Origin of the sequence: Breznakibacter xylanolyticus (assembly GCF_003254275.1) — a bacterium.
GTDB classification, from domain to species: Bacteria; Bacteroidota; Bacteroidia; order Bacteroidales; family Marinilabiliaceae; genus Breznakibacter; species Breznakibacter xylanolyticus.
This window is the reverse complement of record NZ_QKZK01000001.1, coordinates 106,940-164,610: the sequence shown is the minus strand read 5'-3', so window position 1 is coordinate 164,610 and position 57,671 is coordinate 106,940. Positions and strand designations below refer to the sequence as shown.

General features: G+C 48.4%; 37 protein-coding genes and 4 tRNA genes (1 of these 41 cut by a window edge). 16 read left to right on the top strand and 25 right to left on the bottom strand.

The window, feature by feature from the left end; translation table 11 throughout:
• A protein-coding gene (locus tag LX69_RS00580; protein ID WP_185741692.1) for a hypothetical protein crosses the window boundary here: on the top strand, positions 1 to 205 show its 3' portion. 44 nt of this gene lie to the left of the window's left edge; only the last 205 of its 249 coding nucleotides appear in the window; its start codon lies beyond the left edge, outside the window; the stop codon is at positions 203 to 205.
• 150 nt (positions 206 to 355) lie between these two features.
• Here the strand turns inward: LX69_RS00580 and LX69_RS00575 are convergent, their stop codons facing one another.
• From LX69_RS00575 to LX69_RS00565, 3 genes are all read right to left on the bottom strand, one after another.
• Entirely contained in the window at positions 356 to 1,369 is a 1,014-nt protein-coding gene (locus LX69_RS00575; protein ID WP_111443855.1) for an FAD:protein FMN transferase, read from the bottom strand.
• Positions 1,370 to 1,384: 15 nt separating this feature from the next.
• Complete coding sequence (locus LX69_RS00570) at positions 1,385 to 2,026, bottom strand: redox-sensing transcriptional repressor Rex (protein ID WP_111443854.1); 642 nt, start codon at positions 2,024 to 2,026, stop codon at positions 1,385 to 1,387.
• Between the two features lie 172 nt (positions 2,027 to 2,198).
• The gene (locus tag LX69_RS00565) at positions 2,199 to 3,524 is read right to left on the bottom strand and encodes a PhoH family protein (protein WP_111443978.1); all 1,326 of its coding nucleotides are present in this window, start codon (positions 3,522 to 3,524) and stop codon (positions 2,199 to 2,201) included.
• A 64-nt stretch (positions 3,525 to 3,588) separates the two neighbouring features.
• On the opposite strand from LX69_RS00565, the gene LX69_RS00560 reads away from it, so the two are divergent.
• The 3 genes from LX69_RS00560 (at position 3,589) to LX69_RS00550 (ending at position 5,163) form a co-directional block, all read left to right on the top strand.
• A complete protein-coding gene (locus LX69_RS00560; protein ID WP_245934901.1) occupies positions 3,589 to 4,890 on the top strand; it encodes a bifunctional folylpolyglutamate synthase/dihydrofolate synthase in 1,302 nt (433 codons plus the stop codon).
• Positions 4,891 to 4,990: 100 nt separating this feature from the next.
• Positions 4,991 to 5,065: transfer RNA gene (locus LX69_RS00555), tRNA-Val, on the top strand.
• A 23-nt stretch (positions 5,066 to 5,088) separates the two neighbouring features.
• A tRNA-Val gene (locus LX69_RS00550) sits at positions 5,089 to 5,163 on the top strand.
• A gap of 57 nt (positions 5,164 to 5,220) precedes the next feature.
• Here the strand turns inward: LX69_RS00550 and LX69_RS00545 are convergent.
• Positions 5,221 to 6,021, bottom strand: a complete 801-nt coding sequence (locus LX69_RS00545; protein WP_111443853.1) for a Cof-type HAD-IIB family hydrolase — start codon at positions 6,019 to 6,021, stop codon at positions 5,221 to 5,223.
• A 193-nt stretch (positions 6,022 to 6,214) separates the two neighbouring features.
• Between LX69_RS00545 and mtaB the strand changes: the two genes are divergently transcribed.
• The 4 genes from mtaB to LX69_RS00525 are packed head-to-tail and all read left to right on the top strand — an operon-like array spanning position 6,215 to position 10,277.
• On the top strand, positions 6,215 to 7,531 hold the full coding sequence (mtaB, locus tag LX69_RS00540) for a tRNA (N(6)-L-threonylcarbamoyladenosine(37)-C(2))-methylthiotransferase MtaB (protein ID WP_111443852.1): 1,317 nt from the start codon (positions 6,215 to 6,217) through the stop codon (positions 7,529 to 7,531).
• A gap of 6 nt (positions 7,532 to 7,537) precedes the next feature.
• Positions 7,538 to 8,338, top strand: coding sequence for an inositol monophosphatase family protein (locus tag LX69_RS00535; protein WP_111443851.1), 801 nt, complete (start codon positions 7,538 to 7,540; stop codon positions 8,336 to 8,338).
• Positions 8,335 to 9,246, top strand: a complete 912-nt coding sequence (locus LX69_RS00530; protein ID WP_245934900.1) for a lysophospholipid acyltransferase family protein — start codon at positions 8,335 to 8,337, stop codon at positions 9,244 to 9,246. Before LX69_RS00535 ends, LX69_RS00530 begins: the two co-directional genes overlap by 4 nt.
• A complete protein-coding gene (locus LX69_RS00525) occupies positions 9,243 to 10,277 on the top strand; it encodes a glycosyltransferase family 2 protein (protein ID WP_111443850.1) in 1,035 nt (344 codons plus the stop codon). The genes LX69_RS00530 and LX69_RS00525 overlap by 4 nt, the downstream gene beginning before the upstream one ends.
• Here the strand turns inward: LX69_RS00525 and LX69_RS00520 are convergent.
• Positions 10,271 to 11,530: a UDP-N-acetylmuramoyl-tripeptide--D-alanyl-D-alanine ligase gene (locus LX69_RS00520; protein WP_245934899.1), complete on the bottom strand. Its 1,260-nt coding sequence runs from the start codon at positions 11,528 to 11,530 to the stop codon at positions 10,271 to 10,273. The two genes, LX69_RS00525 and LX69_RS00520, sit on opposite strands and share 7 nt — an antisense overlap.
• Before the next feature lie 127 nt (positions 11,531 to 11,657).
• Positions 11,658 to 13,151, bottom strand: coding sequence for a gliding motility lipoprotein GldJ (gene gldJ, locus LX69_RS00515; protein ID WP_111443848.1), 1,494 nt, complete (start codon positions 13,149 to 13,151; stop codon positions 11,658 to 11,660).
• A gap of 581 nt (positions 13,152 to 13,732) precedes the next feature.
• Here gldJ and porU point away from each other — a divergent pair.
• The 4 genes from porU (at position 13,733) to LX69_RS00495 (ending at position 19,772) form a co-directional block, all read left to right on the top strand.
• Entirely contained in the window at positions 13,733 to 17,509 is a 3,777-nt protein-coding gene (gene porU / locus LX69_RS00510; RefSeq protein ID WP_111443847.1) for a type IX secretion system sortase PorU, read from the top strand.
• A gap of 60 nt (positions 17,510 to 17,569) precedes the next feature.
• The gene (porV, locus tag LX69_RS00505) at positions 17,570 to 18,715 is read left to right on the top strand and encodes a type IX secretion system outer membrane channel protein PorV (protein WP_111443846.1); all 1,146 of its coding nucleotides are present in this window, start codon (positions 17,570 to 17,572) and stop codon (positions 18,713 to 18,715) included.
• A gap of 260 nt (positions 18,716 to 18,975) precedes the next feature.
• Complete coding sequence (gene ispF, locus LX69_RS00500) at positions 18,976 to 19,461, top strand: 2-C-methyl-D-erythritol 2,4-cyclodiphosphate synthase (protein WP_111443845.1); 486 nt, start codon at positions 18,976 to 18,978, stop codon at positions 19,459 to 19,461.
• A complete protein-coding gene (locus LX69_RS00495; RefSeq protein WP_111443844.1) occupies positions 19,458 to 19,772 on the top strand; it encodes a thioredoxin family protein in 315 nt (104 codons plus the stop codon). Before ispF ends, LX69_RS00495 begins: the two co-directional genes overlap by 4 nt.
• A gap of 52 nt (positions 19,773 to 19,824) precedes the next feature.
• Here LX69_RS00495 and LX69_RS00490 read toward each other — a convergent pair whose 3' ends face one another.
• The 3 genes from LX69_RS00490 to LX69_RS00480 all read right to left on the bottom strand — a co-directional run bounded on the left by LX69_RS00490 (position 19,825) and on the right by LX69_RS00480 (position 22,545).
• Complete coding sequence (locus LX69_RS00490) at positions 19,825 to 20,343, bottom strand: hypothetical protein (protein WP_111443843.1); 519 nt, start codon at positions 20,341 to 20,343, stop codon at positions 19,825 to 19,827.
• A gap of 34 nt (positions 20,344 to 20,377) precedes the next feature.
• The gene (locus tag LX69_RS00485) at positions 20,378 to 22,228 is read right to left on the bottom strand and encodes an AMP-dependent synthetase/ligase (protein ID WP_111443975.1); all 1,851 of its coding nucleotides are present in this window, start codon (positions 22,226 to 22,228) and stop codon (positions 20,378 to 20,380) included.
• Between the two features lie 110 nt (positions 22,229 to 22,338).
• Positions 22,339 to 22,545: a hypothetical protein gene (locus tag LX69_RS00480; RefSeq protein ID WP_111443842.1), complete on the bottom strand. Its 207-nt coding sequence runs from the start codon at positions 22,543 to 22,545 to the stop codon at positions 22,339 to 22,341.
• A gap of 281 nt (positions 22,546 to 22,826) precedes the next feature.
• On the opposite strand from LX69_RS00480, the gene LX69_RS00475 reads away from it, so the two are divergent.
• The gene (locus LX69_RS00475; RefSeq protein ID WP_111443841.1) at positions 22,827 to 23,930 is read left to right on the top strand and encodes a CapA family protein; all 1,104 of its coding nucleotides are present in this window, start codon (positions 22,827 to 22,829) and stop codon (positions 23,928 to 23,930) included.
• Here LX69_RS00475 and LX69_RS00470 read toward each other — a convergent pair.
• The 4 genes from LX69_RS00470 to mutS all read right to left on the bottom strand — a co-directional run bounded on the left by LX69_RS00470 (position 23,927) and on the right by mutS (position 28,729).
• Positions 23,927 to 25,381 (bottom strand): sodium:solute symporter, encoded by a 1,455-nt coding sequence (locus tag LX69_RS00470; protein WP_111443840.1) that lies wholly within the window; start codon positions 25,379 to 25,381, stop codon positions 23,927 to 23,929. The genes LX69_RS00475 and LX69_RS00470 overlap by 4 nt on opposite strands.
• A gap of 488 nt (positions 25,382 to 25,869) precedes the next feature.
• A tRNA-Leu gene (locus LX69_RS00465) sits at positions 25,870 to 25,954 on the bottom strand.
• A 17-nt stretch (positions 25,955 to 25,971) separates the two neighbouring features.
• Positions 25,972 to 26,044: transfer RNA gene (locus LX69_RS00460), tRNA-Gly, on the bottom strand.
• Between the two features lie 102 nt (positions 26,045 to 26,146).
• Entirely contained in the window at positions 26,147 to 28,729 is a 2,583-nt protein-coding gene (gene mutS / locus LX69_RS00455) for a DNA mismatch repair protein MutS (protein WP_111443974.1), read from the bottom strand.
• Positions 28,730 to 29,063: 334 nt separating this feature from the next.
• Here mutS and LX69_RS00450 point away from each other — a divergent pair, with 334 nt between their 5' ends.
• The 3 genes from LX69_RS00450 to LX69_RS17665 all read left to right on the top strand — a co-directional run bounded on the left by LX69_RS00450 (position 29,064) and on the right by LX69_RS17665 (position 31,524).
• Positions 29,064 to 29,633: a serine protease gene (locus LX69_RS00450; RefSeq protein ID WP_111443839.1), complete on the top strand. Its 570-nt coding sequence runs from the start codon at positions 29,064 to 29,066 to the stop codon at positions 29,631 to 29,633.
• Between the two features lie 77 nt (positions 29,634 to 29,710).
• The gene (locus tag LX69_RS00445; protein WP_111443838.1) at positions 29,711 to 31,243 is read left to right on the top strand and encodes a flotillin family protein; all 1,533 of its coding nucleotides are present in this window, start codon (positions 29,711 to 29,713) and stop codon (positions 31,241 to 31,243) included.
• 104 nt (positions 31,244 to 31,347) lie between these two features.
• On the top strand, positions 31,348 to 31,524 hold the full coding sequence (locus tag LX69_RS17665; RefSeq protein ID WP_170124173.1) for a hypothetical protein: 177 nt from the start codon (positions 31,348 to 31,350) through the stop codon (positions 31,522 to 31,524).
• Between the two features lie 67 nt (positions 31,525 to 31,591).
• On the opposite strand, the gene LX69_RS00440 is transcribed toward LX69_RS17665, so the two are convergent.
• From LX69_RS00440 to LX69_RS00385, 12 genes are all read right to left on the bottom strand, one after another.
• Positions 31,592 to 32,299: a 2-phosphosulfolactate phosphatase gene (locus LX69_RS00440; protein WP_111443837.1), complete on the bottom strand. Its 708-nt coding sequence runs from the start codon at positions 32,297 to 32,299 to the stop codon at positions 31,592 to 31,594.
• Positions 32,300 to 32,449: 150 nt separating this feature from the next.
• Entirely contained in the window at positions 32,450 to 33,166 is a 717-nt protein-coding gene (locus tag LX69_RS00435) for a tRNA1(Val) (adenine(37)-N6)-methyltransferase (protein ID WP_111443836.1), read from the bottom strand.
• Positions 33,166 to 33,924, bottom strand: coding sequence for a TIGR02757 family protein (locus LX69_RS00430; RefSeq protein WP_111443835.1), 759 nt, complete (start codon positions 33,922 to 33,924; stop codon positions 33,166 to 33,168). The genes LX69_RS00435 and LX69_RS00430 overlap by 1 nt, the downstream gene beginning before the upstream one ends.
• Entirely contained in the window at positions 33,921 to 34,619 is a 699-nt protein-coding gene (locus tag LX69_RS00425) for an ABC transporter ATP-binding protein (RefSeq protein ID WP_245934898.1), read from the bottom strand. Before LX69_RS00425 ends, LX69_RS00430 begins: the two co-directional genes overlap by 4 nt.
• 20 nt (positions 34,620 to 34,639) lie before the next feature.
• Positions 34,640 to 34,927, bottom strand: coding sequence for a twin-arginine translocase TatA/TatE family subunit (locus LX69_RS00420; RefSeq protein ID WP_111443834.1), 288 nt, complete (start codon positions 34,925 to 34,927; stop codon positions 34,640 to 34,642).
• 119 nt (positions 34,928 to 35,046) lie between these two features.
• Positions 35,047 to 38,004 (bottom strand): protein translocase subunit SecDF, encoded by a 2,958-nt coding sequence (secDF, locus tag LX69_RS00415; protein ID WP_111443833.1) that lies wholly within the window; start codon positions 38,002 to 38,004, stop codon positions 35,047 to 35,049.
• A 163-nt stretch (positions 38,005 to 38,167) separates the two neighbouring features.
• On the bottom strand, positions 38,168 to 38,605 hold the full coding sequence (locus LX69_RS00410; protein WP_111443832.1) for a BT0820 family HAD-type phosphatase: 438 nt from the start codon (positions 38,603 to 38,605) through the stop codon (positions 38,168 to 38,170).
• A 179-nt stretch (positions 38,606 to 38,784) separates the two neighbouring features.
• Positions 38,785 to 39,246, bottom strand: a complete 462-nt coding sequence (locus tag LX69_RS00405) for a hypothetical protein (protein WP_146260587.1) — start codon at positions 39,244 to 39,246, stop codon at positions 38,785 to 38,787.
• Positions 39,247 to 39,312: 66 nt separating this feature from the next.
• On the bottom strand, positions 39,313 to 39,933 hold the full coding sequence (gene recR / locus LX69_RS00400) for a recombination mediator RecR (RefSeq protein WP_111443830.1): 621 nt from the start codon (positions 39,931 to 39,933) through the stop codon (positions 39,313 to 39,315).
• Positions 39,934 to 40,007: 74 nt separating this feature from the next.
• Positions 40,008 to 40,598, bottom strand: coding sequence for an OmpH family outer membrane protein (locus LX69_RS00395; protein WP_111443829.1), 591 nt, complete (start codon positions 40,596 to 40,598; stop codon positions 40,008 to 40,010).
• A 237-nt stretch (positions 40,599 to 40,835) separates the two neighbouring features.
• Positions 40,836 to 41,903: a PorP/SprF family type IX secretion system membrane protein gene (locus tag LX69_RS00390; protein WP_111443828.1), complete on the bottom strand. Its 1,068-nt coding sequence runs from the start codon at positions 41,901 to 41,903 to the stop codon at positions 40,836 to 40,838.
• A gap of 10 nt (positions 41,904 to 41,913) precedes the next feature.
• On the bottom strand, positions 41,914 to 57,372 hold the full coding sequence (locus LX69_RS00385; RefSeq protein ID WP_146260586.1) for a PKD domain-containing protein: 15,459 nt from the start codon (positions 57,370 to 57,372) through the stop codon (positions 41,914 to 41,916).
• Positions 57,373 to 57,671 lie beyond the last annotated feature (299 nt).

The window sequence follows — 57,671 nt, the reverse complement described above, 5'->3', positions numbered from 1 at the left end:
GGTATTTGTTTTTTTGGCCATCAGAATCCTGATCCGAAAAAATGGCAAATTCCCCAACTTACACATTGGCAGCAACAAAGAGATGTCAAAACGAGGCATTTATTGCGCTACCACCCAGGATAAAATGGCTCAAAAAGAAGTGACCCGTTTTCGCCCTCTATTAGACAAAAAAAGCGATTCGTCTCAAAATCAGGGTGGCTGCTAAAACTTTTTCTACAAAGCGATAATTTGCTACTCTAAAAAATAATGCACTCGTAATCAGCAAGAAAATACCGAAAAAATATCACGCTTAGTTTTTGAAGCGCACAGTTAATAACAGGTCGTCAACAACTTCCTTTTATCATTTATCCCATCATCAACGAACGCGATCGTCAACAATTTCGACAATTATTTTTTCAAAACCTGGCGAGTAGATTTCTCTCATCTCTCCCTGACTGTCAGTACAGATAAAAAAAGCTTCGAGGGAAGGATTCGCATTTACGATGGCCATTGCCCTATCGGAACCTAACACCATGAAAGCTGTCGCGTAAGCATCGGCAGTCATGCAGTCGGGGGCAATCACCGAAGCGCTCAATATATCGGACTGAACGGGATAACCGGTTTGGGGATGTATAGTATGCGCAAACTTACGCCCACCATCGACATAAAAATTACGATAATTGCCCGATGTGGCCAAAGACACACCATCAAGCGCCACAATGGCCTGTAGTTGACGATCCTGAACCGTGGGATCATCAATGGGTTTATCGATTCCCACACGCCACGATTGACCCTGTGTATTGACACCTTTGGTTCGCACTTCTCCACCTATCTCCACCAAATAATTGGCAACGCCATGCTTTTCGAGGCATAAAGCAGCCACATCCACACCGTAACCTTTAGCAATAGCACTGGCATCGAGCATGATGCGACCATCTTGTTTCATAACACGATGGTCGACACGCTGTACTTTTTCCATCCCGACAAACAACCGAAGACTATCAATGAGTTCAGTCGTAATGCTATCTTTTTTCTTAAATCCAAAACCCCATGCGTTCACCAAAGGCGCCACTGTGATATCAAATGCACCATGGGTCGCCTTTGAAATCTCAACAGATTTGTCAAATACATTGATAAAATGATCATTCACAACCACATCAGAATCGTTCCGATTCACCCGTGTGATAATCGATTGCTTTTCAAAAGGCGACCAACTTTGATTGACCTCCTCAATAGCAGCAGTGATGTCGGCATGATAATCGACTTCAGATTGATAGACAATCCGATAAGTGGTTCCAAACACCATTCCTTCATTCACAACATAAGGTGCAGGTTGCCGACAACCGGCCAACAACACCAATACAACCAACACCCCAAAAACAGACTTCATCAAATTGTTGTTTAATTATTTTTTGCCGTGTAAACGATTAAACATCACAGCCAAATGTGCATACAACGACGTGTTTTGCACCACAATATCATCATCGAGACGGATGCGAACAGGTGTAAAATTCCATATTGCACGAATGCCCCCCTTCACCATCAACTCAGCTGTTTCCTGGGCGTGTTCCACCGGCACAGTAAGAATACCCACCAAAACCTGATCGGTTTTGATACGGGGAAAATCATCGATATGATAAATCTTCACACCGCCCACTTCCTGCCCGACCATCTTTGGATCAACATCAAAAGCAGCCACAATTTTCAACCCAAATTGACGCAACCCATGGTCGTGCAACAAAGCTGTCCCCAAACTTCCGGCACCAAACAGAAAGGCTTCGTCCATCACCGTAAAACCCAGAAAATCTTCTAACACATCAATAAGTGGCGCCACTTCGTAGCCCACCCGTGTGCGTCCCACGATGCTGGTATACGACAAATCTTTGGTGACTTGCGTGGGATCAACTCCCATGTCACGAGCAATATGTGTCGAAGATATATGCTTTACTCCCTGATTTTTAGCCAACTTGAGATAAGCCAAATAACAAGGCATCCGACGCAATGCCGGTTCAGGAACGAGTTTATCTTTCTTCTTATCGTTTGTCATAAACGAAGATTTGTCTGTTCATTTTTAATGAAGACAAAATTAACCATCCTTTTCAAAATGTGAAATGTATTATTGACGCCTGTCGTGCAACATTTAAAACACATCCACAGCGACATCCCATGCTAAGTATCCCGCTGTGGATGGAATGAATCATATTGAGCCGTCAAAACCATTACAACAAATCAGAAGCCAACTCAGCCAAATAGCTTCGTTCTCCTTTCACCAGGTTCACATGCGCAAAAATATCCTGCCCCTTCATACGGTCGGTCAAATATGCCAAGCCATTGGATTGCATATCCAAATAAGGGGTGTCAATTTGATGAACATCGCCCGTGAAAACCATCTTGGTTCCTTCCCCTGCACGGGTGATAATGGTTTTGACCTCGTGGGGAGTCAGGTTTTGAGCTTCGTCAACAATAAAGAAAACATCGGAGAGACTTCGCCCACGAATATAGGCCAACGGACTGATTACCAAACGCTCGGTGCGTTGCATCTCATCGATAATCAAATTCTCCTTAGATTGGGGACCAAACTTGCCTTTTATCACACTTAAATTATCGAACAATGGCAACATGTAAGGGCCAATTTTGTCTTTCACATCACCCGGCAAAAACCCAATGTCGCGATTAGAGAGCGGAACGATGGGCCTCGCCAGCAATATTTCATTGTATTGTTTATTCAGACTCAGGGCTGCGGCCAATGCCAACAGAGTTTTCCCGGTTCCCGCCTTGCCGGTAAGCGACACAAGTTTAATGTCGGGGTTCAACAAAGCATGAAGCGCAAATGTCTGTTCGGCATTGCGAGGTTCAATTCCAAAGGCGTGGTGCTTTTCGACACGTGCCACCACCTGGTTCACAGAATCTACATGAGCAAGCACACTCTGACTTCCACTCTTAAGAACAAAATACTGATTTGCAAACAATTCACCATCAGACAACGGAAAATCATGACGCGGCACAGCGTTTTTCTCGTACAATGCACGAATGAGAGACTCATCAAAATTGTCGTAAACAGTCACGCCATGCTCCAAGATCCCAATATCTTTCACCTTATCGGTCTCGTAATCCTCGGCCTGCAACCCAAGTGACTTAGCCTTCATACGCAGATTCACATCCTTAGTGATGAGCACTGTTTGTCGCTTAGAAAACTTTTTGCCGATAAATAGGGCAATGGCTAAAATACGATGATCGGGCGTTTTCTCGGTAAATGACTCCATCATCTCTTCGGGATAAGGCTTACCGGTAGCAACAAACAACTTACCATGCCCGTCGCCCAATGGCAAACCATCCTTAAACATACTGTCGGCTGCCAGTTTATCAAGCTCTCGCGCAAACTGACGTGCCTGAAAATTTATTAAATCGTTTCCTTTTTTAAACTGATCCAACTCCTCGAGAACCACAATGGGAATGACAACGTCATTATCCTGAAAATTGTATATACATAAGTGATCGTGCAATAACACGTTGGTATCGAGAACAAAGATTTTTTGCTTATTCATGGGTATGGTTTTTTTGGATTTATACTCTAAATATACCCATTTTTGAGGGTAAATTTGCCCCATAATGGAAAAAATGACGAACTACGACACAGTGTTGTCGTTCCTATACCAACAACTACCGATGTTTCAACGCATTGGCGCCACAGCCTACAAAGCCGACCTGGTCAACACCCTTGCCTTGGATCAACGACTGGGACATCCGCACAAACAATACAAAACCATCCATGTGGCGGGCACCAATGGCAAAGGCTCAGTATCAAACCTGCTCGCTTCGGTACTCATGGAAGCAGGCTTCAAAACCGGCCTTTACACTTCACCCCATCTACGTGATTTCAGGGAACGGATTCGCGTGAACAATCAGATGATTGACCAAGCTTCGGTTATTGATTTTGTGAACAACCATCTCGATTTTATCGAAAGCCATTCGCCTTCGTTTTTCGAACTGACCATGGGTATGGCCTTCGACCACTTTGCAAAACAACAAGTCGATGTGGCCGTGATTGAAGTCGGATTGGGTGGGCGACTCGATTCCACCAACATCATCACCCCCGATTTGTGCATCATCACCAACATTGGCAAAGACCACATGGCGCTTCTGGGCAACACCCTGGAGCAGATTGCAGGAGAAAAAGCCGGCATCATCAAGCCCGGCATCCCCGTGGTGATTGGCGAGGTATTGCCTGAAACAGAAAATGTATTCCGAAATAAAAGTCGGAAAATGAATGCACCTTTGATTTTTGCTCAAGCCCGTTACGACGTTGCTTTAGCCACCCGGTCTGCTGACTTCAGGCAAATCATGCAAGTCGATGGTTTACAAGGCTCCGGATTCAAGGATCTCGTGACACCTCTCATGGGGTTTTATCAGCACAAAAACACCGCTACGGTGCTGACTGCCATCGACGAACTCGTTCAAATGGGATACCCAATCACAAAAGATCACATCTACAAGGGATTCAACAACATATTGAACAACACCAGCTTCATGGGTCGTTGGCAAATATTGGGCACCAACCCATTAGTAATTTGCGACACAGGCCACAACGAGGACGGCATCCGACAGGTGACAGCACAACTCAAAGCAACCCCTTACAAAAAACTCCACATGGTCATTGGCATGGTTAACGACAAAGATATTTCGAGCGTCATCAATCTGCTACCCACCGATGCAGAGTATTACTTCACCAAGGCCGCCATTGCCCGTAGCTTGGACGAAAAAGAGCTGGCTTTACTGGCACAAAAAGCAGGTTTAAACGGGAACACCTACCCATCGGTGACCAAAGCCATTGCCGCAGCAAAAAAAAATGCTTCGGTTAACGATTTGATTTTCATCGGAGGAAGCACTTTTGTGGTCGCAGAAGCCGTATAATTCTTCATTATAAATTTGCAAATTCAAAAAAGAGCCATATCTTTGCATCGCTTTTGAAAGGAACGCCTTCCACAACAAAGCAAAACGATTGAATTTATTGGGGCGCTTAGCTCAGCTGGTTCAGAGCATCTGCCTTACAAGCAGAGGGTCGGGGGTTCGAATCCCTCAGCGCCCACTCCAATAAAAAATTCCCAAATCGGGCGCTTAGCTCAGCTGGTTCAGAGCATCTGCCTTACAAGCAGAGGGTCGGGGGTTCGAATCCCTCAGCGCCCACTTGATAGCTTCACTTTAGTGAGGCTTTTTTTATGCCTTAAAATCAAAAAAAAGCGGTCACAAAATGAACCGCTCTACCACTTCTGCCACACCATCGTGATTATTGGAGGCAACAATCACATCGGCTCTGTCGCGAATATCGGGCGACACATTATCGACCCACACCCCTAAACCGGCATACTCTATCATCGACAAATCGTTATGCGCGTTACCAACTGCGATGATTTCCTCGGCACAAACGCCCAGCAACTTAGCTAATCGGTCAAGGCTTGCCGCCTTGTCAATCCCCTTGGGTGTTACTTCCAGAAAAAAAGGCTTTGAAAGCGACACACTCAACTGAGGCCGCGCAGCCTTTAACCTTGACTCAACCGACTTGAGATAAACAGGCTCTTCGAGTAGAATACACTTAACGGCCGAACCGGTAATCTCCGTTTTAAAACAATCGACATGATGGTGCGGCATTCCTGTTAGATTCAACTCTACATCAATATAGGGTGATTTTGTCTCACTCACAATTTGATCATTCTTATAGGTGATGATATGCAACCGATTTTCAACACTAAAATCATGCAAATCATGAATCTGCTCGCAAGTCAACGACTGCTCAAAAATGGCTTTCCCTGTTGATAATTCAGTAATTACAGCGCCATTATACGAAATCATATATGACCCATAACGAGCCAACTCAAGCTCTTCGGCAAACGCCATCATTGCACGCGTGGGACGCCCCGAAGCCAACACCACATACACACCCGCATCTTGAGCTTTCTTTAACAAGGCTCTATTTCGCTCTGAAATCAAATAATCATCGGTCAACAATGTGTCATCCACATCAAGCACCAGCATTTTATATGCCATCACCAATCAATATTAATCGTTTGAAATTTATTGATGCAAAATTAGTTGCAATCCCCCACCCTGCAAAACCACAGACTGTTAAAAAGCAATAACAACAGCCACGCAACACCTTTTTTCAAAAACGCTAAACATTCGCCCCCCTCTTTTTTGTTATATTTGCACCGCATTTTTTACACACAAAGCCACACCGAGCATGATTGACAGAAGTGTCTTCCACGAAAAAAAAGCCGCCTTTCACACCCTGGGATGCAAACTTAACTTTAGTGAAACTTCAACCATTGCAAGAACAATGATGGACGATGGCTTCACCCGGGTAGATTTCAACGAGAGAGCCGATGTGTATGTCATCAACACCTGCACGGTCACTGAGATCGCTGAAAAAAAATGTCGAGCGGCCATCCACAAAGCCATCCGTCAAAACCCCGATGCCTTTGTCGTGGTCACAGGATGCTTCGCCCAGCTTCGCCCCGAAAATATCGCCAAAATACCCGGCGTCGATTTAATTCTCGGCTCAAACGAAAAATTTGACATCACCGCCTACCTGGGACACTTAGATAAAAACGGTTCCCCGGAGATTCACACGGGCAAAATTAAAAATGAAAAGACTTTTCACCCCTCCTACTCGATGGGCGACCGCACCCGCTGTTTCCTGAAAGTACAAGATGGCTGTGACTATTTTTGCAGCTATTGCACCATCCCAATGGCACGCGGCAGAAGCAGAAATGCATCAGTGGCCAACACCATAAAGATGGCACAGCAAGCAGCCGCCGAAGGCGCACGAGAAATCATCCTCACCGGTGTGAACATCGGTGATTTTGGCCGTAGCACCAACGAAACGTTTCTGGATCTTATTCGGGAACTCGATAAAATAGAATCCATTTGGCGTTACCGTGTCTCCTCTATCGAACCCAACTTGCTGACACCCGAAATCATTGCCTTTATGGCTGAATCAAAAAAATTCATGCCACACTTTCACATCCCTCTACAAAGTGGGTCAGACAACGTTCTGCGCCTGATGCAAAGAAAATACAACACCGCCTTGTTCCAACAGCGCATCGACACCATTCGGCAACTTTTGCCGGATGCCTTTATCGGAGTAGACGTCATCGTGGGGGTACGGGGCGAATCAGAACAGGACTTTGCCGACACGCATGCCTTCCTGTCGCAATTGGATGTATCACAACTTCATGTGTTCACGTACTCCGAACGCCCCAACACCAAGGCACTGAACATTGAGACGCCGGTTTCACCCGAGGAACGAAAGCACAGAAGCCAAGTCTTGCATCTGTTATCGGACAAAAAAACGGACGCTTTTTATCGACGCTTCATAAACACGTCTTCCGTAGTATTGCCAGAGGGACAAAACGATGATGGCTACATGTACGGTTATACCGATAATTACATCAAAGTGGAATTACCTTACAACTCCAATCTCGTCAACACGCTGCAAAATGTTGATTTACTCGAATTCAACACAGACCGTTCGGCTCTCAAAGCTCGTTTAAAATAAAAAATCATGGAACCAAATTTTGAATCCCTCTGCAACGAGGCCATCTCTTTGATACGACAAACCGGGAATTTCATTCGGGAAGAACGTGCCAACCATCCCTTAACGATAGAAACCAAAGGCAAAAACGACTTTGTAACACACATCGACAAAGGCTCCGAAGAACGACTGGTCAAAGGACTAAAAACCTTGTTACCCGAATCGGGGTTCATTGCCGAAGAAGCTACTTCAACTGAAAAAGGCGAACGTTTCAACTGGGTGATCGACCCCATCGACGGAACGACCAACTTCATTCACGGCCTCTCACCCTTTGCCATCAGCGTAGCATTGATGGATGCCCAGGAAGTGGTGATTGGTATCGTGTACGAAATGGGACTCGACGAAATGTTCTTCGCGTGGAAAGGCAGCAAGGCCTATCTCAACGGCAAAGAAATTTCGGTCTCGTCGCGTCCAACGGTCGCTGACAGCCTCATTGCCACCGGTTTTCCCTACACACAATACCACCGCATGGGTGATTTCATGAAAACACTCGACCATTTCATGCGCAAAAGTCATGGTCTGCGCCGTCTGGGATCGGCAGCCACCGACCTGGCCTATGTGGCATGTGGCCGATTTGAAGGTTTTTATGAGTACAACCTCAACCCATGGGATGTGGCTGCCGGAGCATTTATCGTCCAGCAAGCCGGGGGGAAAAATGCAGACTTCACAGGTGGAAACAACTACATCTTTGGCAAAGAAATAATTTCGGCCAACCCCTTGATTTTCGATGAATTCCTTAGGGACATCAAATTGTTTATGGAAGAAAAATGATGCGAGCCATTCTTTATTACATCACCATCCCGTGGGTTTATCTGGTTTCGTGGCTACCACTATGGCTATTGTATCGTTTCTCGGATGCATTGTATGTATTGATGCGAATTGTCAAATACCGCAACAAGGTTATCCTCGAGAATCTACGTTATGCTTTCCCCGAAAAAACGGAAAAAGAACGTACGATCATACGCAACCGATTCTATCGCCACTTTTGTGACTTGATTTTCGAAACCATCAAGGTGGTATCCATCTCACACAGTGAAATTAAAAGAAGAGTTACGCTCGAGAATCTTGAAATTCTGGAGCAATATTACACCCAGGGACGTGACGTCATTGCCGTGGTGGCACATTATGGCAACTGGGAGTGGCTCACCTCCTTCAATCTCCATTTACAAGCACAGGGTTGCGAGGTGTATCACCCCCTCAAAAACCCCTACATGGATCGTTTCATGCTACGCCTTCGCTCGCGCTTTAAGAACTTCAACTTCACCATGGACAGCACACTACGTGAAGTCCTGAAAATGAAAAAAGCGAACCATCGTTATGTCTTAGGGCTTATTGCAGACCAATCGCCGGCAAAAGTCAAAATACAATACCGTACTGTTTTCCTCAACCAAAACACGGCAGTGCACGTGGGACCCGAAAAAATGGCCACAGCACTCAATGATGCGGTGGTATATTTTAAAATGGACAAAACCCAACGCGGACACTACAACGTGACCATTCTGCCGGTATGCGAGTCCCCCAAACAAACACAACCCCACGAGATTACTGAATCGCACGTACGAATCCTTGAACAAATCATCCGCCAACGCCCCGAACTCTGGCTCTGGTCCCACAAACGCTGGAAATATTCACCCTACCGCACAGCCATTGACCCATCATCATTAGCAGTACAGTCATGACCCCAACCATTGCCGTTGTTATACTCAACTGGAACGGATGCAAGCTTTTGCAACAATTCTTACCATCGGTCATCGAACATTCACAAAATGCAGGTGTGACTGTTGTGGTGGCCGACAATGCCTCAACGGACAATAGTATTGATTGGCTAAAAACACATCATCCAACCATTCAACGCATAGAACTGGACAAAAACTATGGCTTTGCAGGGGGATATAACAAGGCGCTGGCAATACTGAATACCGATTATTTCCTTTTACTCAATTCGGACGTGTCTCCGGCCAAAGATTGGCTCAAACCGCTCATCACACTCATTAGCAAAAACAATGGTCACATCGGTGCCATCATGCCCAAAATTCGCAGCCATGCCACCCCACATACATTCGAATACGCAGGAGCGTGCGGTGGTTTTATCGACAAATATGGCTATCCGTTTTGCCGTGGCAGAATGATGAACGACATTGAAAACGATCATGGTCAATACGACAACGATTCCCGTGAAATATTTTGGGCCAGCGGTGCAGCCTTGCTGGTAAAAGCCAGTTTATACACTGAATTAGGAGGCCTTGACGAACATTTTTTTGCTCACATGGAAGAAATTGACCTTTGCTGGCGAATGAAAAACAGAGGCTATCAAATCCTATGTGAACCCCAAAGCGTGGTCTATCATGTGGGCGGTGCCACCCTCGACCAATCTCACCCTCGAAAAACGTTCCTGAATTTCCGCAACAATCTCTATCTACTGGTGAAAAATCTTCCCAAAGAAGCATTTGCTCGCACCCTCATCACTCGGATGTTATTGGATGGAATCGCGGCCATCAAATTTCTGGTGAGCGGAGAATTTGGATTTTTCATGGCCGTATTCAAAGCTCACCTTTCATTTTACCAACATGCGCCGCGATACTTCAAGGAACGGCAATGCAACAAAAATCACATTCCCCAAAAAAAGCTGCCGGAAGTTTATCCCGGCAGCTTCATATATGATTACTATATCAGAAAAAAACGCAAATACTCTGACCTCCTGAATTACTGAAGATAAGGCAATGCTTGCTCAAGTTTGTTACCACGAGATCCTTTTACCAACACAAACGCATCTTTGAGCGGATGATCTTTCAACCACGCAACCAAATCATCAACCTTTGCAAAACGATGAGCCATGTTCGATTCAATCTCAACAGTCTCAAACTCCTCTCCCACCAGGCACACCAAATGAAACGCTCCGCCCAATAAATATCGAACGACCTTTTTGTGTTCCTCGTCTGAAATATGCCCAAGCTCCTTCATTGCTCCAATAATGGCGACTTTAAATGGATGACGAATATCCTTAAAATTTTCAAGTGCAACCTGCATGCTCGATGGGTTGGCATTATAAGCATCCATCAACACTCGGTTGTGAACACCATTAATCAATTGTGACCGATTATTTTCAGGTACGTAAGATGACAACGCCCAAGCAACTTCGATGTCGTCGACTTGAAAAAACTGCCCTATAGCCGCGGCTACCAAAAAATTGGAGATGTTGTATTTACCCACCATTTTCGACTGAACATCATGCCAATTTGCATTAACCCCACTCCTAAATTGAAATAACAAAAAGGGATTCACATCCATATTTCGCCCTTGCACCTCAGCCGCATTGTCATTTACACCATAAGTCACCCGTGTTAAATGGTCACTCATTTTCATCAACATATCATCATCCGCATTAACGAACAGTGTTCCATTTGTTGCGCGAATAAAGTCATACAACTCACCCTTTGTTTGTCTCACTCCTTCAAAAGAACCGAAACCTTCGATGTGTGCTTTTCCAACATTGGTAATCACCCCAAAATCAGGTTCAGCAATGCGGCACAATTCGGCAATTTCACCGGGATGATTGGCGCCCATTTCCACAACACCTATCTGAGTATGCTTGTTCATTGACAACAACGTCAAGGGAACTCCAATATGATTATTCAAATTGCCCTGCGTGTAATACACCTTATACTTCATCGACAACACCGAAGCCACCAATTCTTTTGTCGTTGTCTTGCCATTTGATCCTGTGATTCCTATAATTGGCAACCCCAAAACCCGTCGATGATGATTGGCCAATTGCTGCAACGCAACCAATACATCCTCTACATAAAACATTCCTGGCTTTCCCGACAATTCAACATCATCCACCACAGCCAGACTGCACCCCTTTTCCAAGGCTGAAGCAGCATATCGATTCCCATCAAAATTCTCGCCTCTTAAGGCAAAAAAAAGACTTCCCGATGGACATTGACGACTATCGGTGGTCACAACTTGACTTTTTTGAAAAAAATCATATAACCGTTTAATCATGACTCTTAGATTATATCATTATACCAAAAAAAAGAGGCTGAACCCAATCAACCTCTTTTCCTTATTTTATTAGTCTTTATCTAAATCACTTAGCTTCACCCTGAACAGGCTTACCAACGCGAATCATCGCACAACGGAAACCTAAGTCATCGCGACTCTCACGCTCATCAAGATATCGTCGCGTACCGGGAGACAACCAATAAGCACGATCTCTCCAAGATCCCCCCTTATATACTCGGGTACGGTCAGTTATCATGCTGTTCATATTTGAGTTGGAAGAACCACCATACATGTTTGTCGTATTCGCTTCATTATCCAACCAGGCATCGCCCAAAACAATATTTGAAGAGCGGTCACCATCCAAAATATTGATGTTATCAGCAGTACGATAGTTTTTACGATTCAAAATATCCTTTTCAGCCTCGGTACGATAACGTACTTTTCCCAACTCATCTTTCTCAACAGGAATGCCTTCTTCGTCAAGTACTTTTGTTTGGAATACATTACCACGATAAGGATTAAATTCTTCAACATCATCAAAAGACAATGGACGATAAACATCGGCAACCCATTCGTTCACGTTTCCGGCCATGCAATACAGACCATAATCGTTAGGGTAGTACGACTTCACAGGAACAGTAATATCACCTTGGTCATTCAACTTACCGGCAGTACCCATCATGTCACCATTTCCACGAACAAAGTTGGCCATCATTTTTCCTTGTTCCTTCTTATCTGAATTTCGAACGATGTGACCATTCCAAGGGAAAATCCGGCGATCACTCATGCGTTCGTCCATCGTATTCCCAATCAAAGCAGTGGCAGCATACTCCCATTCAGCTTCAGTTGGGAGACGATACTTAGGCAACATGATTCCATCTTCCCAAGTAACTCGACGAGGGGTTTTACTATCATCCAGTTTTGTCAAAGGACGTTTACCGTCTGCAACGGGATATTGTCCATACAAATAAGCTTCGGTATTAAAGTTGTTTTCGCCCAATTGAGACTTCAACGATTCACCATCAATGATACCCATATCAATCAAAATCATTTCATTGACACGATCGGTACGCCAGGCAGCATAATCATTGGCTTGCAACCAACTAACGCCTACCACGGGATATTCACTGTAAGCCGGGTGACGAAGGTAATTCTCAACATAAGGATCATTGTAAGCCAAAGGACGACGCCACACCAAGGTGTCGGGCAATGCCTTTTTGTAAACTTCACGAGACTCGATAAATACACGATTAATCCAGAATAGATATTCTAAATAATCGACGTTACGAACCTCAGATTCATCCATGTAGAATGAAGGAACTGTTATGCGACGGGGCTTATTATCCCAGTCAAACATTACATCCTGCTCCACACGTCCCATGATGAACGTACCACCTTCGATAAACACCAAACCGGGACCGGTCTGTTGCTCATAGCCGTAGTTATACTCAAACCCACCATTTGCCGGGTCATTGTAGTTCCATCCGGTTGTCGATGAAACAGTTTTACCTCCTTTTGAACAGGAGGTCATTAATCCGATTGCCATCAGTGCAATGAAAATACTGGGAACAAACTTCATAGCTTTATCTTCTGTATTTACTTTTCGATTAATTAAGGCAGGTTTTTCTCAACCCAAATCTTGCTTTTATACTACAAAAATAAGAAAAGGTTATAGTTTTCCTTTCGATGAGGATTCTTTTCTGAAAAAAATCATTCAAAAAAACCATCTTTAAAAAGCGAAACTATCCAATTCATCATTCGCAATTATGAACGCTTAAAGATAATAAATTCTTGTGCGAATGTTCATCTTTTTTTCTCCACAAACATAATCAAAAAATACGGTTGACAAAACGACCGTTTGTTTTTGTAACTCTTTATGAAGTGATGGCGTTCAATCTGCAAAGACTTCAAAAGAGAAAAGTTTTCTGACAAGTTAAAATTTATCAATCGTATCAGCGTTAATGGTGTGATATCTTCATCGTCAATTGGCTTACCTTTGTGAAAACAGGAAACAGCCTTTTGTAATTACACACACAGAGAAGATGATGGCTTTTATTCATGAATATCAATGCATTAAAATCACAAATAAACACGCTAAAGAACGAAATAAATCAACGACACCCCACTCGTTCAAATACATTAAATTGACACCTGAGCAATATGCGACATATAGTCTTCATTATCATCATTGGCACAATATTGCAGGCGCAGGCAATGAAAAGCCAAAACCACTATTCTGCCAACATCCAGTGGTTACCCACCCAAGAGATGCGCGAAGGGAATCAAATCATTAAAACCCTTGCATTTAAAGAGCAAACCGGGCACATCAACCTTCTGCCGGTCATTCACTATGAAATTGATGCCATTGGAAAACTTTTACCCTCCGACAGCATCGACATAAGCATGACTGACACGACATGGATTTATGCCACACCTGAGGAAAACGCCATATTAAGACAACGGCTTGACAAAGAAAGCCCGATCGTTAGCTACACCATCAATACAGAACGAAAAAATTCGTTTGTTTTAGTAACCATCCTTCCTTACAGAGAGGTGAAAGAAGGCGTGTTTCAAAAAATGGTGCAATTTAAAACCACAACTCACGTCAGACACGGTGAACAGGCAGCCCTTAAAGCAGCAATAAACACGTATACATCTAATTCTGTTTTGGCATCCGGGAGATGGATTAAAATAGCTGTCACAGAAACCGGAATCCATAAAATCAGTTATGCACAGCTCAGCAACTGGGGCTTTACCAATCCGTCACAAGTAAAAGTTTTTGGCAACGGAGGAACGATGCTTCCCCGCCAAAATAACACCGTACGCGCTGATGATCTTACCGAAAATGCAATTTGGCACAACGGCGATGCAATTTACTTTTTTGCTCAAGGTCCGGCAACATGGAATTATCAGGGCAGCATGGCAATGTACATGCACCAACTGCACGATTACACCCGGGAGGCCTATTATTTCCTTTCGGAAACAGGGTTAGGGAAAAGCATATCGACAAGCAATCATACCAATCTAACGCCAACACGAGAATCCACCTCGTTCGATGAACGGGTGTATCATGAAAATGATCTGGAAAATATCATCTCATCAGGCATCAAATGGTTTGGTGAAAAGATGGAATACGCATCAAAAACGTCCTACACCATTCCATTCAACATTCCCGACCTGCAAACCGACCAACCACTGAAAATTTTCACAACGGCTGCCGGACGTTCTGCCTCGACCTCATCGCTCACTTTGTCGGTAAATGATCAGGTCATTAGCAACCTCAACTTCAACGCTGTCAAACTGGGCGACTCGGAAGGATATTATGCAAGAGAAGCATCCGGATTTGCACAGTTCTACGTTCCAACAACCTCTTTTAATATCACGGCAAACTACAACGCCCCGTCCACCGGATCGATTTGCTGGCTGGATGCCATTATCATTCAAGGTCGCAGGAAATTAAAATTCGATGCATCACAGCTATTGTTCCGCGATCGGGAATCCATTGATGAAGACGCAGTGACCAAATTCATCATTGAGAATGCTCCATCAAACCTGCAGGTGTGGGATGTAACCAACGTGACCGAACCGATGAACATGACCGTTCAATCATCGGGCAACAATGCCGCGTTCATTGCGCCAACCACGAGCATCAGCGAATTCGTCGCCTTCAACCCGGCATCCGACTTATTAACGCCAACATACAAAGGCGAAGTCAACAACCAAAACATACATGGCGAAGCAGCCGTTGATTACCTCATTGTCACCCATCCCGATTTTTTGGAACAAGCCAATCGGTTAGCGAATCTTCATCAGATTCACAACGAGCTGTCAACCCTGGTGGTGACCACCGACATGGTTTACAACGAGTTTTCATCGGGACAACCCGACATCACGGCCATTCGCTCACTGGCAAAAATGTTTTACGACAGAGCCGACAACGATGCATCTAAGATGCCAAAATACTTATTGTTATTTGGCGACGGTAGCTTCGACAACCGCACCACAAGCCCTTATAACCGAATCCTCACCTTTCAATCGGACAACTCCATCCACAAATCAGAGTCCTACGTTTCAGATGACTATTTTGGGCACCTCGACGACAACGAAGGCAGCAACCCACAGTACAACTCATTAGACATTGGCATTGGGCGGTTGCCGGTCAGCACCATTGCACAAGCGGTGAATGCCGTCAACAAAATTGAAAACTACCTGACCGGACAATCTAACACAGAGTGGCGAACCCGAATCACCTTTGTAGGCGATGACGGAGACTCGAACACCCACATGCAACAGGCCGACCAACTGGCAACAAAGGTCAACAACACCCATCAGGGATTTGACATCAAGAAAATATACTACGATGCTTACACTAAAGAAAAACTGGCCTCGGGCGACAAATATCCGCAAGTCACCAAAGCCATCAACCAGATGCTCGATAACGGGACACTCATTTTCAACTACACCGGGCATGGTGGCCCCAAAGGCTTGTCACACGAATATGTGGTGACCTCGGCCGGCATTCAGGCATGGCGTAACAATAGCCGATTACCATTGTTCGTGACAGCCACATGCGAATTCAGCCGCTACGATATGAAAGACGAAACATCGGCCGGCGAGTGGGTATTCCTCAACCCCTCGGGCGGTGGCATTGCCTTGCTGACCACCACACGAATTGTTTACAGTAACCTGAACTACGAAATCAACAACAACTTTTACGATTTTGTATTTGAGAAAGATGACAACGGAAATCGGTTGGCCTTAGGTGACATCATGATGAAAACCAAGCGAAAAACCAGCTCCACGGTCAACCGACTCAACTTTACACTCCTGGGCGATCCGGCGTTAAAACTCATCTATCCGGAGGAATCCGTTGAAATGACTGCCATCAACAACATTTCCGTGAATGAAACAACGCCATCCCTGGGCGCACAGTCAACGGCAAAAATTGATGCACAAGTCAACCACCAGCAAACCATCGACTCCCAATTTCAGGGCGAAGCCACAGTGACCGTTTACGACAAACCCATCACCATCACCACGCGCGGGAATGTCGACAACAAAACATTCACCTATACCAACCACGAAAACCTGATTTTTAAAGGGAAAGTCTCGGTCGCCGACGGACTGCTATCCTCGACATTTGTGGTTCCCCAAGACATCCAATACAAAACAGGGAACGGTAAAATTCTGTTTTATGCTGCAGACAATGCCCTCACAGCCTTTGGAGGGTCAACTGACATCTCAATTGGAGGTTTTGGCGACAACATCGGCGACGAACAAGGGCCCGACATTCAATTATGGCTCAACGACACCCACTTTGTCAGTGGGAATAAAGTGGGCAAGACCCCAATTTTGCTGGCCTCACTCTTTGATGAAAACGGCATCAACACCACCGGAAGCGGCATAGGGCATGACCTGGTGGCCACCCTCACCGGTCCAACCAATGAACGCTACATCCTAAACAGCCACTACAGCACGCAACTGGACAGCTACAAAGCAGGAAACATACAATACACCCTGCCAACACTCACAACGGGACAATACACCCTCACCCTCAAGGCATGGGATACGGGCAACAATTCATCTGAAGCCACCATCGCTTTTGAAGTAAGCGAAACACAGCCATTCGACATTCGGGCGGTCAACCTCTACCCCAACCCGCTGCACTCGGGCACACCCATGTCAATGAACATCGAACACAACTTGGGCAATGAATACATTCAAACCACCGTTCGCATCTACAACCTGAGCGGTCAATTAATGGGCAGCTATTCGAGCTTGGTGGCATCGAGTTTGGGAACCACAGCCCCGGTAACTTACACACCACAAAACGGCAACGGCGAAGCATTACCGGCAGGGCTTTACATCCTATATCTGGATTTGGTCTCCGACAGCGGGAAAAAAACATCAACCGGACAAAAAATTATGATTCGGTGATAATATTTTACCATTTTTGCGTTCAACTATATCAGACAAAAACCAAGAAATACAAAAACCATGATAAGCACCACTCTAAAAAAATTAACCCTCGCGACCGCATTGGCCGCATTTAGCCTTCCAGCCATGTCACAAGTAGACCAAAACGAACTGGCCGGACAAATGAACGTGATCAGCACAGCAGTGCCTTTTTTGACCATCTCGCCCGACAGTCGCGCCGGAGGGATGGGTGATGTGGGCGTTGCCACTTCGCCCGACTATGCTTCGCAAGCCTGGAACCCGGCCAAATATGCCTTCCTGGATGACAACATAGGCGTTTCGGTATCGTACACCCCCTGGCTGCGAAAACTGGTGGACGACATCAACCTTTACTACGTATCAGGTTTTTACCGCATCGACAAGATGCAATCGGTAGCCGCATCTCTTCGTTATTTTTCGGTAGGAAGCATCACCTACAAGCAAAGTGCTTCAGATACCGGTTACGAGATTAAGCCCAACGAATTTGCCATTGATGCATCATACACCCGACTGCTTTCCGATAAATTTTCGGGAGCAGTGGCCTTCCGTTATATCCGCTCAGACCTTAGCGGAGGGATGGTTGAAAGCATGGAAGCAGGCAACTCGTTTGCTGCCGATGTGGCTTTCTTTTATAAAACACCCATCGGAGGGAAAAAAAGCGGGCAAACCCTCTCAGCCGGTTTGAACATCTCGAACATCGGGGCTAAGATCTCATACGATGGCGGTACCAACAAAGAATTCATCCCCACCAACATGAAACTGGGAGCCGCTTACAGTTATGAACTGGACAGCTACAACGCCGTCACATTTGCCGTTGATTTCAACAAACTATTGGTACCCACCCCCAGTCTGAATGTGAATGGACAACAATCGTATGCCGAAGAGAACAAAGATGTGTCGGTGATTTCGGCCATGTTTTCATCATTTGGCGACGCCCCCGGCGGAATGGAAGAGGAGATGAACGAAGTGAACGTATCGCTGGGTGCCGAATACTTGTACAACAAGCAATTTGCCATTCGCGCCGGTTATTTTCACGAACACGAAAACAAGGGAAACCGCAAATTCATGACCATCGGAACCGGGTTGAAGTTCAATATTTTCAACATTGATGCTTCATACATCATCCCCGTGAACCAAAACAACCCGCTGGCCAACACCATCCGCTTCAGTCTGGCCTTCGACATTTAAAAAAACATACAAAAACAGCAACACAACAGAACCGATTCCTACAATCGGCTGTTGTGTTTTTTTATGCCAATATCTATTGGAGGAAAATACAGGGTGCAACATCAACGATGTTTTGAAGCAACGCAACGGAGCAGGATTGTTGAAAAAGTGCAAAAGTACAAGAGTGCATCAGTACCATCATTTCGTTTTACAACAGCAAAATAAATACGAAACATACCAAAGTCCCCTTCGGGGGATTAGGGGGCTAAAATTATCAACACATGAAAATCAGAACCGGATTCGGCTACGACGTACACCGCTTGGGCGAAGGATACAAACTATGGCTCGGGGGCATTGAAGTGCCACACATCAAAGGAAGCATTGGGCATTCGGACGGAGATACCCTCATTCATGCCATTTGCGATGCCCTGCTGGGGGCAGCCAACCTGCGCGACATTGGTTTCCATTTTCCCGACAACGACCCAAGCCTCAAAGGCATCGACAGCAAGATTCTGCTTAAAAAGACCGTCGACATCATTGCGCAAAAAGGTTACACCATTGGCAACATCGACAGCACCATCTGCCTGCAACGCCCAAAAATCAAAGATCTGATTCCACAGATGCAGCAGGTGTTGGCCAGCGTAATGGGCATTGACATTGACGACATTGCCATTAAAGCCACCACCACCGAAAAACTGGGGTTTGTGGGAACCGAAGACGGCGTGGCTGCCTACGCAAGCGTATTGATTGTAAAAAACATCGGATGACAGAATTAGAAACCCTCATCAGCCAAACCACTTTACTGGTGGCTTATTTCTCACACAACGACTGCTCGGTGTGCCGGGTGATGAAACCAAAAGTGGAAGAATTGTTGAAAACACATTACCCAAACGCGATTTTTTGTTACGTCAATACCCATGAACATCCGGCATGGGCGGCGCAACAATCGGTATTTACGGTGCCCACGGTCATTGGCTATGTGTTGGGCAAAGAAACTTTCAGATTATCGCGCAACTTTGCCATTGCAGAACTGGGGGAACGAATCGACCGCATCTACCCGCTGCTGTTCGAACAATAAAAAAACCCGGAACGACACGCGTCCGGGCTATTAAAAGCATCATCAACACCGTTCAGAACCGGAAGAAAAGCCCCATACCGCCATCGAGATTGATCAACCAATCGGAACTGGTGTGATAATAATACCCCAATCCAAATCGAACATTAAACCCCAACCGGTCGGCAAAGAAGTATTCAAAGCCGGGACCAATACCGGTAATCCATCGGGTTTCTTTCTCATAATAGACATCCTCTTCCTGACCAAAAGGATTGTAATTGTAGCTCTCAAACTTATTCATCAAAAGATGATTCCCGTAATAGAGATAGAACCGAATGTCATTCGATTCAAAAATGGTATTGAGCACAGTCACGCCAAGGCTCACATGATAAGTCTTGGGTGAAACATATGGCAATGCGTTGAACTGAACGCCCCATTTACCCGGCCAGTAACGATACGAAATACCCCAACCGTTTGAAGCGCCACCATCAAAACCAATGGCTTTTGAAAACTCAGGCAACGACGCAGTTTCTGTTTGCCCAAAGAGGTTGCAAACCCCAAAACTCAGCAAAATTCCGATTAAAAACTTCCGCATATCATTTGAATTAAGACAGACTAAATGTACGTCATCACACTTCCGAAGGCAAATCAAAATCCCGCACGGCACCGTTAAATTTGATGGCTCCGCGATTCTCTTCATCGGGGGCATAACCGTATATGTCGCGCAACACGGGGGCATATTTTTTATAAAGCACACGCCGTTTCAACTTCAAGGTGGGCGACAACTCACCCGTAGCGGCCGACCACGACTCGGCCACCAGCCTGAAACGATTGATCTCCTCGTGCTTGCCGGTGATGCGATTCACGCGTGCCACCTCCTTTTGATACTGCTTCACCACCGATGGATGAGCAATGAGCTCCCCGTTGTCGCGATAATGAATTTTGTGCTCACTCGCCCACACATGCAGATGGTCAAAATTTGGGCAGATGAGCGCACTGGCAAACTTCTCGTTATCGCCCACCACCATGGCCTGTTCAATGAAAATAGATTCCTTCATGAGGTTCTCAATCACCTGTGGTGCCACATATTTACCACTCGAGAGCTTAAAAATCTCTTTCTTACGATCGGTAATTTTCAGAAAACGATCGCCCACCAGCTGCCCCATGTCGCCGGTGTGAAACCACCCGTCGGGGTCGATGGCAGCCTTGGTGTGATCGATGTCCTTGTAATACCCCTTCATCACGCAAGGCCCTTTGGTGAGAATCTCCCCATCTTCGTCGATGCGAACCTCTACGTTATTGAGACAAGGACCTACGGTGCCAATCATCACCGACCTGCTTTTAACCAATGAATTGACGGCAATCACCGGCGAGGTCTCCGTTAACCCATACCCTTCCATCAGGGGAATGCCGGCTGCGAAAAACAAACGGCTCAATCGGGGTTGCAAGGCGGCACCACCGGAGATGATGAACTTCATGCTCCCGCCAAAGCTCCGTTGCCATTGAGAAAACACCAGCCGACGTGCCAACTTTAACTTCAGGGCATACCACAATCCATTTTTTTGCTCGGGATGATAAGCCTCTCCCAAACGCAAAGCCCAAAAAAACATCAGCTTTTTGACGCCCGACAAATCGTCCCCCTTCGCCACTATGCGATCGTAGATGCGCTCAATGACCCGGGGCACGGTAGTAAACACCGTGGCACGCGTGGCCGACAAATCCTGCACGATGGTTCCCATATTCTCGGCATAATAGATGCTGCATCCGTGCGACTGAAACAGATAGTTGGCCAACCGCTCGAACACATGACACAGAGGTAAAAAACTCAAAATGCGGTCATCGGGACCAAGATCGAACAAATGATACGTCCCGGCCACATTGCTCATAAAATTGCGATGCGTCAGCATCACCCCCTTAGGAAATCCGGTAGTTCCGGAGGTATAAATAATGGAAGCCACGTCGTCGGGCAAGATCTGTTGACGACACTGTTCGAGCACCGGCCGTAAGGCCACCTTGCGCGATTCGCCCAAAGCCACAATGTCGAGCCAATGCGGCACACGATCGTTCACATGAAACGCGTAAACCCACTCGATGGCCGGCAATTGCGCCACAATGGGCTGTAACTTGGCCAGCAACAGGTTGTCGGAGACAATTAACATACGGGCATCGCTGTGCTCGAGAATAAAACGCGACTCTTCAGCGCCAATCGACGGATAAACGGGCACATGCACCACGCCAATCATGGCCATGCCCATGTCCACAAAATTCCATTCGGGACGGTTGTTGCTCACAGTGGCAATCTTGTCGCCCTTTTGAAATCCCATGGCCAGCAAGCCCTTTGCGAAATTACGGGCATGATACACATATTCATCCACGCTAAAACCCAACCACTTCCCATCCCTCTTGGCAAACAATACATCAGCCTTATCGTACTGCTGCTTGAGGTGATCCAACAAATCAAACGTGCGTAATAATTCCATGACCTTATTCTTTTCGATTGGCAAATTAATACGATTTTTTACATTATTTCATCCCTCCATCATTTAATCCCTCATTCCCCCAAGAGGGATTATGGCTGAATGGCAGATTTTCAACCGTCGCCCCGGGGCGAAATTGAGACCGAAGCATCGTTCAGACTTTCGCCCCGGGGCGAAAGTCTCCCCAACACGTGGCGCAAGGTTTCGCCCTGGGGCGAAAGTCCCCCCAATGCGTAGGACAAGGTTTCGCCCCGGGGCGAAAGGCTGCCGGATGCCTGGCGCAAGGTTTCGCCCCGGGGCGACGCTTTTTTGAGTCCCATCAGCTCATGTTCCAACACAAAATGATGTCAAGCCTCTTTGCTACGCAAATAAATGCATTAAATTCACAAATGATAAATAATGATTGAAACGACACAATGGTACTCATCCACTCATCCACTCATCCACTTTCTAAACTTCTGCCAACCAATTGTCGTACACACCAGAACTTCATGACAAGAGCCCGTGCATACGAAAATGCAAGCGCACTTTTACATAAACAATGCATGACATAACATCCTGAAGTCCCCCGTGGGAGGATGAAAGGACTTAAAACAAAACCATGAAAACCAAAACCCTACTCAGCATCCTCGTGCTGTTCGCAGCAATAAATAGCTTTGCGCAGGTGGCCACCCCTCAAAAAATCACCCTGTTGTTTGCCGGCGATGTGATGATGCACGACTCACAACTGGCCGCCGCCAAACAACCAAATGCCGATGCGTACAACTTCGAACCCGCATTTGCACTCATCAAGCCACTCATCGAAAAATACGACCTGGCATTTGCCAACCTCGAAACCACTTTGGGCATCAAGCCTTACAAGGGCTACCCCAACTTTTCGTCGCCCCCCCAACTGGCTGTTGAGCTGCAACGCACCGGGTTTGATGTGCTGGTTACGGCCAACAACCACTCGGTAGACAAACTGGGCAAAGGCATCGACAAAACCATTGAGGTGCTCGACAGCCTGGGCATACCTCACACCGGGACATTTATCAACCCGGCGGTGCGCGACACCACCTACCCGCTCCTGATTGAACACAACGGCTTCCGGCTTGCCCTGCTCAACTACACCTACGGCACCAACGGCATCGCCATTCCGGCGCCTCGTGTGGTCAACCTCATCGACACCCTGCAAATACAAGCCGACATCGACAAAGCCATCAAACTGGCACCCGACATGGTGATTGCCATGATGCACTGGGGCGACGAATACAAAGAATCGCCCAACACCGTACAACAAAAATTGGCCACCATGATGACCCAACGCGGGGTGAACCTGGTCATTGGGTCGCACCCCCACGTGCTGCAACCCATGACCTGGACGCGCGACTCCATACAAAATCATCTGGTGGTGTATTCATTGGGCAACTTCATTTCTGGGCAGCGCACCATCCCCCGCGATGGCGCCGCAGTGGTGGGCGTGGAACTCACCAAAACACTCAACAACTGCGAAATCAGCGATGTGCATTACCACCTCACCTATGTGCACTACCCGGTCATCGGGGGCATTCGTCATTTTATGGTGGTACCGGTTTCGCTGGTCGAAACCACACCCGAAATGCCGGCACCGGGCGGCGCCGGGTGGGGACGACTGTGGAACTATGCCGTGGGTGCCAGGGCGGTGATGAAGAAAAATATCAACGTACCCGAAAAAATCAACGATTAGCGCTTTTGGGGATGCCCCACCGACAATAACCACAAAAGCAGATACACCAACAACCCATTGAGCATCAACTTTTCGTATCCCAGCTTCACGCCCCACCAAGCCTGAGAGTTCCAGTCGATGATGGCCACCAACACAGGCGGCACAATGGCCGCCAACGGCACCAAATAATCACGGGGCTTCACCCGACAGGTCAACCCAAAGGCAAACAACCCCAGCAAAGGGCCGTAAGTATATCCGGCAATGGTATAAATGGTGTTGATGATGGTATCGAGATGCAACACGCGCAAGGCCACAATCAACAGCCCCATGAGCACGGCAATGCCCACATGCACCCATCGACGGATGCGAACCGCATCCCGCTCATCCCTTTTCTCGATCCCCAAAATATCGATGGAAAAAGAGGTGGTGAGCGCCGCCATGGCCGAGTCGGCACTCGAATAAGCCGCAGCCACCAACCCCAGCATAAACAAAATGCCCACACTGGCCGGCAAAAAACCTCCCGTGGCCAGCTTGGGGAAAATTTCATCGGCACGCTCCGGGAGGGCAATGCCATGGTGTGAGGCATATATCAGCAACAACGACCCAAGACCCAGAAATATCAAATTCACCGGCACAAAGGCGAAGCTGTACCAATACATGTTTTTTTTCGACTCACTCAGCGAACGACAAGTGAGGTTTTTTTGCATCATGTCCTGATCGAGACCCGTCATTACAATGGTGATAAAAGCGCCTGAGAAAAACTGTTTCCAAAAGTTTTGGGTCGACGACCAGTCATCAAACACAAAAACCTTCGAAAACGAACTCTCCGATATGGTGCCAATGGCATCGGCCATCGACCAGCCCATGTCATTCATCATCAAAACAAAGGTGAGCACCACAGCCGCAATCATCAGGATGGCCTGCAACATATCGGTCCAAATGATGGTTTTCATCCCCCCGCGAAACGTGTAGGCCCATATCAGAGCGATGGTCACCGTCACCGTCACGCCAAAGGGCACATGCAAGGCATCGAACAAAGTCAGTTGCAACACCGAGGCCATCAGGTATAAACGCGCTGCGGCACCAATCAGCTTGGACACAAAAAAGAGCAACGCGCCGGTTTTATAACTCACCACCCCAAAACGATGCTCCAAATACCCGTAAATGGAAGTGAGGTTCATGCGATAAAAGAGGGGCAACAGCACATTGGCGATAACCACATATCCCAACAAAAAGCCCAGCACCATTTGCATGTAGGTAAACGACGACGCACCCACCATGCCCGGCACCGACACAAACGTCACCCCCGAGAGGGATGCCCCAATCATGCCAATGGCCACCACATACCAGGGCGACTTGCGATTACCCAAAAAAAAGGTGGCGTTATCGCTCTTACGCCCGGTGAGGTACGACACCCCGATGAGCATCAAAAAATATGCAGTGATGATACTGCCAATCAAAACCGGATTCATCTTTTATAATGGTATTAAGACACAAGTATCAAGTATCAAGATTAATGTCGTTAAGTTAAGCCCTGAAAGGGCCATAAGCAGTAGCGTAGGGCACCGCCCTACAATGAATGCAACCTCATTCTTCAAGCCCTGAAAGGGCGCCAGCTGACGCCTTTTCAGGGCTTGAGCGCATTTATTCACATTTTGCCCTACTAATGCTAGCTCCCATTGGAGCCTACCAAAACGACAAGGATTTAAGATTCAATGTCGATAAGAGGAGAAGACGTGAGACGATGAGGAAAGATGATGAGATGGAATCTCATCGTCTCCTGAGTCTCATCTGTCTGTCTGATGTCTGTCAATCTTCTTATCTATGATTCATCTGAATCAACAGGAAACGCCTGTTCAATTCGCCGAATCTCCAAAAGTAATCATTGACACGACGCATCAGGAACCTTAAAACAAAAAAGCTTCTCAACCGACACCTATCGATTAAGAAGCTTCCTGAGTACCCGGAGCGGGAATTGAACCCGCACGGCCGCAATGGCCACAGGATTTTAAGTCCTGCGTGTCTACCAATTCCACCATCCGGGCAGACCATTTTGTTCGTGAGCGAAAAACGGGACTCGAACCCGCGACCCCGACCTTGGCAAGGTCGTGCTCTACCAACTGAGCTACTTTCGCATTTGCACCGTTTTTCAAATGCGATGCAAAGATATTCTTATTTTTATTTTCTGCAAACTGCACCGTTAATTTTTCCTGAAAAACGGCCATCCCATACAGCCATCACTTCAACCCGATGAGGCGCTTGATGTCGTTGAGCTTATTGAGCGCTTCGATGGGTGTGAGCTGATTGATGTCGAGCGACGATATTTCGTCGCGTATCTGCTTCAAAACCGGGTCATCCAACTGAAAGAAACTCAACTGCATGCCCTCGCGATGCTGGGCAATATCGGCCGTGGGCTTGGAAAGCTGCCCCTTGCGGTGCGTGTTCTCCAGCTCCTTCAGGATGGCATCGGCACGCTTGACCACACTCTTGGGCATCCCGGCCATGCGGGCCACATGAATCCCAAAACTGTGGTTACTGCCACCTTTCACCAGCTTGCGCAGAAAAATAACATGATTGTCAACCTCCTTCACCGACACGTTGTAATTTTTGATGCGGGGGAAAGATTTCTCCATCTCGTTGAGCTCGTGATAATGGGTGGCAAACAGCGTTTTAGCCTTGCCTTTGACACTCTCGTGAATGTATTCCACGATGCTCCAGGCAATGGAAATGCCATCGTAAGTGCTGGTGCCGCGCCCCAACTCGTCGAACAACACCAGACTGCGGCTCGAAAGGTTGTTGAGGATGCTCGAGGCCTCATTCATCTCGACCATAAAGGTCGATTCACCTTGCGAGATGTTATCCGATGCCCCCACGCGGGTAAATATTTTATCGACCAACCCAATGTGGGCACTCTCGGCCGGCACGTAACAACCCGCCTGCGCCAGCAACACAATCAGCGCCGTTTGACGCAACAGCGCCGACTTACCGGCCATGTTGGGCCCGGTGATGATGATGACCTGCTGGTCGGAGGTGTTCAGATGCACATCGTTGGGCACATAAGCCTCACCGGGAGGCAGTTGTTTTTCGATAACGGGGTGACGTCCCGCCTTGATGGTCAGCTCCTCATCGTCGCTCACCACTGGACGCACATATTTGTTCTCGATGGCCAGGCGGTTGAATCCCACCAAACAATCCAGACGCGCCAACAAAGCCGCATCGACCTGAATCACCGAGATGTAATCGGTCAGTGAAGCCAGCAGGTCGTTGAACAAACGGGTTTCGAGGGCAAGAATTTTCTCCTCGGCACCCAATATCTTCTCCTCATACACCTTGAGCTCCTGCGTGATGTAACGCTCGGCATTCACCAGCGTTTGCTTGCGAATCCAGGTGTCGGGCACTTTATCTTTGTGCGTGTTGCGGACTTCGATGTAATAACCGAACACGTTGTTGAAATTGATTTTTAGGCTGGGAATGCCGGACTCTTCACTCAACCGATCCTGCAACGATGCCAAATAATCCTTGCCCGAGAAAGCCAAACCGCGCAACTCGTCGAGCTCGGGCGAAACACCCTGGCGAATCACACCACCCTTGACGATGGCCGCCGGCGGATCGTTGTCCAACTCACGCTCGATGCGGTCGCGAATGGTCGCGCAAAAATTGAGCTGTTCCCCAATGTTCATCAAACTCTCGTTGCCCGAGGCCATGCAGGCCTGCTTGATGGGCTCGATACAAAACAGGGCTTTTTTCACCTGCACCATCTCGCGGGGCGTGAGACGTCCGGCAGCCACCTTCGACACCAATCGCTCCAAATCGCCTATCACACGCAGCTCCTCTTCTACCAGTTCACGCACATCGGGCTGCCGGAAAAAATACTCCACCGTATCCAGACGGTCGTTGATTTGTTTCACATCCTTGAGCGGCAAGGCGATCCAACGCTTGAGCAAACGGCTTCCCATGGGGCTCACCGTTTTATCAATCACGTCGATGAGCGAACGGGCACCTTCGTTGGACGAACCAAACAACTCGAGGTTGCGAATGGTGAATTTATCGAGCCATACATATTTATCTTCTTCGATGCGCGAAAGTGTGGTGATGTGCCCCAATTGATGATGCTGGGTCAGATCGAGGTAGTGCATGGCCGCACCGGCCGCCACCACTGCAGCGGTGAACGAATGGATGCCGAAGCCCTTGAGCGACTTGGTCTCAAAATGCTTGAGAAGACGGTCGCGTGCCGAATCGGGTGCAAAAGCCCAATCGTCCATACCATAGGTATAGAGTTTTGAACCAAAGTGTTCCTCGAATTGTGCCCGCTTGGTTTTTTCGAACAACACCTCTTTGGGTTTAAATCCCGACAGAAGTTTTTCGACATACTCAAAACTCCCTTCAGCCACCAGAAACTCGCCCGTCGAGTAATCCACAAAGGCCACACCGGCCATGTTTTTCTCCAGATGAACGCTGGCCAGGAAGTTGTTTTCGCGATGCTCCAGAATATTATCATTGATGGCCACACCGGGCGTCACCAGCTCAGTAACCCCACGCTTCACAATGGTCTTGGTCATCTTGGGGTCTTCCAGCTGATCGCACACCGCTACCCGCTGACCGGCACGCACCAGCTTGGGTAAATAGGTATCGAGGGCATGATGGGGAAAACCGGCCAGCTCGACAAACGAGGCCGATCCATTGGCGCGCCGCGTAAGGGTGATACCCAATATCTCGGATGCCTTGATGGCGTCGTCAGAAAATGTCTCGTAGAAGTCGCCCACCCGAAACAGCAAAATGGCATCGGGGTATTTTTCTTTAATTTGATAATATTGCTTCATCAAGGGAGTTTCAACCACTCCCGGCTTGGCTTGTGACAATGTATAAATGCTTTAATGGTTGACTGGTGCAAAGATAGAAAATTGCCCCAAAGGGGTTTGACATCAGTCCGAAAAGATAAACCCGCAAACCACGAGAAACGATTAAAACACCCCACCACACAAATCACTCATCTTAGAAAATTTAATCACCCTTCATTTCCTTCGTGGCGCATCAGCCTCAATCATTGATGAATATTTTTTACAAAAAAACACACCTGATCACTTAATGTAAATTGATATTTCATAGATTTATTTAATTTTACGAAACCTATCTAACAGACAAAAAACAATTTTTATGGAGATCCTCAGTTCATTCGACCCAATGCTTCGTACCCTTTGGTACATCGCCATTTCCTCATCGGCCATTTTCATCATTCAAACCATCGTCACCTTCATTGGCATGGATGCTTCCGATGGCATATCGGCCGACTTCGACGGCAGCCTCGATGATGGCGATGCACCTTTTCAACTCTTCTCGTTCCGAAACCTCATTAATTTCTTTTTGGGATTTAGCTGGAGCGGCATCGCCTTTTATCAAACCGTCGAAAACAAGGCTTTGTTGATTACAATCGCAGTCCTCACCGGACTGGCATTTGTGGCTCTGTTCTTTGTCATCATCTCTCAAATACAGCGATTTGCCGAAGACAACAGCTTCAAAATTGAAGACACACTCAACAAAACCGCATCGGTTTACATCCCCATCCCGGCCAACAAAAATGGTCATGGCAAAGTGCAGGTGAGTGTGCGCGGTGCCTTCCACGAAATTGATGCCATCACCAACGACCCTCTGCGCATCGAAACCGGCATGATGGTGCGCATCAGCCACATCGAATCGGACAACCTGGTGATGGTGCAAAGGATATAACCCCCACTCATCGTCCATACGACAACACAAATTGTAGTTTATTGTCATATTATTTATCAACCTATTTAATCATTATTATGGATTTAGTTGCTTCACCTATTTTCTTGATTATTGCAGCCGTGGTGATGGTGTTCATCACCATCTCGGCACTTGTATCGCGCTACAAGCGATGCCCGTCTGACAAAATCCTGGTCGTTTACGGGAAAACCGGAGGCTCATCAGCCAAATGTATTCATGGCGGGGGTGCCTTCATCTGGCCGGTGATTCAGGACTTCGCTTACCTGGATTTGAAACCGATTTCAATCGAAGCCAACCTCACCAACGCCCTCAGCCGTCAGAACATCCGCGTGGACGTACCTTGCCGGTTCACCATCGCCATCAGCACCGAACACGACAGCATGAACAACGCTGCCGAACGTCTGCTGGGACTGTCGCCCGAACAAATACAAGAACTCTCAAAGGACATCCTCTTCGGTCAGCTGCGTTTGGTGATTGCCACCATGACCATTGAAGAAATTAACTCGGATCGCGACAAATTCCTGGACAACATCTCGAAAAACGTTGACACCGAACTCAAAAAAATTGGTCTCAAGCTCATCAACGTGAACGTCACCGACATCAAAGACGAGTCGGGCTACATCGAAGCATTGGGTAAAGAAGCCGCCGCCAAGGCCATCAACGAGGCCAAAATCAGCGTGGCCGAACAAGAGAAAATCGGGGAAACAGGAAAAGCTCTCGCCGATCGTGAAAAAGATGTTCAAATTGCCGAAACGCAAAAAGACCGCGACGTTAAGATTGCCATCACCCAGAAAAACCGGGAAGTGAGCATTGCTGAAGCCGCCAAAGATGAAGCCATCGGGAAAGCCGAAGCCAGCAAAGACACCCGTATCAAAACATCCGAAGCCAACGCACAAGCGGTAACCGGCGAAAACATCGCGAAAATTGACATTGCCAACTCAGAGGCTGCCCGACGCGAAAAAGAAGCCGAAGCCCTGCGTATCGCCATCACGGCCGAAAAGGTACAACAAGCCAAAGCCTTGGAAGAATCGTACGTGGCCGAACAAAAGGCCGAATTGGCCCGCTCTGAACGTGAGCGCTCTACACAAATCGCCAACGTGGTGATTCCCGCAGAAATCGATAAGCAACGCGCCATCATCGAAGCACAAGCTGAGGCCGAACGCATCCGCGAAAACGCCAAAGGGGAAGCCGATGCCATCTTTGCCAAAATGGAAGCTGAAGCCAAGGGTCTTTACGAAATCCTTACCAAACAGGCCGAAGGTTACAAACAAGTGGTACAGGCAGCCGGTGGCGATCCTACCAAAGCCTTCCAATTGTTGCTCATCGAAAAACTGCCGGAACTGGTTCGTACGCAGGTGGAGGCCGTTAAAAACATCAAAATTGATAAAATTACCGTTTGGGATTCGGGCAATGGCACCCATGAAAACGGTCAATCATCAACAGCCAACTTTGTGTCGGGCATGATGAAAACGGTTCCCCCGCTCAACGACCTGTTCAACATGGCCGGGCTCAACCTGCCCACTTACCTGAAAGGCGCTCCCGAAAACAAAGGAGATAAGCAAATCACCCCTCCTGACAAGGACGATAAATAATAAATAAAACACTCATTAACTGCCTTTTATCAGCAATACAGCAATTTAATATTGACACGGGCACCGGGTTATAGTAAATTTAGGTCAAACTAAAACCTTTAGCCATGAGAACATTTATCATGAATTTAGGTATTTTAATCATCCTGGTTGGCGTTTTGGCGCTGGGTATGTATGATTATAAGGATACGATTAGTAACTTCCTGCTGGTATTGGCCTTTCTGTTGATGATTTCTGGCTTAGTGTCGTTGATTTATACCAACAAGCACTACAACAACGGTTAATGTAATGGTTTTAAAAAATGAAAAAAGCCGGGCAAACGCCCGGCTTTTTCTCTATAACATTACGTCATCAACACACGATCACCCCATCTTGCATCCGGGGCACCACCTGAAACAGATCGGGTGTGAAACAATAATTAAGATCGCGCGGAAAACCTTTCTTCAACAACAACTGATAATGATTTCCTTGTGAGGCCACAGCACTGAGGTGATGCATCGACAATTCGTAAAGCACCTTCATCGAGAGGGCAAAATCGGTCATTTGCAGTTCAACACCCAACTGTTCAAGACGATGAGCCAAAAAACCGGCACATAAAGCGTCCTCGAGGGTAAACGCGTTTTGCGAACCACTGCAAACCAACACCACCCGGGCATCGTCACTGATGGCTTTGCATACAGCATCGCCATTAAGAAACGCACCAATGAGCAGGCGACTGGCAGGTAAAGCCCCGTGAATGGCTCGGGTGCCATTGGAGGTACTCATCACCAGCGTTCGTCCCTGTATCCGTTCACGAGTGTAATTAAAGGGCGAATTATCCAAATCGAAACCCGGTACGCAAATGGCATCCTTCTCCCCACCCAACAAGACTTCGGGACGTTGCTCTCGCATTGCAAAAGCTTGTTCGGGCGAGGTCACGGTGATGAGTTCGCCCAAGCCATTGGCAAAGGCTGTCACCATCACACTCGTGGCTCGCAACACGTCGATGACGACGGCCGTGGCACCATCTAATTTATTGGCTTCAATATGATTGGCTGATGGAAAAATATCGAGATGCATAAGTTTTTTGTATTATGATGCTATGAAAATTAGATTTTTGAATTATGCCCCTTTGGGGTTATGCGGCCAAACCTTTATGTAGGCGACTTGTCTGTTATTGTTCATGTATCTATTTCAATTCTCTTATTTAAAATGACACTGACATATGTGTCAGAACTTGAGGTAAAAATCGCACGTCAACGCCCGATAAGCATCCGTATAAACATGTCGCTCACCGGACTCAATGACCAACGCATCCTCCTGACAGTGACTTGCTCCGCGACGAAATTCAATAAGCACTCGTTTAGCAGGCTTATGCGGTAACGGATACACCCGCAGCAGACGATGGGGAATCATGCCCACCTCTTTCATGGCTGTGCAAATAATGTCGTACTGATCGGCGGGCAACACCACGCAGAAGTTACCATCGGAGGTCAACAACCTTTCCACACCATGCGCCAGCTCATGAAAAGGCAGCGTATGGTTGTGCCGTGCCGCTGTGCGATGTGCATCAGGCGCGGTGAGGGAATTGGTAAAGTAAGGCGGGTTGCACACGATGGTCTCGAACCGATGCGCGGGCTCTTGAGCATATGCCTGCAAGGAAACCTGAATCACATCAATGCGTTCACCCCAGGGCGAGAGCAGGACGTTTTCACACGCCTGTGCCACGGCCGAATCCACCAGATCAATGGCCGTTATGGCCACATGAGGAAAACGCTGAGCCATCATCAAAGCCAGCAACCCCGACCCGGTACCCACATCAAGCAGGCGAGTGGCTGTAGCTGCATCGGCCCAGGCACCCAACAACACCCCATCGGTACCAACCTTCATGGCCGACAAATGGTGGTGAACCGTAAATTGTTTAAACTGAAACCAGCTGTTTGCCATCAGAATTTCTCATATACGCCCAATCCAAACAGGGCAAAATCATATTTCACAGGATCGGCGGCATCAAAAGTGCGCAACCGTTGAGTAACTTCGTCAACTGCTTTCCAATCGTTTTGTTTGCGCATGAGCAGTCCTAAACGGCGGGACACATTGCCCGTGTGCACATCCAGGGGCAAATAGAGCGACGAAGACTCAAATGAATTCCAAATTCCAAAATCGACCGGCCCGGGACGAACCATCCACCTCAAAAACATATTCAAACGTTTGCCCGACGAACCGGCACGCACATCAGCCAAATGCTTGGCACTACGCCCTGGCACATGCCCTGCAAAGAACCGTTGCCGAAAGAGACCCAAAGCCTTATGCACATCGCCATTGGCATCATCTGCAAAAGCTTTTTCAAGCGTTCCGAAACGCGTGAGCACATCACCAAGACACTTCACGAAACACAATGCATCCACCCCATTAAACGTTCGGTAAACAAAGCGATGCAACCGTGCATCATCAGCATGGCTGCCATTCATCACATAATCGTATGGGGCATCGTCCATCAACAGCATCAAGGCACCGAGCGATTTCAGAATGGCAGCACGGTTGCCCCAGGCCAACGTGGCAGCAAAAAAACCAGCCACTTCCCGATCCTCACGATTCGTATAACGATGCGGGATCGAAATGGGGTCGGCATCCACAAAAGCCGACACCTGATACTGCGCCGCTTTATGTTCTAAAAAATCGTACAAGTCTCCGTCCGGAATCATCCCTCCACAATTAACCCGTCGCGCATGTGCACCACCCGATCCGAAAGCGTGGCCAGATGCGCATCGTGCGTCACGATGACAAAGGTTTGATGAAAATCCTCCCGCAAGCGACGAAACAATACCTGCAACTCCTCCTGATTGTGAGAATCGAGATTGCCCGATGGTTCATCGGCAAACACCACCGCAGGATCGTTAATCAAAGCACGCGCTACGGCCACACGTTGTTTTTCACCACCACTGAGCTGCGAGGGCTTGTGATGCGTGCGGTGGCTCAGGCCTAAAAAACCCAACAACTCGTTCGATCGTGCCATGGCCGACGTGCGCGATGTGCCGGCAATCAACGCAGGCATCATTACATTTTCAAGGGCAGTAAACTCGGGCAACAACTGGTGAAACTGAAACACAAAACCAATATGCTTGTTGCGAAATTGCGCCAGTTGCCGGTCATTCAGGGTACTTAAATCAATTCCATTGATACAGATAGAACCGCCCGTGGGTTTATCGAGCGTTCCCAATATTTGCAACAAAGTGGTCTTTCCGGCACCACTGGCACCCACAATACTTAATATTTCACCGGCGTGAATATCAATATTAATGCCTTTGAGCACTTGCAAATCTCCAAAACTGCGGGTGATATTTATTCCATTTACCATAAATACATAACTCAACCGATTCACCACCGGTTCGTGAAACATACACGCAAATATTCGATGAATTAATCTGCCCTTTTGACACGTGCAGGCGCATCCTCGTCTTCAGGGACGGCCCCCGGGGCTTCTTCATCAGGCAATTCGACTTCAACGTCTTCGAAAGCATGGCGAGGATCATCCATCGAATGATGAACCTGACGGGTCAATTCATCACGGGCTGCATTGACACGACCAATGGCCTTGCCCAACATGCGAAGCGCCTCCGGTAATTTGTCGGTGCCAAACAACAGCAGAACCAACAACAGAACCACCATAACCTCACCACCCGATATGCCAAAAAGCAAATAAAACATGCGAACTGGATTGATTTGGCTAAGATAAAATAAAAGTCAACGCCCCAACCCCCATGAAGGATGCTAAAATAAAAAAGGCCGGCAAACACCGACCTTTTTAATATGATGACTACATCTGCTTACTGTTTGTTTTTACGACCCATAATGGCATCATAAACAATTGGTGCAGCGATAAAGATAGACGAATAAGTACCCACAGCGATACCAATCAAGAGGGCAAATACGAAACCACGAATGCTTTCACCACCAAAGATGAAAATCACCACCAACACAAACAGAGTCGTCAATGAGGTGTTCATGGTACGTCCAAGGGTGCTGTTAATGGCACCATTAAACAGAGCTTTCAGATCCCACTTGGGATGAATTTCGCGATACTCACGAATACGGTCATATACAATCACGGTATCGTTGATAGAGTAACCAATCACGGTCAAAATGGCCGCGATAAAGGCCGAATCCAAATCCATTGAGAAAGGCATCAGGTTTTTCAGCAACGAGAAGATTCCTAACACAAACAATGTATCGTGCGCCAACGAGACCAAACCGCCCAAACCAAATCGCCAATCCTTAAATCGGATGAAGATATAAAGGAAGATGCCAATGAGCGAGAACAACACCGCCCACAAGGCCTGTAACTTAATGTCAAAAGAAATGGAAGGACCCACCTTTTGAGAGCTTTGCAACACATTGGTATTAAAGTCGCTGTATGATGCGCCATGAAGCAGATCCTGTGAACCGGCATACAATTTATGAGAGATAATGCTGTCGGTATTCATGGTGGTTTCATCAGCATCAATCAGGTATTTGGTAGTTACTTTTACCTGGTTATCAGCACCAAACACTTTCACTTCCACATTTTGGTTATCAAACTGAGTTGTCAGTTTCGATTGAAGATCCACCGTATTCACCGACTCATTGAAACGCAACACATAGTTACGTCCACCGGAGAAATCAACCCCATAATTAAAGCCCTGTACAGCGATAGAAATGATACCTACCAAAATCACAGCACCGGAAAGCATATAAAGCTTTTTACGCATGCCGATGAAATCGAAATTGGCGTTCACCAATACGTTTGCGGTTGTTTTAGAAGAGAAGGAAATTTCCTGATTCTTATCCAACATGCGCTCAAAGATGATGCGGCTGATAAAAATGGCTGTAAACAATGATGTGAAAATACCAATCATCAAAGTGGTGGCAAAACCCTGAATAGGTCCGGTACCAAACACAAAGAGGATAATCGCAGTCAATAAAGTAGTCACGTTACCATCGAGAATCGCCGAATACGCATTTTTGTAACCATCGGCAACGGCCAACTGCACACCTTTTCCGGCACGCAACTCTTCGCGAATACGCTCATAGATAATCACGTTCGCATCCACCGCCATCCCCAAGGTAAGGGTGATACCGGCCAAACCGGGCAGCGTAAGCACTGCACCAAATGATGCTAATACTCCAATAAGGAAAAACACGTTGGCAATCAATGCCACGTTGGCCACCAATCCGGCACGACGATAATAGAAAATCATATAAAGCAGCACCAAAATAAAGGCGCCCAGGAACGACATCAAACCTGAATTGACAGCCTGCTTACCCAACGAAGGTCCCACAACGGTATCTTCAACAATACGGGCAGGTGCAGGCAGTTTACCTGACTTAAGAATGTTGGCCAAATCCTGTGCTTCATCTACCGTAAAGTTGCCGGTGATAGAGCTGCGTCCACCGCTGATTTCATCATTCACGGTGGGGAAGCTGTACACATAACCATCCAACACAATGGCAATGCTTTTGCCAATGTTGGCACGTGTCAAACGAGCCCAGGTTTTGGCACCCGATGCATTCATGGCCATCGACACCTCAAAACCACCTTGCTGACGACTCTCGGCACGCGCATTGGTGATTACGTCACCTTCGAGCGGAGGACGTCCATCAGAAGCAACCGACTTGATGGCCACTAACTGGAAGATCGATTCATCGGCCTTCGCTTTAGCCTTGGCATCGAGCTGAATGGGCTTCACAGTCCACATCAAACGCAAATCGCGAGGCAACATATCTTTACCATTCACCAATGCCAACATGGCATTCACTTTAGATGTATCACGTGCAATGGCCATCCCCACAACAGGGCCTCCTTGCTGGCTTGGCATCAAATAAGAATAAAGCGACTTCACACCGGCTTGAGCTGTTGAGTCGGCTTTGTCTTTAGCCAAAAAATCACTGAAATCAGCAGATATAGAGTCTTTGGCAGCAACCGTTGAATCTTTAGGAGCAGCGGCTGAAGCCACCTCACGCGTAAAGGCGTCGGCTTGCATCAGATACTGATAGATTTCCGTATTGTCATAAGTCTCCCAAAACTCCAAACTGGCAGTTCCCTGAAGCAGCTTGCGCACACGCTCGGGCTCTTTGATACCGGGCAATTCAACCAACACACGACCGGCTTTCTCAAGCTTTTGAATGTTAGGCTGGGTAACCCCAAAACGGTCAATACGTGTGCGGAGAATATTGAACGAGTTATCAATGGCACTCTGTGCTTCTTCCTTCAGCACCGACAATACCTGTGCATTGCTCATTCCCAGGTTTACTTTTTCCTTCAGGTCGAGGGTTGTGAAGATGGCTGCCAATTTTGCATTGGGATCAGCTTTCTCAAACTCTTCGCCAAACAGGGTCAAGAAGTCACTGGTCGAATTCTTTTCACGAATCTCAGCATTTCTCAACGCAGTGTTAAACGTTGCATCCGGATTGTAGTTCGCCAATGCCTTCACAATGTCCGACACTTTGACTTCCAAAATCAGGTTCATCCCCCCCTTGAGGTCAAGACCAAAGTTGATCTCTTTTTCCTTACACTGCTTGTAAGTATATTTTAAAACCAAAAGGTTTAACGCGGTTTCACCGGACACTGAATCGAGATATTCTGCTTCCTTCACCGGTACCATGGCCGAATTACCGCTTGCCGCCACCTGTGCATAGGCCAGAGCCTTGCTTTCGACCCGCTTGGTGGCAACGGTAAACAGCAGCTGGTACAAACTCACTACTGCCAGCAGAATGGCAAATAGTCTGATAGCTCCTTTGTTCTGCATTTGATTACTGTTTTTGTTGGTATGATTATTATTCTATTTTTTCTATAGTCGCGCAAATATATTCATTTTTTTCAGATATCGTTACCATTCAACCCCCGATGTTTTAACACTTTTTCAATTATCATCACACTCGCATCAAACAGTACCAACAAACTGATTTTCTTTAACGATCGGGACACAGCAAACGTCGCAATAGTCCACAAAGACCTTTATTGCGAGCCTTGTCATAACGGCTGGCGTATGCAAGCCGTTCTTTTTCGGGCACATTGGTGCTCAGCATATGCCATATTTCACCCCAACCGGGGAACCCTCCCACGTTACGATCATCAATATACACGTCGGCATTAATCTTTCGGCTGATGGTGTGATCGTACACTTCTTCGGGATAATTCCGATTGATGGCATAAAACTCAATGCCATGACTCCGGCAATACTCAACGGCAGCATCCAGTTCCTTGCCACTGCGAAATGTCCATAAAATCAATAAATGGCCCTGCTTTTGAAGCGCCTTTAATGTCTCAAACGCAAAAGTTCGTTCCTTCCCGATGGCCGGGTACTTGTGCTCGACGATGGTTCCGTCAAAATCAACTGCTATGATCATGTCATAATTTCTTCTGGTGGTTGAACGGTTATGTTTAGGGATTTAATGTTGTTGAATGAAGATGAAAAGACGTAAAACGAAAAGACAAAAGATGAGATGATGTAAGATGTTCAAACAAGAGATTGCTGGATCATCAGTGAACGCTAACTAAAATCAATACAATCATTCATCAAACGGCATCACTCAGTCTCAACGTTGTCATCATTCAGCCCTAATTCAGTCCAAATGCGATCACGACCGGGATAGTTGACAAGTATGGTCACCATGAGAATCCCGAAGATGATTAAAAAATTACTGCCGGCCGACATCAGGTAACAAAGCAAACTCACCAGGCTGATGCCTTCAAAGGTGGCCATCTTGATGAAAAAACTGACACGATAACGTGACAACTTCATCTCGGGCATCATGTCAGGCCGCAAATGCTCGGTTTTGCGTTTGTGAAACAAATGCGCTGCCGGAATTCCGGTGAAAGCAAGGATGATGATAACTGTTTGCAGGTACTGCATTTGCACCGGGCTGAGCAACATCAAGCCGCCTCGCTGTGTGACCAATGCCACCGAACCGGCACAAAACACCAACAATCCAATCAGGATGGCATAAAAGATGATCCGAATCTGCTTCAATTGTTTATTAACTGGCATAAAAAATCAATTAAATAATGAAATTAAAAACAGGACGTACGCCCAATGTGAGCCAACAACAATGTATTACAACGTGGTTGAAAACAATTGCCGATTCACCAACGAACGTCCCAGTGTCACTTCATCGATGTACTCAAGCTCGTCACCAATGGCGACCCCTCGGGCAATGGTGGTGATTTTGACCTGATAAGGTTCGAGCTTTCGATAAAGATAAAAGTTGGTGGTGTCGCCCTCCATGGTCGTGGGCAGGGCAAAAATTACCTCGGCCACCGTGCCATCTTTCACTCGCGCTTCAAGCGATCCGATGGACAAATCGTTGGGACCAATGCCATCCATGGGCGAAATCACCCCTCCCAACACATGATACACGCCATGGTATTGCTGGGTGTTTTCGATGGCCATCACATCCTTCACCGACTCGACCACACATACCAGACGGCCATCGCGTGATGGCGTCGAACAGATGGAACAGACATCGGTATCGGAGATGTTATGACACACCTTGCAATACTTTATTTCTTCACGCATCTGACGAATGGCATCGGAAAACTGAACGGCCACGCCTTTATCTTGCCGAAGCAGATAAAGCACCAATCGCAAAGCTGTTTTCTTGCCAATGCCCGGCAAACGCGAAAATTCATTAACAGCATTCTCCAACAACTTGGATGGAAACGTTTGAGATGACATGAGGGGATGTGATAGATTCTACAAAAAAGGCAGAAGATGACTTCTGCCTTTCGAGGTGCGAATAAAACGTTCGCTTATTTCTTGACATAGCGCTTATTCAATCCTTCAATCACCTTTGGGGTGATGTCGCACGACGGATCGGCAAACAATACATTATCTCCCATCGTGTTGCTAAGCACCATCTGATAGCCTTCAACTTTTTGCAACTCTTTAAGATAAGTCACAATGGTATCGCGCAACTGTTTGTTCATCTTGTTTTGCTCCACCATCAATTGGTTCGACAAGCGAGAATTCATTTCCTGCAATTCACGTTCCTTAGCTGCCAATCGCTGCTCTTCTTGCTTGGCACGATCTAACGACAGGAAACCATTGTTCTGAACCTTACGCTGAAATTCTGTTGCATCTTGCTGAAAAACACGTGCTTTCTCATTAAAATCGGTTCGCGACTGTTCTTCTTTCTTCATCAACTCTTCGTTGAGAAACTTCGCAAACTCATAATTCAGCAACAATGAATCGGTATTGACGTAAACCACTGCCGCCTCTTGCCCGGCTTCACTTTTCTCTGAAACTGATGAGGATGATCCGCTACAACTTGCCATCAGAGATGACAAACCCAACATGGCCACTACAATCACCGCACTATTTAAACCAGATGCACTTTTCATACTTTTTCTGAACTAAAATTTGATTTACAATACCTCTTTTGCTAAACGTGAAACAAATATAATCGAATGGGTTGAAATTAAAAATTGTCTTGATTTTTTTTAGGTCAATCAGAACTGCTCAACAAAGCCTCAAACACACGCACAAGCATCGCAAAGCAAGAGAAAACGCGGTGACTACCAAAACGATTCTCTCAAATTCGCCCCACTTTAAAGAGTCCTAATTAAATGTAAAATTCACTAAAATATTTTCCGTGACTTGCCTTTACGACTGCTCCCTCCCCCGCTAATGACGCCGGAACCGGAACAAGGCAGGGCTCCCCGATAGGGTTTGGACTCATAATTTTGATTGAAACGATAAATCAACCCTATTTCATTGGCACCTCCACTCTGGGCGGCCAACCCACTCACGGTGAAATCGTGACTGTATCCGAACTGAATACTCCCCAAGGTCACTGACAGAATCATCACCAAAGCATCATTGTTCGAATATTCCGACACCTCTAAAAATGGCAACCCGCGATAAAGCACCCCTAATTCAAAGGGTGCCATATACCAATACGCACCCAGGTCGAGCTGCTGAAAATCCTGCTGTCGGTAATAATTGAGGGCAAAAGTCACACTTTGTTCATCCTGATTGCGATAACGCTCTTTGTACTTGTATTTGTACCCGCAAAAAACAACCGTCTTAACCGGCACATGGGTCTCAATGTCAGTATATCCAATGTTGTTGCGCACCAAATGATCGGCCGTGAAACCCAACCAAAAAAAGTCACTGTAAATCATGGCCGAAGCAGCAGCATCGAGCTTGTGATATGACTGCCGGTCAAACACAGGAACAAAACCGGGCAACAATGCGCCATTGGCATCCAACTGACTGCCATAAACGATGCGCGAAGCATCAATGTGTCGCTGGGCATATTTAAAAGCCAGTCCGGGACGCACATAAATCCCGTGCATCACCTCCAGCTCATAGGAATAAAGAAAACCCACGTCCTGGGTCACCAACAAGCCACTCCCCCGATCATCTCGTGCATAAAGCAACCCAATACCGCTCTTGTACCGCGGGACATAATGATCGAGCGACAGCGCCACATTGGTGTAAGTCCCCGGAATGGAAGGCCACTGATCGCGCAGCGACATGGCCACTCGCGACCCGGTGGTTAACCCCGAGAAAGAAGGACTCAAATACAGTGGCGACATATACGCCTGCGAAAAAGCAGGATCCTGACCGTGTAGCATCGTGCTTGCTCCGGTCATCACCAACAATACCAACAGACAAATAAATATCTTAAATCGTTTTATCATTCACATGTCATTATCGAACCAGCAGCACACTGCCGGTCTTCATAAATTCCCGGCCACTCACATAATGGCCCCAGGCTTTATACACATACACATCCTGTGGCGAAAGACGGTCGTTATACATGCCGTCCCACCCCACATTCACGTCGTTGCTCTCAAACACCACCTGCCCCCATCGATCAAAGATCTGAAGGCGATATTGATCCACATCGCGATAACGTGGACGGAAAATCATGTCCTGCGACGATGTCGACATCGTACCATCCACAGGACGCGGCGTAAAGGCATTGGGAAACACAATGAATCCCTGCAAAATGGCTTCAACACCTCGTTCAACCACCATACTGTCGGCACAACCAAACTCATTGGTGACGGTCAGTTGCAAGTCATACACTCCTGCGGTGGTGTATACATAGCGGGGATTTAGCTCCGTAGAAGTTTGTCCGTCGCCAAAGTGCCACAAATAAGTCTTGCCACCACTGGAGCTGTTATAACAACGCAACTCATCAGCGGGCACATATACCACGGTCGGATCAAACGAGAACGAAGCCACCGGATGATCATACACACGTATCAATGACGTAAACACACCATCACGGCCATCGGGGCCGGGAACAGTAAGCGTCACCCGGTAATCGCCCGGCCTGGTGAACACATGCACAGGATTACGCTCCACCGATATATCGCCATCTCCAAAATCCCACATATAACTATTGCCCCCCACGGCATAGTTGGTAAACTGAACCCGCAACGGATAACATCCTTTAATCACGTCGCTAATAAAGCCCACATCGGGGGTTACCTTGTAAGTCACATGCACATCGTCGGAAGTCACACAACCGTTCACATCAATCAGCCATCGGAAGGTATTCACCCCCTCGGTGAGATTATCAACACGTGTGTTGAAGAAATTGCCATCAACAAAATCGCCGCTTCCCGACACCACCGACCACTGACCGATCACTGCTTCATCTGTTTTGGTGGCTCGCAACACCACCGATGGTTCGTACACCACCTCATCTTCACCGGCATAGGCTTCATAACGATTGTTGACCACTGTCACAGTCGACTCTGTGCTGCACGATCCGTAACTGATTTTCCATTGATATACATTGATGCCAAAACCGACGCCGGCCACACGGCTGTCGAAAGCTGCCGGTTGCTCAAACGTCCCGGCACCACTCAATACAGTCCACTGCCCGACACCCGACTTTGGCTCGTTGGCATTCATCGACATGGCATGGTCACAAATAACTTTATCAGCACCGGCAATGGCCTGATCGGGCGTCATATTGAAGACTGAAACGAAATCGTTTGAGAAACAGCTTCCGTTTTGAATGGTCCACTTAAAAATGTTTTCACCAAAACTTAAATCATTAATGCGGGTATAGGGATCGGATGGATTTACAATGGTTCCTTTACCCGATACCAGCGACCACACTCCAACACCTTGTACAGGAACATTGGCATCAAGCACCGCACTGCTTTTACAATCTTGTATGTCGGATCCGGCACGTGACTGAGTGGCCATGTTGTTCACAATCTCCACTTCGTCGGATAATGAACACTGACCATTGACCACCGTCCATCGGAATACATTACGTCCATAGGCCAAATTAGATGCCATGGCAACAGAACTGTTGGGTTGATCCACCATGGCCGAACCATAGGGAATGTCCCAATGCCCCTGACCATACTCCGGCTCATCGGCTTTCAACGGATGGGTATCCACACATACCTGTAAGTCTTTTCCGGCATAAGGGGGCGAAGGGCGATTATTGACTATCAGCACCTCATCGGTACTCGTACAATTGCCGTGACGAACAATCCAGCGGAACACGTTGTCACCAACCGTCAACGACGACACAGGCGACTTGGGCGATAAGGCATCTGCAACCTGTGCGCCACCGGTAAGGACCTCCCAATTACCCACTCCAATTTCGGGCTGTCTGGCATCGAGCACATACACATTTTCACACACCGCTTCATCATTACCGGCATAAGCAATGCTGGGCGAATTGTTATACACAACCATCTCGGCCGATGACTCACATCCCTGATGCACAATGGTCCATCGCAAGGTGTTTTTCCCAAAGCCAAGATTATATACCCGTGAGTTCGGGTCGTTGGCATTCTCAAAGTAAGCCTGTCCATTTTTGCCGCCCACACTCCAGGTACCCACGCCCGGCAAAGCATTGTTGGCCTGAAGTTGCGCTTCAGGACTGCAATTATCCAATTGATCGTCACCCACACGTGCAAATATCTTGTTATATGACACTTCCACGTCATCATACGAAAAACAGCCATTATTCTCGATGGTCCAACGGAACAGGTTACGCCCCACCGACAATCCGGAGACACTGGTATAAGAACTGTTTTCGTCAGCAATGGAGCCATTACCGGTTAAACGCTCCCAGTGCCCCTGACCCGACATATCGATGTTGGCACTCAATGTAACATGGTCTTCACACGTACCAAAATCATTCCCGGCATCGGCCTGTGTGGGTTGATTGTTGATGACATTGACAGTCGACGACGACTCACAACTTCCATTTTTAATGGTCCACACCAACATATTGACACCCTGATCGAGATGCCGCACAATGGTGGCCGGGCTATTCACATCATCAATGCTCACCGAGCTGGATCCGGCAATCACACTCCAGGTGCCAATACCCGGATAGGGATTATTGGCTCTCAACATGGCCGTATCCACACACAAGGGATCTACAGGATTGATCATCGACTGAATGTAATCATAAGAGACCACCACCTCGTCATACGACTGGCATCCATGGTTATCAATGGTCCAACGGAAAGTGTTCCCACCCCGGCTTAACCCCGACGCGATGGCCGTTGGAGAATGCACATCATCAAACGAAGCATCCGAAGCCACGATCGTCCACATCCCGCTTTCTCGTGCCGACGGTTCATTGGCCGACAGCTGATATCGATCGTCACACACCGGCGTGTTAAACCCGGCATTGGCCTGCGTGGGTTTATTATTGGTAATCACCACCGCATCAGACAACTGACAATGTTCGGTCTTAATCACCCACAAAAAGACGTTTTCCCCGGGCGAAAGGCTTCTGACCATGTTGCCATCGAAAGTTGCGGTACTCGCACCCTGTATCATCCATTCCCCACGACCGAAGGCTGGCGTATTGGGCGTAAGCATCACCGAATCGACGCACACCGGGCGGTCGTTACCGGCATCGGGAATATCGGGCATATCGTTGGTGATGACCACCGATGATTCGCTCACACACTGACCCTTGGTAACACGCATGCGCAACAAGTTCGGACCACGCGACAATCCGGACACCACGGGGTTGTGAATGGCGGCATTGTTAAACACACCACTTCCCGATGAAACAATCCACTCAATATCGCCATAAAGAACGGGCATGCCGGCCAGCTGCTTGGTATCTGAACAATCGGTATATTCATCCACACCGGCAAATGCGGTTGATGGCTGGTTATTGATAATCTCCACCACATCGTAAGTGGAGGTGGTCGCATAATTAATGGTCCACCGAAACACGTTCTTACCGGGCGACAAGTGGGTGACACGCGTACGCGGACTGTTGATATTTTCAAACACACCGGAACCATTCCCTTCACCCGGCTCAATGCTCCAAACCCCCACCCCGCCATCGGGATTGTTGGCCTGTAACTCCACTTCGTTTACACACACGGTCTGTGTCATCCCGGCATCGGCTTCCACCGACTGACCGTTATTGACCACAATCAAATCTTCAGCAACACATCCGCCTTTCGTGACAGTCCACTTAAATACGTTCTCCCCTTTTTTAATTTCAGACACATAGCTGTCAGGCCGCGTCATATCGACAAACTTAGCGCCGCCCGAAACAACGGTCCATCGACCGGTCTCCCCGGCACTCAACGCACCGGCTGTCATATAAGTGGCCGTCCCCAACAAATCCTGATCACCGCCGGCGTTGGCAGTCACCGTGTTGTTAACAATCACCACCTCATCAATGGAGTAACACCCCTGATTATTGATCACCCATTCCAACACATGCTTGCCGGCATCAAAACTGGCGTTGCTTTTAGGATCACTCACCGACACGATGGTCACGCCACCTTCCTTAACGCGCCACATGCCACTACCTTCTGTCGCAGCATTGGCGTTCAAGGCAATATTGCGGTCGCAAATCACGGTATCTTTGCCGGCATAAACAGGTAACTTGCGGTTGTTCACCACAAAATCGGCCGACGAAGAACATCCATTCCGAAGGATATTCCATCGGAATATGTTTTCACCCTGTGCGATGCTCGAAATAGCGGCATCGCGGCGTGTTTTATCATCAAAAGCGGCATAACCCTTCACAATGCTCCAGAAACCGGTCTCCGCAGTGGTATCTACAGCGTTGGCCGCCAGACGGGCATCCTCACCGCAAGTCAACAATCCCGTCTCCACCGTCGCCTGTGTCGGTTTGTGACTGGTAATTTTCACCACGTCGCGGCTCACACAACCATGCTGAGTAACACTCCACACAAAATAATTATCCCCAACAGCCAACGCCGAAGCTGTGGTTTGATGGTTGCTACCTGCTGAGAACACGGCATGCCCAAGTTCCAGCCCTGAGGCATCGGTTAACACACTCCATGCTCCGGTAACACCGGCCGAAACGGATGGGGATGCAGTGAGCGTCACCACATCACCACAGGTGGTTTGATCCTTGCCGGCATCTGCCAACAATTGATTGTTATGAATCACCACATCCACATGGCTCTCGCAGGTGGCCAGACGCACCCGCCAACGCAAGATGTTCTCACCCATGCCCAGGCCGGTGATTTTCGTGGTGGCGCTCGCAGGGTCAGCAATGGTGGCGGTTCCCTTGATGAGTTCCCAACGACCGATGCCCAGGGAGGCATTCGACACAGGTCGTGCCGACACAGTGAGGTGGTTATCACACAACTGAATAGGGATGCCGGTAAAGGCAACCACCGTGCCGTCAGCCAGGGTATAATCGGTCACCACTGCAGTTTCGGGGGCATTGTTCACCACCGTGGTCACGGCAGCACTCTCGCAACCGTTTTTGGTGATGCGCCAGGTAAACTGATTCATGCCCGGTGCCAAACCGGTCACCGCCGTGGTCGCAGAAGTTCCCTGATGAATGAAAGCACCCACAGGATTAACACTCCACACGCCTGTGGCACCATCGGGAACGGCCGTACCATAAACAGTGGCATTGCCGTCGCAAACGGCATCATGGTCGGCTGTGGCAGACACCGTAAGCAAATCATTGTAAACCACAACCTCATCACTGGCCTTACAGCCGGTAGCAGTGTGAGTCACCGTCCATCGGAAGGTATTGGCGCCCTTCCCAAGATCGTTCAAGGCCGTATTAAAGGCATCCGGGGTCACTACTTTGGCCGAACCACTGCCCGGCAACAACTCCCACAACCCGGTATGGCCAACTCCGGCATCTACAGCCTTCATCACGTACTGATCGGCACACACGTGTGCATCAGGGCCGGCATTGGCCGAGGGGTTGGGACTGATGGTGACAGTCAGGGGAGGAGAAATGCCACGCGAACCACAGGCATTGCGAGCCTCCACGGTGATATTCCCGGTTATGGAATGCTGATGCTCGTCCAAATCGACCAGCACGCCGGTGGAACCCTGTCCACTGACAATGGCGAAGCCGGCCGGCATATGCCAGATGTATTCGGTAGCACCTTTCACCGGGGCGACAGAGAAACGCACACCACGGGTGCCCTGACAAAACTGCACAGAATCCGACAAACTGGTGATGACACCCGCCGCCGCATCAGGCAAACGGTCAACCTGCACGCTTTTGTTTGCCCAGGCCGAAGATCCGCAACCATTCACGCCGCGCACCCGCAATGTATCAGTGGAAGCGTTATGATCAACCTCAATGGTGATTTCACGGCTTCCTTTTCCCGAAGTGAGGGAGAAACCGGCGGGCAATTCCCACTCATAAGACGTGGCATGAGGAATGGCGTCAACACGATACACAAGCCCCGTGGCTCCCTGACAAGCCTCATCGGGGCCGTCAATAACACCCGGATTCCCGGGCAACGGGTTCACCGTCACCACGGCAGCGCCACTCACCGCACGACTGCATCCGTGGGCATCGGTGATGCTCACCAACTCGTAGGTGGTGGTTACCAACGGTGAAACAGTCCAGATATAAGGGCTTGTGACAATATTATTTAAAACGGTTTCGATGCCGTTCACCTTCACGTTGATTTGATAAGGCGCTGTTCCCGATGGCATGGTCAGCGTCAATGACGTCGGCTGACCTGCACAAATCATGGCAGAGCCACTGAGGGTGACCTCGGGAAGCGGGTGAACCGTTACCGTAGCCGAACCACTCACCGTGCCGCTGCAATGGGCATCGGAAACCGAAAGAAGCGAATAGGTATTGGAAGAGATCGGTGTCACGGGCACATCCACCCCCGTTTCACCTGCCGGGATGCTCACCATCATGCCATTCGTAAAGACAACCGTCCAGGGCGCTGACCCGGCGACATCCACACGTAGCAAAGACTGTTCGCCCACACACACACTCGATCCACCAGAAAGCTGCGCCGTAGGGCGTGCCAACACACCCACCTGAACGGTGCCCTGCCCTGTCCCTTTCACACAGGTACCACCTTGTGCATGCACCGATGTGATGGCATAAGTAGTTGAACCTACCGACGGGACATTGTCAGGATCAAAAACAAAAGGCGAGCTATTGACTGTTACCATGGTGCCATCACTCAGCGTCACATCCAGCGGATGAGCAACCACATCCCAGTGGGTCGTCGTCATGCGCAACTGCGGTTTCACACCATCGCACAATGCGCCGGCATCTGCCCTACTGAGCGTAACCACGGCCTCGGGCTGCGACACGCTCACCGACACCACCTGACGGCAATCGCCTGCCACTGGGTCGGCGAAACTAAATGAACCATCGCCATTGGCATCATCCACCACCTCAACCAGATAGTTTCCGGCCGTAAGCCCGATAAAATCGACATCAATCCCATTGGCCATTTGGGTCTGAGAAGCACCGGCACCATAAAGGGTTACTTTATAATTCCCACTAAAAGAGGGAAGGCCTCCTGATACAGCAACACGCACCACACCATCGTTATCGCTATGGCAGGTTACTGGTTGATGCTCCGTCGCCAACACTGTTAACACAATCGGTTCGGTCACATCAATAATTTGATCGGGCGACCAAATACCATTGCCATCTTGAGCGCGGAAGAGATAACTACCTGGCGCCAAACCGTTGAGGGTGAGGGTCACAGCTTGCTGCGAGCCTTGTTTCACGCCATCTTTATACCACTCCAACATATAGAGCGGGGTTCCGGAAGTGACATCGGGTGTGCCACCCACCACCTGCACCGAAATCACGCCATTGGAACTGCCGGCACAGGGACGAATAGGACGGAGCAACACCTTCTCAACAGCCAGCGCTTGCCCCGGCTCAGTGATGATATACGGAACTGAGCTTCCCGAGCAGCCATTGCCGTCAGTCACCGTCACTCGATAATGACCTTTAGATAATCCTTCGACACGATATGATGTTCCAAGAGGATATGGGATGAAACTTCCGGGATTGATGCCATCTTCAATCTCCCAAGCATAGGACACATACGGCAACACGCCACCCGAAGCCACCACCTCAATGACGCCATTGCTGCCACCCGACACCGTGACGGGCAACAACTGTACCAACGATACGGCAACAGGCTGCACCGGCTGGTCGATGACAATGGCATCACTGGTCACCGAACACAAGTTGGCATCAACAACGGTGACCTGATAACTGCCGGCAATGAGATTTGTAGGATTGAATTCTGAATCGGTGATTGCCATTGGTCCTGACCACAAATATCGATAAGGAGCTGTACCACCTGCGACAACCAGATGAATGGTACCTACGGCAGACCCATGACAGGAAATATCGGTATGTGTCAAAGAGGATATGGATAAGGCATCAGCAGGTTCATTCACCTGAAAGGTTTCACTGACAGCACACCCGGCAAGCTGATCATCCGAAACCGTTACGGTATAAAAGCCGGCACCGAGGCCGGACACATCTTCGGTGGTTTTCCCCGATGCAGTGCCACCCGACCACAAGTATTGGTAGAAGCCCGAACCACCCGAAACGCTCAGGTCGATGGCACCCGTGGCATCCCCCTTGCAAAGAACGTGCTTGATGCCACTGCCCAACACCAGCTGATGCAGCAATGGGACTTCAATATCAGTTAAATCAACAAAACATCCGCGACCATCGGTCACTCTCACTGTATATGTTCCTGCAGCAAGGGCGTTTTGGTTTTGTGCACCGGCAACAATCCCCGGAGCAGGTGTCCAATGGAAAGCATAAGGCAGAGTTCCCCCCGACACCGAAAGGGATATGCGGCCATCGCCCATGCCGGGGCAGGTTTCGCCGGCCACCTGATATGTCGCCACCAGTGGTTGCGTGAGACTCACCACTTTCGTCACAGAGCAGTGCTGCCCCACGCCCATGTCGCTCATCACAATGGTGTAATCCCCTCCGGGGAGGTTGGATAATGTTTTTACCGTGACAGACGCATTATCCCATGTTTCAGATGAGATGCCGGAGCCAACCAACAAAAATGAGTAAGAGCCGGAACCTCCTTTCGGAGTCTGAACTGTGATACTATTGGTATTATCGCATTGAGTATTGCTCACCACGACCTCAAAATCAAGCGCAAAGGGTTCGTTGATTTGGAAATCCTTCACAGCCTCACAGCCATTGGCATCGCGCACCCTCAGGCTGTAGGTTCCGGCAGTAAGCCCGTACTGGTTCACCGACAAGGGGTCGAGACCGGTGCCATTAACCGCCGACCAGGCATAAGTGTACCCTGGCATTCCTCCGGACACTTGCGGCAAAATGGAACCATTGGCATTGCCATGGCAGAGGTTGTGAGTTAACTGTGCATCAATGGTGATGGAAGCCGGCGCATTGAGGGTATAAGATGCCGTCACCGAACAATTCTCAACAACATCCGTCACCGTCACCACGTAAGTCCCTGCTGTCAACCCATTTTGATCCTCATTGCCAACCACCAATCCGGAACCATCAACCGTCGTCCAATGATATTGATATGAACCCGACCCGCCACTCACCTGCACCTGAATGGCACCATTGGCATCGCCGGCACAGTTGAGATGCGACAAAGCAGCCGTCACCGACAAGGGTGCTGCCACGGCCACTGTGCGCATCGCCGAACAGTTGTTACGATCGCGCACGGTCACGACATAGTCGCCGCCAACCGTCAGTTGTGTCAGCAAGGGCGTAACCGGAGCGACAACATCCAACCCTGCCAGGTCGGCCTTCGCAGTTGCCCCACCCGAGCCAGACCAATTGTATTGAAACTCACTCAAGGCGCCGGTACCACCTTGCAATTCACTTAAAAATATTTGACGATGACTACAATCCTCAAGGGAAGATGAGAGTTTAAAATCAATGGGATCAGGCTGAACCACATCAACCATCTTTTCAGCCAGACAGCCCTGGCCGTCTTCCACCCGAATTTGATAGGTGCCGGTAAACAGGTTGTCAAAACGGTTTGATCCGGGAGTGCCGTTCCAGGTGTACAAGAGTGCTCCCACACTGCCGGGCACGCCGGTCACCTCGATGCTGCCGGTGTTCTCGCCATGGCAACGAACCGGTTCAAGGTAAGTGTCGATGGAGAGGGTGCGCTGATTATCAATATCGTAATTTAACGAGACAACGCATCCCCAATCCTCATCTTTCAATGTCAAGGCATAGGTGCCTGCATGCAGGCCGGTGATGTCTTGGGTGGCGGCAGAGAACCCATCGGGGCCAGTCCAAACGTAAGTATAATTCCCAGAGCCACCAGTCACATCCAGGTGGATGGCACCGGAGTTAACCCCTTCGCAACTTGTATGGGTCAGTGTGGCCGAAACCGCCAACTCGGTGATGGTGAAGGTGCGGATGACCTCACACTGATCGGGAGCCGTAGAATACAAGTCCCGAACGGTGAGAATATAATCGCCTGCGGCCAACCCCACTTCACTTAACAACGATGATGAACCGGATGTCACATCCAATGATGTCTCATCTATTACAACACCCGTCACATTTTTGAGCACCCACCGATAACTATGGTTGCCGCCCGAAACATTGCCACCCGAAACGGTAAAACTGACGGAACCGCTATTGATTGAACAACCGGATTTGACGTTCAACGGGGAAACCTCCAAAGGAGACGGCTCGTTGATGATGACCACCTGAGGGGCAAACGCACAACCATTGGCATCGGTCGCACCTACGGTATAGCTTCCCTGGGTCAGCCCCGTCAGGTCGAAGGAGCCTGCCCCGACCACGGACAACCCGTTGGCCGCAACCACATAAGGAGCATTACCGCCTGTCAGTTCTACATGAAGAACACCCGTGGCATCACCCGCACAACCGGTGACATGAGTGGGAGTTACGGTTAGCGTCCCGGGGCGGGCATCATCAATGGAAAAATCAACATCTACAGGCAAACAGGCATCACTCAATGCAGTGACTCGCAATCGGTAACTTCCTGCATCTAAACCTGAAATCGATGAAGGACCTGTGGTCATCAGCAAAGTTTCAGTCCCTATACCATCCACCTCGTACCAATCATACTGAAACGCGAAAGATGCATCGCGCCCCGACACCGACGCCGTGGCGGTTCCTTGAGCATGACAGGTGACCGGCGTCAGGGTCACCGAGGCGGTCACCTCATTGGGCTCGACGATGGACACGGCAGAAGTTTGGGAGCATCCCTTCAAATCGGTCACAACCACGGCGTAGTCGCCGGGTGACAAATGATCAAAAATGAAAGGAGTTGCGAACTGTACGTGCTCTGTTAACACAGCACCGACCGGAGGGGTCACGACAACTTCATAATAATCAGGCGTCCCAGGAAACGGGAGTCCGCCGGAAATCGTCACTTTAATTTCAGCATCTTTACTGCCATGGCAGGACACATCTTTCTTATCAACCGAGAGTTGCAAAGCATCGGGTTGAGTAAGAAAAATCGCCTCGGTGAAAGCAACGCCTTTGGCATCCACCACCGTGGCGGTGTAAGCTCCGGCCGGCAATGCGGTAAACTCGGCAAATGTTGATCCGGTATTGACGGGCATCAACGTAACAACACCATCGGACAAAGTGATGGATTGATAAGGCGTATCACCACCCGCAGCAGTGACACGGATGAATCCGTTGGTAGCACCATGACAGGGAGCGGGATCGGACTTGGCCACCAAAATGGTGAGGCGGTCGGTCTCGGACACCACCAACTGGTCGAGGGTCACAGAACAACCATTGTCATCGGTTACCGTGACCTGATAAGTGCCAGCTTTAAGATTTGTCTGTGAAGTTATATCAGGTACAAGATCTAGAATCGGATTCCCACTCAAATCAATACCACTCCAGGAATATTTAAAAGGAGCATTTCCATTGATGACCGTCCCCAAAGTGATGGCTCCATCGTTGCCACCGAACGAGGACACATGGGTGATGTCCACCAACGGAACCATCATGGGACTCACGGGTTGCTGCACGGTGATGGCATCGGACCAGAGGGTACAACCCTTATCATCATTCACCCGAACGCGGTAGTCACCGGCGGGCAAGTTGGTCGCGTGAGCTGGTGTACCTCCATCTGCCGCAGGCCATGGGAGCAAACCGTCACCGGGAACGAGGCGGTACCACTGATAATTTAAAACACCGGTTCCTCCGGACACCGTGACTTCAATCTTCCCATTAGTGCCACCATGACAGGGGACGTTTATCACAGGGGACGACAAAGCAACAGACAATGCTGCAGCCTCATTAATTGTTATCGGCGGCGCTCCCTCTAACTCACACAATGAATTGCTGGCATCGCGCACCCAAACGGTGTAAGTACCTGCTTTTAAATTCTTAAAGGTATATTCATCAACAATGCCATTGAACCAACTGATCCGGTCGATGCTAAACTGATAAGCGCCCGATCCGCCGGAAGCTTCCACCTTGAACTCGCCGGTGGCATCGCCATGGCACAGAATATCTTTATGATCGGCGAGCGTCTCTGAAATGGACAAAACGGGAAGCAGCACATTAATGGTAAAAAGCTCAGGATGAATACACCCATTGGCATCAGTCACCGAAACCACATGATTCCCCGGAGACAGATTTGTCACAGACACGCCGGTGGTGCCATCGGGCCAGGTGATTTGATAAGGCGGCGTCCCACCGGTGACCAACACTGTGGCACGGCCATCGGTCGCAGAAGCACATGTGGCTGCAAAAGTCGTAACATCCACATCCAAAGCCAATGGCTTTGTGATGGTTACATACTCATACTGACTGCACCCGTAAGCATCGGTAACAGTGACGGTATAAGTCCCGGGAGACAGAGGATCGGCCACGGCAGCGGTGGAGACCGTCACAGAGGTCGAATTCTCCCAGTTATAAACATAAGGAACCCCTCCTCCTGAGGCTACAACCTCAGCCCATCCATCATTGGCCGATACACACGAAACATTTCGGCTTTTAACCGACAACGACAAGGTGTTGGCATGCACCTCAACGGCGCCGTTCATCATGGCTGTGCAGCCGCCAACAGCGGATGTGGCTCTAACAGTATAGATGCCGGGGGTATTAACATCAGGGAAATTATGAGCAGAACCGTCACCAATAATAGATGTCGATGAAAATGGAAATGAATAAACCCCATCCTTATAAAGATCATAAGTCACACCAATTTGGGTACTTGCCAACCCAATTTCATAATTATCTTCACAATAATGGCCAGCATTCAGAAGGTTGTCAACCGTAAGCGAATGGACAACCGGCACCGGGTTCACGGTCACTGTGACATTTTCAGTATGGGTACATCCCAATTCATTGGTAACAACCACCTCGTAAGTAAAAGTATTGGCAGGTGTAAAATTCACCGAGGGGGTGCTGCCCAAACCATCGGACCAGGTGTATGTCTTTACCCCGGTGGTATTGGCCGCATTGGCTGTCAAGGTCACCGGAGACCCGGCACACACCGAGGGGGCGGCCGGCGTGATGTCGATCACCGGGATGGGGTCGACATAAAAACGGGCTTCGCCGGAACCGGCAACCGGAGCACAACTGTATTTATCCGTTAAATTTTCAACTTTATAAGTAATATCCGTAGCCGGGTTGACCAATATCGTAGCGGTCATGGATGAATGGTTACGCACCTCAATGGTGGCCAATCCTTTATCATTGACAATATGAAAATTGAATGGTGGCTCCCCATTCAAAGCCACATTCACATAAAATGATGTTGTGGCATCATCGGCACAACGGCGATTGGGCGAACCGGCCGATACCACGGCGGCCGGCAAAGAATGCCCTTTCACCGACAGCACACCATCCATCACTCGAGTGCACCCGCCGGCACCTGTGGCGAGAACACGGTAAGCCCCAGCCTGACGGTCATGCCAATCGACAGGCGAAAGCCCACTGCCAGCACCCGACAACACAGCACCTACATTGACAAAACCGGTTCCATCGTCCCATTGTAACTGATAATCTACGCCAGGTTGAGAGCCGGAAAGTGAAAGTTTAACATCTGTAGGCAGGGAATTAAAGCAATAATCCAACTTATTAGCAGACAACACAAATGTGTTGGGGGAATCAAAAACCGTCAGATTTCCGTTCATTGTCACCTCACCACACGCACCCGTCAGTCCACGAGCCACCACACTGTAAGTTCCGGCAGAGGAAATGGGAAGCGAAGCAAAGGCAAAGCCACCGGGGGATGAAGGGGTGCGGCTTTCAATCAGCGTTTCCACCCCCAGGGTGGTGCGGCGCAACTCGTAAATCGTGTTGGCTTCGGCGTTATTGAGCACTGCCAACAAGGGAGATTGAGAGCACCCTCCACTAAATGTGACATCCTGCACAACAGGCATCCCTTCGACCTCATAACGCAATGAATTTTTGGGTAGAGTGTCTGAATGGGCGCCACAACCATTGGCATCCACAATACTGATCACTCGGTAGTCAGTCGTGCTTGAAATCTCCGGAACAGCATCAATGACTACAGGACTGACAACGCCACTCAAAATCTGATAATTGGTGCCATCATTAATGGTCACCTCATAAGGTGACTGACCATTGTAGATGGTCAGATTCATCTTTGGTGTTCGATCTCCCACTGGTGCTGTGGCACAAAAGGGTGCTAAATTATTTGCCTTGCTCCACTCAGCCCACACATTGGTGACATCAACCGAAAATGGGGATGACATCGTATAGCAGTCGGCATTTGTTTGAGATGTGAGCTTGACCTGATAATACCCTGCATTGGATGCAGAAAGGGTTGATGACGTTTCACCCGGAATGGGTGCCCCCCCATAAAACCACCCATAATCAAAACCAACAGCCGGAGCGGGGTTCGCGGTGAGCGTTTGTTCATCGCCAGGCTTACACAAATCACCACCGGCAATAGAAACCGACGACAACCCAATCTGTTCAACATTTACCTGATTGGTTTCAAATGTGGTAGCACAACCGGATACAACAACACTATACTTTCCAAAATCATTAATGATATAAGTTCGATGGGTTGCTCCACCAATCGGAGATTTGATCGCCCCATCATCCCGATACCACTGATATGTATAACCAACTGCATCATAAGGCTGTATCTCCAACTCAACGCCGGCAGGCACAGAGCTACCACATGCAGATGCACCTCCTACAACCACAATCTGAGTCTGGGTCATCTCTGCCAAACGGATGCGATTGGTCGTATAAGAGACACATCCATTGCTATTGGTAACAATCCCCCAAACTTCGTCCTTACTGTTGTAGCTGGTTAAAGAAGTGGGATTGGCTGTAGAAAAAGAGCCTGGCAAACCGGTCTTCCAAAATTCAACACTACTGATATCAGCACCTTCAATTTGAAATAGTTGTTCCGGCTCAGGAATATTCGGGCAATACACAATATCTCCTGTCTGCCAGGTTCCTGAGTTGAGCGGAGACTCAAACTTTATCACCCCGGGGGTCGCAGCAGTAGTCGCTTCGAGATAAAAAACGTAATCTTTCCCATTCTTGGCACTCTTCCATGTGACTTTATAGGTTTCACCCAACACAAAACCGGTGACATAGGTTTGAAAAATGGTAGGTGGCTCAAATACCAACCCTGCAGGATCCCCCGAAGAAAGCTCCACTGCACTCCAGATCCCAATATTGTCTTTAGATAAGCCGGGGGGAAACCCCAACACCGCCGGATCGGAAATTCGATATATCCCGCCACTACAGGTATTCAGAGGCGAGGCCGCAATCTGTCCCCACGCCACGCCATGCGCCAAGAGGCAACCAGCCAAGAGGCAGCAGCCAAGCCTTAACCAAGTGCGGAAGGAGGATTTCTTCATCATGCCACGATCAAAAAAGATGCGTTCGTCAATGGATAAGTGGTGTACGTCAAAAACCAACACCGGGTTTGAAACCTTTAAGGGAAACGGTAAAAGCTGTTACAAATATACAACATTGCCGATCACCCACATAAATCAAAATCGCATAAAGCGGTGATAAACCTAAAATTAACCACAAAAAACGAGAAATTCAACGGAAGAATGAGGTGATTGGTCATAGAACATTCTCAGGAAACTCACATGCCCGGGCTAAAGCCCGATTACACACGCTGTCAGACTAACCCCAGCCTTAAGGCTGGGGTTAACTCAACCGTGCCATGAGGTGAGTGGTCACAGATGAATGAGCAGATAGCAGCATG

Coding starts and splice junctions, on each gene's coding strand:
- LX69_RS00450 (WP_111443839.1), top strand. CDS start 29,064: ATGGAGATCCTCAGTTCATTCGACCCAATGCTTCGTACCCTTTGGTAC.
- porV (WP_111443846.1), top strand. CDS start 17,570: ATGATAAGCACCACTCTAAAAAAATTAACCCTCGCGACCGCATTGGCC.
- LX69_RS00575 (WP_111443855.1), bottom strand. CDS start 1,369: ATGAAGTCTGTTTTTGGGGTGTTGGTTGTATTGGTGTTGTTGGCCGGT.
- mutS (WP_111443974.1), bottom strand. CDS start 28,729: ATGAAGCAATATTATCAAATTAAAGAAAAATACCCCGATGCCATTTTG.
- mtaB (WP_111443852.1), top strand. CDS start 6,215: ATGATTGACAGAAGTGTCTTCCACGAAAAAAAAGCCGCCTTTCACACC.
- LX69_RS00410 (WP_111443832.1), bottom strand. CDS start 38,605: ATGATCATAGCAGTTGATTTTGACGGAACCATCGTCGAGCACAAGTAC.
- ispF (WP_111443845.1), top strand. CDS start 18,976: ATGAAAATCAGAACCGGATTCGGCTACGACGTACACCGCTTGGGCGAA.
- LX69_RS00485 (WP_111443975.1), bottom strand. CDS start 22,228: ATGGAATTATTACGCACGTTTGATTTGTTGGATCACCTCAAGCAGCAG.
- LX69_RS00565 (WP_111443978.1), bottom strand. CDS start 3,524: ATGAATAAGCAAAAAATCTTTGTTCTCGATACCAACGTGTTATTGCAC.
- LX69_RS17665 (WP_170124173.1), top strand. CDS start 31,348: ATGAGAACATTTATCATGAATTTAGGTATTTTAATCATCCTGGTTGGC.
- LX69_RS00425 (WP_245934898.1), bottom strand. CDS start 34,619: ATGTTTCACGAACCGGTGGTGAATCGGTTGAGTTATGTATTTATGGTA.
- LX69_RS00440 (WP_111443837.1), bottom strand. CDS start 32,299: ATGCATCTCGATATTTTTCCATCAGCCAATCATATTGAAGCCAATAAA.
- LX69_RS00495 (WP_111443844.1), top strand. CDS start 19,458: ATGACAGAATTAGAAACCCTCATCAGCCAAACCACTTTACTGGTGGCT.
- LX69_RS00535 (WP_111443851.1), top strand. CDS start 7,538: ATGGAACCAAATTTTGAATCCCTCTGCAACGAGGCCATCTCTTTGATA.
- LX69_RS00475 (WP_111443841.1), top strand. CDS start 22,827: ATGAAAACCAAAACCCTACTCAGCATCCTCGTGCTGTTCGCAGCAATA.
- LX69_RS00435 (WP_111443836.1), bottom strand. CDS start 33,166: ATGGCAAACAGCTGGTTTCAGTTTAAACAATTTACGGTTCACCACCAT.
- porU (WP_111443847.1), top strand. CDS start 13,733: ATGCGACATATAGTCTTCATTATCATCATTGGCACAATATTGCAGGCG.
- LX69_RS00420 (WP_111443834.1), bottom strand. CDS start 34,927: ATGTTTTATTTGCTTTTTGGCATATCGGGTGGTGAGGTTATGGTGGTT.
- LX69_RS00525 (WP_111443850.1), top strand. CDS start 9,243: ATGACCCCAACCATTGCCGTTGTTATACTCAACTGGAACGGATGCAAG.
- LX69_RS00405 (WP_146260587.1), bottom strand. CDS start 39,246: ATGCCAGTTAATAAACAATTGAAGCAGATTCGGATCATCTTTTATGCC.
- gldJ (WP_111443848.1), bottom strand. CDS start 13,151: ATGAAGTTTGTTCCCAGTATTTTCATTGCACTGATGGCAATCGGATTA.
- LX69_RS00470 (WP_111443840.1), bottom strand. CDS start 25,381: ATGAATCCGGTTTTGATTGGCAGTATCATCACTGCATATTTTTTGATG.
- LX69_RS00560 (WP_245934901.1), top strand. CDS start 3,589: ATGGAAAAAATGACGAACTACGACACAGTGTTGTCGTTCCTATACCAA.
- LX69_RS00395 (WP_111443829.1), bottom strand. CDS start 40,598: ATGAAAAGTGCATCTGGTTTAAATAGTGCGGTGATTGTAGTGGCCATG.
- LX69_RS00390 (WP_111443828.1), bottom strand. CDS start 41,903: ATGATAAAACGATTTAAGATATTTATTTGTCTGTTGGTATTGTTGGTG.
- LX69_RS00445 (WP_111443838.1), top strand. CDS start 29,711: ATGGATTTAGTTGCTTCACCTATTTTCTTGATTATTGCAGCCGTGGTG.
- LX69_RS00490 (WP_111443843.1), bottom strand. CDS start 20,343: ATGCGGAAGTTTTTAATCGGAATTTTGCTGAGTTTTGGGGTTTGCAAC.
- secDF (WP_111443833.1), bottom strand. CDS start 38,004: ATGCAGAACAAAGGAGCTATCAGACTATTTGCCATTCTGCTGGCAGTA.
- LX69_RS00545 (WP_111443853.1), bottom strand. CDS start 6,021: ATGGCATATAAAATGCTGGTGCTTGATGTGGATGACACATTGTTGACC.
- LX69_RS00430 (WP_111443835.1), bottom strand. CDS start 33,924: ATGATTCCGGACGGAGACTTGTACGATTTTTTAGAACATAAAGCGGCG.
- recR (WP_111443830.1), bottom strand. CDS start 39,933: ATGTCATCTCAAACGTTTCCATCCAAGTTGTTGGAGAATGCTGTTAAT.
- LX69_RS00480 (WP_111443842.1), bottom strand. CDS start 22,545: ATGGGACTCAAAAAAGCGTCGCCCCGGGGCGAAACCTTGCGCCAGGCA.
- LX69_RS00530 (WP_245934900.1), top strand. CDS start 8,335: ATGATGCGAGCCATTCTTTATTACATCACCATCCCGTGGGTTTATCTG.
- LX69_RS00570 (WP_111443854.1), bottom strand. CDS start 2,026: ATGACAAACGATAAGAAGAAAGATAAACTCGTTCCTGAACCGGCATTG.